The sequence below is a fragment of the Pseudomonas sp. H11T01 genome (assembly GCF_048515765.1).
Taxonomy (GTDB): domain Bacteria; phylum Pseudomonadota; class Gammaproteobacteria; order Pseudomonadales; family Pseudomonadaceae; genus Aquipseudomonas.
The window spans coordinates 57,672-114,372 of record NZ_JBLYED010000015.1; the positions used below are offsets into that span (position 1 = coordinate 57,672).

At 60.0% G+C, this 56,701-nt stretch carries 52 protein-coding genes, 1 pseudogene and 1 riboswitch (2 of these 54 only partly in view); of the genes and pseudogenes, 22 read left to right on the top strand and 31 right to left on the bottom strand.

The window, feature by feature from the left end:
• The 3 genes from ACN1C3_RS20235 to tkt form a co-directional block, all read right to left on the bottom strand.
• On the bottom strand, window positions 1–337 hold the 5' portion of the coding sequence (locus tag ACN1C3_RS20235) for a phosphoglycerate kinase (RefSeq protein ID WP_419117538.1). Its footprint begins 827 nt before the window's first position; 337 of the gene's 1,164 nt are visible here — the first part of the coding sequence; its start codon is at window positions 335–337; the stop codon falls past the left edge of the window.
• Between the two features lie 17 nt (window positions 338–354).
• Window positions 355–1,404, bottom strand: coding sequence for an erythrose-4-phosphate dehydrogenase (epd, locus tag ACN1C3_RS20240; RefSeq protein WP_419117653.1), 1,050 nt, complete (start codon window positions 1,402–1,404; stop codon window positions 355–357).
• Window positions 1,405–1,585: 181 nt separating this feature from the next.
• Window positions 1,586–3,583, bottom strand: a complete 1,998-nt coding sequence (gene tkt / locus ACN1C3_RS20245) for a transketolase (protein WP_419117539.1) — start codon at window positions 3,581–3,583, stop codon at window positions 1,586–1,588.
• 260 nt (window positions 3,584–3,843) lie between these two features.
• On the opposite strand from tkt, the gene ACN1C3_RS20250 reads away from it, so the two are divergent.
• From ACN1C3_RS20250 to ACN1C3_RS20265, 4 genes and pseudogenes are all read left to right on the top strand, one after another.
• The gene (locus tag ACN1C3_RS20250) at window positions 3,844–4,839 is read left to right on the top strand and encodes an ArsR/SmtB family transcription factor (protein ID WP_419117540.1); all 996 of its coding nucleotides are present in this window, start codon (window positions 3,844–3,846) and stop codon (window positions 4,837–4,839) included.
• Window positions 4,840–4,856: 17 nt separating this feature from the next.
• Complete coding sequence (metK, locus tag ACN1C3_RS20255) at window positions 4,857–6,047, top strand: methionine adenosyltransferase (protein ID WP_419117541.1); 1,191 nt, start codon at window positions 4,857–4,859, stop codon at window positions 6,045–6,047.
• Window positions 6,048–6,248: 201 nt separating this feature from the next.
• Window positions 6,249–7,954: pseudogene (gene ligB / locus ACN1C3_RS20260) on the top strand (NAD-dependent DNA ligase LigB).
• A 90-nt stretch (window positions 7,955–8,044) separates the two neighbouring features.
• Complete coding sequence (locus ACN1C3_RS20265) at window positions 8,045–8,440, top strand: DUF1090 domain-containing protein (RefSeq protein ID WP_419117542.1); 396 nt, start codon at window positions 8,045–8,047, stop codon at window positions 8,438–8,440.
• Between the two features lie 60 nt (window positions 8,441–8,500).
• Here ACN1C3_RS20265 and ACN1C3_RS20270 read toward each other — a convergent pair whose 3' ends face one another.
• Window positions 8,501–8,950 carry a c-type cytochrome gene (locus ACN1C3_RS20270; RefSeq protein ID WP_419117543.1) on the bottom strand — a complete coding sequence of 150 codons (450 nt, stop codon included), beginning with the start codon at window positions 8,948–8,950 and terminating at the stop codon, window positions 8,501–8,503.
• Between the two features lie 128 nt (window positions 8,951–9,078).
• Here ACN1C3_RS20270 and ACN1C3_RS20275 point away from each other — a divergent pair, with 128 nt between their 5' ends.
• Window positions 9,079–10,251, top strand: coding sequence for a murein transglycosylase A (locus ACN1C3_RS20275; RefSeq protein WP_419117544.1), 1,173 nt, complete (start codon window positions 9,079–9,081; stop codon window positions 10,249–10,251).
• 47 nt (window positions 10,252–10,298) lie between these two features.
• Here the strand turns inward: ACN1C3_RS20275 and ACN1C3_RS20280 are convergent, their stop codons facing one another.
• Window positions 10,299–10,685, bottom strand: coding sequence for an MAPEG family protein (locus ACN1C3_RS20280; RefSeq protein WP_419117545.1), 387 nt, complete (start codon window positions 10,683–10,685; stop codon window positions 10,299–10,301).
• A gap of 36 nt (window positions 10,686–10,721) precedes the next feature.
• Window positions 10,722–11,555 carry an EamA family transporter gene (locus ACN1C3_RS20285; protein WP_419117546.1) on the bottom strand — a complete coding sequence of 278 codons (834 nt, stop codon included), beginning with the start codon at window positions 11,553–11,555 and terminating at the stop codon, window positions 10,722–10,724.
• 197 nt (window positions 11,556–11,752) lie between these two features.
• On the opposite strand from ACN1C3_RS20285, the gene ACN1C3_RS20290 reads away from it, so the two are divergent.
• Window positions 11,753–12,922 carry an MFS transporter gene (locus tag ACN1C3_RS20290; protein ID WP_419117547.1) on the top strand — a complete coding sequence of 390 codons (1,170 nt, stop codon included), beginning with the start codon at window positions 11,753–11,755 and terminating at the stop codon, window positions 12,920–12,922.
• 177 nt (window positions 12,923–13,099) lie between these two features.
• Here ACN1C3_RS20290 and ACN1C3_RS20295 read toward each other — a convergent pair whose 3' ends face one another.
• Complete coding sequence (locus tag ACN1C3_RS20295; protein ID WP_419117548.1) at window positions 13,100–13,504, bottom strand: acyl-CoA thioesterase; 405 nt, start codon at window positions 13,502–13,504, stop codon at window positions 13,100–13,102.
• Between the two features lie 197 nt (window positions 13,505–13,701).
• Window positions 13,702–13,808, top strand: a riboswitch (S-adenosyl-L-homocysteine riboswitch).
• A 23-nt stretch (window positions 13,809–13,831) separates the two neighbouring features.
• Between ACN1C3_RS20295 and ahcY the strand changes: the two genes are divergently transcribed.
• The 4 genes from ahcY to ACN1C3_RS20315 all read left to right on the top strand — a co-directional run bounded on the left by ahcY (window position 13,832) and on the right by ACN1C3_RS20315 (window position 19,385).
• On the top strand, window positions 13,832–15,241 hold the full coding sequence (gene ahcY, locus ACN1C3_RS20300) for an adenosylhomocysteinase (RefSeq protein WP_419117549.1): 1,410 nt from the start codon (window positions 13,832–13,834) through the stop codon (window positions 15,239–15,241).
• 204 nt (window positions 15,242–15,445) lie between these two features.
• Window positions 15,446–16,291 (top strand): methylenetetrahydrofolate reductase [NAD(P)H], encoded by an 846-nt coding sequence (metF, locus tag ACN1C3_RS20305; RefSeq protein ID WP_419117550.1) that lies wholly within the window; start codon window positions 15,446–15,448, stop codon window positions 16,289–16,291.
• 166 nt (window positions 16,292–16,457) lie between these two features.
• A complete protein-coding gene (locus ACN1C3_RS20310) occupies window positions 16,458–17,273 on the top strand; it encodes a substrate-binding periplasmic protein (RefSeq protein ID WP_419117551.1) in 816 nt (271 codons plus the stop codon).
• Window positions 17,274–17,498: 225 nt separating this feature from the next.
• Window positions 17,499–19,385: a DEAD/DEAH box helicase gene (locus ACN1C3_RS20315; RefSeq protein WP_419117552.1), complete on the top strand. Its 1,887-nt coding sequence runs from the start codon at window positions 17,499–17,501 to the stop codon at window positions 19,383–19,385.
• 65 nt (window positions 19,386–19,450) lie between these two features.
• Here the strand turns inward: ACN1C3_RS20315 and ACN1C3_RS20320 are convergent, their stop codons facing one another.
• The 4 genes from ACN1C3_RS20320 to ACN1C3_RS20335 form a co-directional block, all read right to left on the bottom strand.
• Window positions 19,451–20,050 (bottom strand): YceI family protein, encoded by a 600-nt coding sequence (locus tag ACN1C3_RS20320; RefSeq protein ID WP_419117654.1) that lies wholly within the window; start codon window positions 20,048–20,050, stop codon window positions 19,451–19,453.
• Between the two features lie 461 nt (window positions 20,051–20,511).
• Window positions 20,512–21,093, bottom strand: a complete 582-nt coding sequence (locus ACN1C3_RS20325) for a YceI family protein (protein ID WP_419117553.1) — start codon at window positions 21,091–21,093, stop codon at window positions 20,512–20,514.
• A 32-nt stretch (window positions 21,094–21,125) separates the two neighbouring features.
• Entirely contained in the window at window positions 21,126–21,677 is a 552-nt protein-coding gene (locus ACN1C3_RS20330; RefSeq protein WP_419117554.1) for a cytochrome b, read from the bottom strand.
• 221 nt (window positions 21,678–21,898) lie between these two features.
• A complete protein-coding gene (locus tag ACN1C3_RS20335) occupies window positions 21,899–23,689 on the bottom strand; it encodes a flavin monoamine oxidase family protein (protein WP_419117555.1) in 1,791 nt (596 codons plus the stop codon).
• A gap of 222 nt (window positions 23,690–23,911) precedes the next feature.
• Between ACN1C3_RS20335 and ACN1C3_RS20340 the strand changes: the two genes are divergently transcribed.
• Together ACN1C3_RS20340 and ACN1C3_RS20345 are read left to right on the top strand one after the other, a co-directional pair.
• Window positions 23,912–25,318 (top strand): adenosylmethionine--8-amino-7-oxononanoate transaminase, encoded by a 1,407-nt coding sequence (locus tag ACN1C3_RS20340; protein ID WP_419117556.1) that lies wholly within the window; start codon window positions 23,912–23,914, stop codon window positions 25,316–25,318.
• A 144-nt stretch (window positions 25,319–25,462) separates the two neighbouring features.
• Entirely contained in the window at window positions 25,463–26,182 is a 720-nt protein-coding gene (locus ACN1C3_RS20345; protein WP_419117557.1) for a 16S rRNA (uracil(1498)-N(3))-methyltransferase, read from the top strand.
• A 136-nt stretch (window positions 26,183–26,318) separates the two neighbouring features.
• Here ACN1C3_RS20345 and ACN1C3_RS20350 read toward each other — a convergent pair whose 3' ends face one another.
• From ACN1C3_RS20350 to ACN1C3_RS20360, 3 genes are read right to left on the bottom strand one after another with little or no spacing between them, the layout of a single operon-like run.
• Window positions 26,319–27,221: a transporter substrate-binding domain-containing protein gene (locus tag ACN1C3_RS20350; protein ID WP_419117558.1), complete on the bottom strand. Its 903-nt coding sequence runs from the start codon at window positions 27,219–27,221 to the stop codon at window positions 26,319–26,321.
• 26 nt (window positions 27,222–27,247) lie between these two features.
• The gene (locus tag ACN1C3_RS20355) at window positions 27,248–27,598 is read right to left on the bottom strand and encodes a RidA family protein (protein ID WP_419117559.1); all 351 of its coding nucleotides are present in this window, start codon (window positions 27,596–27,598) and stop codon (window positions 27,248–27,250) included.
• A gap of 27 nt (window positions 27,599–27,625) precedes the next feature.
• Complete coding sequence (locus ACN1C3_RS20360; protein ID WP_419117560.1) at window positions 27,626–28,882, bottom strand: D-amino acid dehydrogenase; 1,257 nt, start codon at window positions 28,880–28,882, stop codon at window positions 27,626–27,628.
• 107 nt (window positions 28,883–28,989) lie between these two features.
• Between ACN1C3_RS20360 and ACN1C3_RS20365 the strand changes: the two genes are divergently transcribed.
• Complete coding sequence (locus tag ACN1C3_RS20365) at window positions 28,990–29,904, top strand: LysR family transcriptional regulator (protein WP_419117561.1); 915 nt, start codon at window positions 28,990–28,992, stop codon at window positions 29,902–29,904.
• 8 nt (window positions 29,905–29,912) lie between these two features.
• On the opposite strand, the gene trhA is transcribed toward ACN1C3_RS20365, so the two are convergent.
• A complete protein-coding gene (gene trhA, locus ACN1C3_RS20370) occupies window positions 29,913–30,530 on the bottom strand; it encodes a PAQR family membrane homeostasis protein TrhA (RefSeq protein WP_419117562.1) in 618 nt (205 codons plus the stop codon).
• A 115-nt stretch (window positions 30,531–30,645) separates the two neighbouring features.
• Here trhA and ACN1C3_RS20375 point away from each other — a divergent pair, with 115 nt between their 5' ends.
• A complete protein-coding gene (locus tag ACN1C3_RS20375) occupies window positions 30,646–31,560 on the top strand; it encodes a LysR substrate-binding domain-containing protein (protein WP_419117563.1) in 915 nt (304 codons plus the stop codon).
• A 154-nt stretch (window positions 31,561–31,714) separates the two neighbouring features.
• Here ACN1C3_RS20375 and madM read toward each other — a convergent pair whose 3' ends face one another.
• The 15 genes from madM to pilG form a co-directional block, all read right to left on the bottom strand.
• On the bottom strand, window positions 31,715–32,479 hold the full coding sequence (madM, locus tag ACN1C3_RS20380) for a malonate transporter subunit MadM (protein ID WP_419117564.1): 765 nt from the start codon (window positions 32,477–32,479) through the stop codon (window positions 31,715–31,717).
• 1 nt (window position 32,480) lies between these two features.
• The gene (madL, locus tag ACN1C3_RS20385) at window positions 32,481–32,897 is read right to left on the bottom strand and encodes a malonate transporter subunit MadL (protein ID WP_419117565.1); all 417 of its coding nucleotides are present in this window, start codon (window positions 32,895–32,897) and stop codon (window positions 32,481–32,483) included.
• Window positions 32,898–32,963: 66 nt separating this feature from the next.
• Window positions 32,964–33,896, bottom strand: a complete 933-nt coding sequence (gene mdcH / locus ACN1C3_RS20390) for a malonate decarboxylase subunit epsilon (protein ID WP_419117566.1) — start codon at window positions 33,894–33,896, stop codon at window positions 32,964–32,966.
• Window positions 33,893–34,510, bottom strand: a complete 618-nt coding sequence (locus ACN1C3_RS20395) for a malonate decarboxylase holo-ACP synthase (protein WP_419117567.1) — start codon at window positions 34,508–34,510, stop codon at window positions 33,893–33,895. The genes mdcH and ACN1C3_RS20395 overlap by 4 nt, the downstream gene beginning before the upstream one ends.
• A 5-nt stretch (window positions 34,511–34,515) precedes the next feature.
• Entirely contained in the window at window positions 34,516–35,319 is an 804-nt protein-coding gene (gene mdcE / locus ACN1C3_RS20400) for a biotin-independent malonate decarboxylase subunit gamma (RefSeq protein ID WP_419117568.1), read from the bottom strand.
• Window positions 35,316–36,167 carry a biotin-independent malonate decarboxylase subunit beta gene (locus ACN1C3_RS20405; protein ID WP_419117569.1) on the bottom strand — a complete coding sequence of 284 codons (852 nt, stop codon included), beginning with the start codon at window positions 36,165–36,167 and terminating at the stop codon, window positions 35,316–35,318. The genes mdcE and ACN1C3_RS20405 overlap by 4 nt, the downstream gene beginning before the upstream one ends.
• Window positions 36,160–36,459: a malonate decarboxylase subunit delta gene (locus tag ACN1C3_RS20410; RefSeq protein WP_419117570.1), complete on the bottom strand. Its 300-nt coding sequence runs from the start codon at window positions 36,457–36,459 to the stop codon at window positions 36,160–36,162. Before ACN1C3_RS20410 ends, ACN1C3_RS20405 begins: the two co-directional genes overlap by 8 nt.
• The gene (locus ACN1C3_RS20415; RefSeq protein WP_419117571.1) at window positions 36,459–37,334 is read right to left on the bottom strand and encodes a triphosphoribosyl-dephospho-CoA synthase; all 876 of its coding nucleotides are present in this window, start codon (window positions 37,332–37,334) and stop codon (window positions 36,459–36,461) included. Before ACN1C3_RS20415 ends, ACN1C3_RS20410 begins: the two co-directional genes overlap by 1 nt.
• Window positions 37,334–39,004, bottom strand: coding sequence for a malonate decarboxylase subunit alpha (gene mdcA, locus ACN1C3_RS20420; protein ID WP_419117572.1), 1,671 nt, complete (start codon window positions 39,002–39,004; stop codon window positions 37,334–37,336). Before mdcA ends, ACN1C3_RS20415 begins: the two co-directional genes overlap by 1 nt.
• A 245-nt stretch (window positions 39,005–39,249) precedes the next feature.
• Window positions 39,250–39,711: a chemotaxis protein CheW gene (locus tag ACN1C3_RS20425; protein ID WP_419117573.1), complete on the bottom strand. Its 462-nt coding sequence runs from the start codon at window positions 39,709–39,711 to the stop codon at window positions 39,250–39,252.
• Entirely contained in the window at window positions 39,704–45,652 is a 5,949-nt protein-coding gene (locus ACN1C3_RS20430) for an Hpt domain-containing protein (protein WP_419117574.1), read from the bottom strand. Before ACN1C3_RS20430 ends, ACN1C3_RS20425 begins: the two co-directional genes overlap by 8 nt.
• A gap of 38 nt (window positions 45,653–45,690) precedes the next feature.
• On the bottom strand, window positions 45,691–47,751 hold the full coding sequence (locus ACN1C3_RS20435) for a methyl-accepting chemotaxis protein (protein WP_419117575.1): 2,061 nt from the start codon (window positions 47,749–47,751) through the stop codon (window positions 45,691–45,693).
• Between the two features lie 68 nt (window positions 47,752–47,819).
• Window positions 47,820–48,359 carry a chemotaxis protein CheW gene (locus tag ACN1C3_RS20440; RefSeq protein ID WP_419117576.1) on the bottom strand — a complete coding sequence of 180 codons (540 nt, stop codon included), beginning with the start codon at window positions 48,357–48,359 and terminating at the stop codon, window positions 47,820–47,822.
• A gap of 10 nt (window positions 48,360–48,369) precedes the next feature.
• Complete coding sequence (pilH, locus tag ACN1C3_RS20445; protein WP_419117577.1) at window positions 48,370–48,735, bottom strand: twitching motility response regulator PilH; 366 nt, start codon at window positions 48,733–48,735, stop codon at window positions 48,370–48,372.
• A 43-nt stretch (window positions 48,736–48,778) separates the two neighbouring features.
• A complete protein-coding gene (gene pilG, locus ACN1C3_RS20450) occupies window positions 48,779–49,186 on the bottom strand; it encodes a twitching motility response regulator PilG (RefSeq protein ID WP_419117578.1) in 408 nt (135 codons plus the stop codon).
• Between the two features lie 236 nt (window positions 49,187–49,422).
• On the opposite strand from pilG, the gene gshB reads away from it, so the two are divergent.
• From gshB to ACN1C3_RS20485, 7 genes are all read left to right on the top strand, one after another.
• A complete protein-coding gene (gene gshB, locus ACN1C3_RS20455) occupies window positions 49,423–50,376 on the top strand; it encodes a glutathione synthase (RefSeq protein ID WP_419117579.1) in 954 nt (317 codons plus the stop codon).
• 77 nt (window positions 50,377–50,453) lie between these two features.
• Complete coding sequence (locus tag ACN1C3_RS20460) at window positions 50,454–51,356, top strand: TonB family protein (RefSeq protein WP_419117580.1); 903 nt, start codon at window positions 50,454–50,456, stop codon at window positions 51,354–51,356.
• A 190-nt stretch (window positions 51,357–51,546) separates the two neighbouring features.
• Window positions 51,547–52,116, top strand: a complete 570-nt coding sequence (locus tag ACN1C3_RS20465) for a YqgE/AlgH family protein (protein WP_419117655.1) — start codon at window positions 51,547–51,549, stop codon at window positions 52,114–52,116.
• Window positions 52,116–52,553 (top strand): Holliday junction resolvase RuvX, encoded by a 438-nt coding sequence (gene ruvX / locus ACN1C3_RS20470; protein ID WP_419117581.1) that lies wholly within the window; start codon window positions 52,116–52,118, stop codon window positions 52,551–52,553. Before ACN1C3_RS20465 ends, ruvX begins: the two co-directional genes overlap by 1 nt.
• A gap of 121 nt (window positions 52,554–52,674) precedes the next feature.
• Entirely contained in the window at window positions 52,675–53,178 is a 504-nt protein-coding gene (gene pyrR, locus ACN1C3_RS20475; RefSeq protein ID WP_419117582.1) for a bifunctional pyr operon transcriptional regulator/uracil phosphoribosyltransferase PyrR, read from the top strand.
• A gap of 27 nt (window positions 53,179–53,205) precedes the next feature.
• Entirely contained in the window at window positions 53,206–54,210 is a 1,005-nt protein-coding gene (locus tag ACN1C3_RS20480) for an aspartate carbamoyltransferase catalytic subunit (protein ID WP_419117583.1), read from the top strand.
• Entirely contained in the window at window positions 54,207–55,478 is a 1,272-nt protein-coding gene (locus tag ACN1C3_RS20485) for a dihydroorotase (RefSeq protein ID WP_419117584.1), read from the top strand. Before ACN1C3_RS20480 ends, ACN1C3_RS20485 begins: the two co-directional genes overlap by 4 nt.
• Window positions 55,479–55,573: 95 nt before the next feature.
• Here ACN1C3_RS20485 and ACN1C3_RS20490 read toward each other — a convergent pair whose 3' ends face one another.
• Window positions 55,574–56,005, bottom strand: coding sequence for an NINE protein (locus tag ACN1C3_RS20490; RefSeq protein WP_419117585.1), 432 nt, complete (start codon window positions 56,003–56,005; stop codon window positions 55,574–55,576).
• A gap of 251 nt (window positions 56,006–56,256) precedes the next feature.
• On the opposite strand from ACN1C3_RS20490, the gene ACN1C3_RS20495 reads away from it, so the two are divergent.
• Window positions 56,257–56,701, top strand: the 5' portion of a protein-coding gene (locus ACN1C3_RS20495; RefSeq protein ID WP_419117586.1) for a C40 family peptidase. Its footprint extends 179 nt past the window's final position; 445 of the gene's 624 nt are visible here — the first part of the coding sequence; its start codon is at window positions 56,257–56,259; its stop codon lies beyond the right edge, outside the window.

The following is a 56,701-nucleotide window of genomic DNA, read 5'->3' on the forward strand; positions in this document are numbered from 1 at the left end:
GCACGTTCTCGAACAACACGATGTCGCCGGCTTTGACGTCGACGCCACCCAGATAATCGGACACCAGCGGCACTTCGCGGCCCAGGGCCTTGCTCAGGTAATCAGCAACCGGCTTGAGGCTGTTCTCAGCCGAGAATTCGCCTTCGGTCGGACGGCCAAGGTGCGAGCAGACCATCACGGCCGCGCCTTTTTCCAAGGCCAGCTTGATGGTCGGCAGCGAAGCCAGGATTCGCGCATCGCTGGTGACAACACCGTCCTTGACTGGGACGTTGAGGTCTTCGCGGATCAGTACGCGCTTACCTTGCAGATCGAGGTCGGTCATCTTCAACACGGTCATGGGTCGCAATTCCTGGTTTACGGTTTTTGGTGGACGACTTGCAGGTAATGTTCTGCAACGTCGAGCATGCGGTTGGCAAAACCCCATTCATTGTCGAACCAGGCCAGTACGTTCACCAACCGAGGGCCGGAAACGCGGGTCTGACTGGCATCGACAATCGCCGAATGAGGGTCATGATTGAAATCACAACTGGCGTGAGGCAACTCGGTATAAGCCAGAAGGCCTTTGAGCGGGCCGTGAGTGGCGGCCTCGCGCAGAATCCGGTTGACCTCAGTGGCGTCGGTATCACTGACGGTTTGCATGGTGATATCCAGGCAGGACACGTTAACCGTCGGCACTCGCACTGCTTTGGCCTGAATTCGCCCGGCAAGTTCCGGCAACAGCCGTTCGATGCCACGCGCCAGACCCGTGGACACCGGAATCACAGACTGAAACGCCGAACGGGTGCGGCGCAGATCTTCGTGGTGATAGGCATCGATCACTGGCTGGTCGTTCATCGCCGAGTGAATGGTGGTGATCGATACGTATTCCAGGCCAATGGCCTGATCCAGCAAACGCAACAGCGGCACACCACAGTTGGTGGTGCAGGAAGCGTTGGACACCAGCAGTTCGTCGCCGGTCAGGCAATCCTGATTCACACCGTAGACGATGGTGGCGTCGACATCTGCCTCGCTGGCCATCGGTTGGGAAAACAGTACCCGTGGCGCGCCGGCCGCAAGGAAACGCTGGCCGTCTTCGCGAGTGTGGTAAGCGCCCGAGCATTCGAGCACCAGATCGACACCGAGCGCAGCCCAGTCGATACCTTCGGGGGTGGCACTGCGCAGAACCTTCACGCAGTCGCCATTAATATGCAGACAATCGCCGTCGATCCTCACCTCACCGGGAAAACGCCCGTGGGTGGAGTCAAAGCGTGTCAGGTATTCAATGCTGGCCATGTCAGCCAGATCGTTGATTGCAACAATTTCAAACCCGGCAGCCGCCCCTCGCTCGAACAAAGCACGCAAGACGCAACGACCAATCCGGCCGTAGCCGTTGAGTGCAACTTTGTAAGGACGCGGTTGAGGCATGGGGTTCTCGATAATGCGCAGCAGACGATTTTTTATATACATCGCAAGTCCCCGTAGGAGCTGCCGCAGGCTGCGATCTTTTCGGGCTCACCACCTATCCCGACAAAGATCAAAAGATCGCAGCCTGCGGCAGCTCCTACAGGGGACCGCAGCGGTCACAAGAACCGCCGCGTTCGCGTTTTTAGTCTTCCAGCAACTCTTCAGCCTGACCCAGGATGTTTTCCAGGGTGAAACCGAACTCTTCGAACAAGGCAGACGCAGGCGCCGACTCGCCGTAGGTGGTCATGCCGATCACGCGACCTTCCAGGCCCACGTACTTGTACCAGTAGTCCGCGTGAGCGGCTTCGATAGCGATACGGGCGCTGACCTGCAGCGGCAGAACCGCTTGTTTGTAGCCGGCATCCTGAGCATCGAAGACGCTGGTGCATGGCATCGAAACCACGCGCACCTTGCGGCCTTGTTCAGTCAGTTTGTCGAAGGCTTGAACGGCCAGACCGACTTCCGAACCGGTGGCGATCAGGATCAGCTCAGGCTCGCCTGCGCAGTCCTTGAGCACGTAACCACCGCGGTTGATCAGCTCGATCTGCACCGCGTCACGGGTTTGGTGCTGCAGGTTCTGACGGGAGAAGATCAGTGCCGACGGACCGTCGTCACGCTCCAGCGCGCATTTCCAGGCCACGGCCGATTCAACGGCATCGGCTGGACGCCAGGTGTCGAGGTTCGGCGTGCAACGCAGGCTGGACAGTTGCTCGATCGGCTGGTGAGTCGGGCCGTCTTCGCCCAGACCGATGGAGTCGTGGGTGTAGACGTAGATCACGCGTTTCTTCATCAACGCGGACATGCGCACGGCGTTGCGGGCGTATTCCATGAACATCAGGAAAGTCGCGCCGTAAGGCACCAGACCGCCGTGCAGCGTCACGCCGTTCATGATCGCGCTCATGCCGAACTCGCGAACGCCGTAGTACATGTAGTTGCCGCTGGCGTCTTCGGCCGAAACACCTTTGCAACCTTTCCACAGGGTCAGGTTGGAACCGGCCAGGTCAGCGGAGCCGCCCAGCAGTTCCGGCAGCAGCGGACCATAAGCATTCAATGCGTTCTGGCTGGCTTTACGGCTGGCGATGGTTTCGCCTTTGGCCGCCACTTCAGCGATGTAGGCCGCAGCTTTCTCGGAGAAGTCAGCCGGCAGTTCGCCGCTCAGACGACGGATCAACTCGTTGGCCAGCTCAGGGAACTCAGCGGAGTAAGCCGCGAAACGCTGGTCCCACTCGGCTTCGGCAGCAGCGCCAGTTTCTTTGGCGTCCCACTCGGCATAGATGTCAGCCGGGATTTCGAACGGGCCGTAGTTCCACTTCAGTGCTTCACGGGTCAAGGCGATTTCCGCGTCGCCCAGTGGGGCACCGTGGCAGTCTTCCTTGCCTTGCTTGTTCGGCGAACCGAAACCGATGGTGGTCTTGCAGCAGATCAGCGTCGGCTGCTCGCTTTTGCGCGCCGTGTCGATGGCGATCTTGATTTCTTCCGGGTCGTGACCGTCGACGTTGCGGATCACTTGCCAGTTATAGGCTTCGAAACGCTTGGGGGTGTCGTCGGTGAACCAGCCTTCGACTTCGCCGTCGATGGAGATGCCGTTGTCATCGTAGAAGGCAATCAGTTTACCCAGGCCCAAGGTACCGGCCAGGGAGCTGACTTCGTGGGAAATGCCTTCCATCATGCAGCCATCACCCAGGAACACGTAGGTGTGGTGGTCGACAACGTTGTGGCCAGGACGGTTGAACTGCGCCGCCAGGACTTTTTCTGCCAAGGCGAAACCGACAGCGTTGGCCAGACCCTGACCCAGCGGGCCGGTGGTGGTCTCAACGCCTGGGGTGTAGCCGTATTCCGGGTGACCCGGGGTGCGGCTGTGCAGTTGGCGGAACTGTTTCAGGTCATCGATCGACAGGTCGTAGCCGGTCAGGTGCAGCAGCGAGTAGATCAACATCGAGCCGTGACCGTTGGACATGATGAAGCGGTCACGGTCGGCGAACGATGGATTGCTCGGGTTGTGCTTGAGGTAGTCACGCCAAAGTACTTCGGCGATATCCGCCATACCCATAGGGGCGCCGGGATGGCCGCTGTTGGCTTTTTGCACAGCATCCATGCTGAGGGCACGAATGGCGTTGGCACGCTCACGACGGCTGGGCATCGCTGATCTCCTGGGGGCTGAATAAAACGAAACGGAAAAAAGGCGAGCATTTTCCCCCAGCGGACGGCCTTGGGGCAATGATAGATAGTCACTCAAGCGACTTTTTCCTGTGGATAAACGCCCAATCTCTTGATGAAACCATTCTGCTATTCGTTTACAGAGTGAACCCGCCCCCGGGAAGTGCCATTTATCGAGCAATATCAAAACTTTTTGATATTGCTCTTGCGAGGATTTCGGACCCTCACTAGACTGCCAGCCCTATGAACCTACGCGTGCCTTCCGTTCGCCATGACGAATCCGATGAGCTGGCTGCCCTGTGCAAAGCCGGCGGCGATCCGTTACGACTGAATGTATTGCGCGCGCTGGCCAACGATTCGTTCGGCGTGCTGGAACTGGCGCAGATCTTCGCCATCGGCCAATCCGGCATGAGCCACCATTTGAAGGTGTTGGCCCAGGCTGACCTGGTGGCGACCCGCCGTGAAGGCAACGCGATTTTCTATCGTCGCGCCCTGCCCCACACCGAGTTGCTGGGCGGCAAGCTGCACGCAGCCCTGCTCGATGAAGTGGATAACCTGACCCTGCCCGCCGATGTGCGGTCACGGATCGCTCAGGTCCATGGGCAACGGGCCGCGGCCAGCCAGGACTTCTTCTCACGGGTCGCGGAGAAATTTCGTGCCCAGCAAGACTTGATCGCTGGCTTGGCGCAGTACCGCGAAAGCGTGCTGGCGCTGCTCGACAAGTTGAGTTTCAGCGACGACGCAACAGCCATTGAAGTCGGCCCTGGCGACGGAGGTTTTCTGCCAGAGCTGGCGCAACGTTTCAGCCAGGTCACGGCGCTGGACAACAGCCCGGCAATGCTCGAGCTAGCGCGCCAGGTCTGTGAACGTGAATCACTGACTAATGTCAGCCTGCAACTGGCCGATGCATTGAATGGCGTGAGCCTTCAGGCCGATTGCGTGGTACTGAACATGGTGCTGCACCATTTCGCAGCACCGGCCGATGCGCTCAAGCACATGGCCAAATTGCTGCAACCAGGCGGTAGCCTGTTAGTGACAGAGTTGTGTAGCCACAACCAAAGTTGGGCCAAGGAGGCCTGCGGTGATCTTTGGTTGGGTTTTGAACAGGACGATTTGGCCCGTTGGGCCACCGCTGCGGGACTCGTTCCCGGGGAAAGCCTCTATGTAGGCTTACGTAATGGTTTCCAGATCCAGGTCCGCCACTTTCAGCGACCGGCTGGCGACACTCACCATCGGTAAACTCAGGAAACATCGAGATGAGCGAATACTCCCTTTTCACCTCCGAGTCCGTGTCTGAAGGGCATCCGGACAAAATCGCCGACCAGATTTCTGATGCGGTGCTGGACGCCATCATTGCTGAAGACAAGTTCGCCCGTGTGGCGTGCGAGACTCTGGTGAAAACCGGCGTAGCGATCATCGCTGGCGAAGTCACCACTTCGGCCTGGGTTGACCTCGAAGACATCGTCCGTAAAGTCATCATCGACATCGGCTACGACAGCTCCGACGTCGGCTTCGACGGTGCAACCTGCGCGGTGATGAACATCATCGGCAAGCAGTCGGTAGACATCGCCCAGGGCGTTGACCGCAGCAAGCCAGAAGATCAAGGCGCTGGCGACCAGGGCCTGATGTTCGGCTACGCCAGCAACGAAACCGACGTGCTGATGCCAGCGCCGATCACCTTCTCTCACCAGTTGGTGCATCGCCAGGCCGAAGCCCGCAAATCCGGCCTGCTGCCATGGCTGCGTCCGGACGCCAAATCCCAGGTCACTTGCCGTTACGAAAACGGCAAGGTGGTGGGCATCGACGCGGTCGTTCTGTCGACCCAGCACAACCCGGAAGTGTCTTACAAAGACCTGCGCGAAGGCGTGATGGAGCTGATCGTCAAGCACGCGCTGCCAGCCGAACTGCTGCACAAAGACACCCAGTTCCACATCAACCCGACTGGCAACTTCATCATCGGTGGCCCAGTGGGCGACTGCGGCCTGACCGGTCGCAAGATCATCGTCGACACCTACGGCGGCATGGCTCGTCATGGTGGTGGCGCGTTCTCCGGTAAAGATCCATCGAAGGTTGACCGCTCCGCCGCTTACGCCGGTCGTTACGTGGCCAAGAATATCGTCGCTGCCGGCCTGGCCGAGCGTTGCGAGATTCAGGTTTCCTACGCTATCGGTGTCGCTCAACCGACTTCGATCTCGTTGAACACCTTCGGCACCGGCAAGATCAGCGACGAGAAGATCATCAACCTGGTCCGCGAGTGCTTCGATCTGCGTCCCTACGCGATCACCACCATGCTCGACCTGCTGCACCCGATGTACCAGGAAACCGCAGCCTACGGCCACTTCGGTCGTACGCCAGAAGTGAAGACTGTCGGCGACGACACCTTCACCACGTTCACCTGGGAAAAAACCGACCGCGCCGACGCCCTGCGCGCTGCTGCCGGTTTGTAATCGCTCTTGAGCTGCACCAAAAGCCCCGCACGGTTCGCCCTGCGGGGCTTTTTCATGCGTGTAATTCCTGTGATGGAGCGCGGCCCAAAAAGATGGCGACCCGTTACCTGGCGGCGGACACACCCAGCAAAATACCCGCCCCGCTCCATCGCCAATCCCGACCTAGCCTTAAGCACCCCAACCCGAGCAAGGATGCTCACGATGCTGCCCACTCTGCGTCTGTTAATCGGCTTATGGCTGACCCTCTATTACCTGAACGCCAACGCGAATACTTGCCCCGATTGGCCACCCACCCGCGCTGCGGACGAAATCAGCATCCTCCAACAACACATCGATCGCTGGGACGATAACTACCACCGGCAAGGTCGCGCCCTGATCGCCGACGATCTTTACGATCAATCCCGTGCCCGACTCACACAATGGCGTGCGTGTTTTCCCCTGACTAACGAACCATTGGACAATCCCTTGCGCACGGCACGGGGTGCGATTGCCCATCCCGTCCCGCATACCGGCCTGGAAAAACTCGCCGACAGCCGAGCCGTCGAAACCTGGCTCAAGAGCCGCAACGACGTATGGGCTCAGCCCAAAGTCGACGGTGTGGCAGTGACGCTGGTATATCGCCAAGGCCAACTGGAGCAGGCGATCAGCCGCGGTGACGGTCTCCACGGGCAAGACTGGACAGCCTCGGCTCGCAAAATCGACGCTATTCCCAAACAACTGCCTAAGCCGCTGGACCTGCTGCTTCAAGGCGAACTCTATTGGCGCCTCACCGACCATGTGCAGGCCAAAGCTGGCAGCCTCAATGCCCGCAGTACCGTCGCCGGACTGATGGCGCGCAAGGAACTCAACGCCGACGAGGCTTCTGATATTGGATTGTTCGTCTGGGACTGGCCGCAGGGCCCGGCCACCCTGCCCGAACGACTGGAGGGCCTGAAGGCGCTGGGTTTTGTGCAGAGCACGCAATACAGCCAACCAGTTGCAGGTTTCGCCGATGCCGAACAATGGCGCGAGCACTGGTATCGCACACCCCTGCCGTTTGCCAGCGATGGCGTGGTACTGCGCCAGAGTCAGCGTCCACCCGCGCAGCGCTGGCAGGCCAAAACACCCTATTGGAGCGCGGCCTGGAAATACCCGTTCGCCCAAACGTTGGCAGAAGTGCGCAAAGTACATTTCAAGATCGGTCGCACCGGGCGAATCACCCCGGTGCTGGAACTCAAACCGGTGGCGCTGGATGACCGGCAGATCAAACGTGTGAGTGTCAGCTCACTGCAGCGCTGGCAAGCGCTGGCAAGCGCTGGCAAGCGCTGGATATTCGCCCGGGTGATCAGGTCGCAATCAGCCTCGCGGGCTTGACCATCCCCCGCCTCGACGGCGTAGTTTCGCGCAGTGCGGATCGCCCGGAGGTGGTCGTACCACGGGCGGGGGACTTTCATCACCTGAGTTGCTGGCAGCCTGTGCCGGGGTGTGAGAGCCAGTTTCTGGCACGCTTGACTTGGCTCAGTGGCAAACAGGGACTCGCGTTGCAACATATTGGCCCCGGCACCTGGGAAAAACTGATCAGCGCCGGGCGCATCAACAGCCTGCTCGATTGGTTGACCCTCGATGCGCAAGAGCTTGCTAACATTGACGGCTTCGGCGAGCGCAGCAGCGCCCGCCTGTTAAGTAGTTTACACAGCGCCAGGCAACGCCCTTTTGAACGCTGGCTGAAAGCCTTGGGCCTGCCGTCGACAGCTGACGCCAGCCTCGCAGGCCCGTGGCAGTCACTGGCAGCAAGAAGCACCGAACAATGGCAGACCGAAGCCGGGATCGGCCCGGGACGCGCCGCGCAATTGAGCGCTTTTTTCCGCGACCCGCAGGTACTGGCCTTGAGTGAAGAATTACGCACTGCCGGGATTGATGGCTTTTAGACCCGGCAGTTTTGAACCCGAAGGGTGCAGATGGGCGCCAACGGCGCACCTGCATGCCGATCTGATTGCGATTTTTTTCGCGGAGCCTTTATGAAATTTTTGTCACCGCTCGCCCTGTTCACCGTTTGCAGCCTGCTGGCCGCTCCTCTGCTGGCCGCTGAAGAAATCCCTGAACTCACCGGCTGCGCGGCCAAACGTCAGGACATCAGCACCCAAATTGAACAGGCTAAAGCTCAGGGCAACAGCGATCAGCAGGCAGGCCTGGAAAAAGCCTTCAGCGAAGTGACTGCCCATTGCACCGATGCGGCCTTGAAGAAAGAACGAGAAAACAAAGTGCTCGATGCCAAGCACGAAGTCAGTCGTCGTCAGACCGACCTCGAGAAAGCCATGAAAAAGGGCGATTCCGAGAAGATCAACAAACTCAAAGACAAACTCGCCAACTCCCGCAAAGAACTGCAGGACGCACTGAACGAGCTGGATAAGTAAGAAACTTTGTGGCGAGGGAGCTTGCTCCCGCGCCACAGAGTTATCTATTGAGCTGCAAGATCAATGATCACGAAACTGCTTATGACACGCACTACAGGCGTCTTCGACTTTTTGCACCGCTGGGCCCAGGTTACTGGCCTTGTAGGGCTGGACCTTGCTGGCGATCACCAGTTCACCGGTGGCAGCTTCCAGCGTGCGGGCCAGTTCCTGAAAACGCGCCTGTTGCTGCCAGACATTGTCCTTGGCGCTGGTGTGATCTTCTTCTTTGACCTGTGGGAAATGCTTCCACGGCTCATGGGACAAGCTGTCCAGTTTCACCGCTCCCTCGGCAAAACGCGGCCCGTCGAAGGGAATGCGCCCACGCAACATACCGCCCAGGTCTTCACCGGTCTTGAGCATTTGCTTGAAAATCGCCTTGCGCTGACCCAATGGCGAGTTCGGATCGACACCACCGCAGGCGGACAGCGTCAGGCAGGCCAGCAATACAACAGAAAGTCTTTTAAGAGTCATGGCGGCTTCAGGTCACGGGAAACGGCGGCCAGTATCCTCGCGTCATTCGCAAAGACCAATAGCCCTATTAATAATACGGGTTGTTTGAACGCTTCAAGCGCTTGGACAACCGGCAAAGGAAGTACCGTATGAACAGCAATTTCAAGGCCTGGCGTCGAAATCTGGCCTGGACTCTACCGATGGTCGCCCTGCTTGCCGGTTGCACCGGTGGCGATAACACAAAGCCGAAAACACATGCTGTCGCCACCTACACCAGTGCGACCTGGGATGCATTGCCCGCCGTGTCCGACAACGATTTGCTGGCCGGTTTCGGCTCCTGGCGCAGCGCCTGCACCCGACTCAAGGCTGACCCGATCTGGGCCACTACCTGCACGGCGGCGGCCAACGTGCCGCAGACAGCTGGCGATATCCGTGGTTTTCTCAAAGAGCATCTGGATGTCTATGGCCTGCGCTCTGCCAATGGCAGCGGCAACGGTTTGATCACCGGCTATTACGAACCGGTGTATCCGGGCAGCCTGGCCCAGACCACACAAGCGACGGTGCCCGTGTATGGCGTGCCCGACGACATGATCATCGTAGCGCTCGACAGTATTTACCCGGAGCTCAAAGGCAAACGCTTGCGGGGTCGGCTCGAAGGTCGGGTGCTCAAGCCCTATGACGATGCAGCCGCCATTGAGACCAAGGGCGTCAAGGCACCGGTCATTGCCTGGCTGACCGATCCGATGAATCTGCAATTTCTGCAGATCCAGGGCTCGGGCCGCATTCAACTCGAAGACGGCCGTCAGTTGCGCATCGGCTATGCCGATCAGAACGGCCACCCGTATCGACCTATCGGTCGCTGGCTGGTAGACCAGGGCGAACTGAAAAAAGAAGACGTGACCATGGGCGCCATCAGCGCCTGGGCCAAGGCGAACCCAACGCGGATACCCGAGCTGCTCGGCAGCAACCCCAGCTACGTGTTCTTCAATCGCAACCCCGACAGCAATGAAGGCCCGCGCGGCTCGCTCAACGTGCCGCTGACCGCAGGCTACAGCGTTGCGGTGGACCGCAAGGTGATTCCATTGGGTAGCCTGCTGTGGTTATCGACCACACGACCCGACGGCACCGGGCTGGTTCGTCCGGTGGCGGCTCAGGACACTGGCGGCGCCATTACCGGCGAAGTCCGTGCGGATCTGTTCTGGGGCACCGGCGATTCAGCAGGGCAATTGGCAGGAGACATGAAGCAGCAGGGGCAGATCTGGATGTTGTGGCCCAAGGGCGCGGCGTTGCCCAAAGTCCCGGATGCGCCGACTACCCCGTAGCAGCTGACGCAGCCTTCGGTAGCTGCTACGAAAACTGCGCCATCCTTCTACACCGAAACAACAAAGAAACTCGCAATAAGCGCCAAACCCACAAACCACACCAGCGAACGCAACATCGCCCAATCCGCCAGGTAGCAAATGATGTAGAGCAGCCGACTGGTGATGAACAACACCGCCAGTACATCGATGGTCACCAGCTCGGCGTTGTCGGCGATATGCGCAATGATCACCCCTGCGGCAAACGCCGGGGTCACTTCGAAGCTGTTCAGCTGCGCGGAGTGAGCGCGCTTGGCTAACCCTTCGAGGTTGTCGAGAAAAGCCCGCGGATCATGGTTCTCCCGAAACCCGAATTTGCCGCCACTGTACTTGGCAACACTGGCGCACAGGTACGGAAGTAAAATGGCGATCAACACACACCAGAATGCGACGGTCATTGCAGAATCCTTTTTAGAGTTCTATTGAGGTCCGGCCTAAAACTTCATGACGAGCATGCCGATCAATACCAGCCCACAGGCTAAGAGCCGCGGCCGGCCGAAAGGTTCTTTCAAGTAGCGCATCCCGAACAGCACCACCAGAATCACGCTGATCTCGCGCAATGCCGCCGCCTCGGCAATCGAGCCCAACTGCATGGCCCATAGCACCAAAGCGTAGCTGAACAGCACGCAGAAGCCGACGCTCAACCCCAGCCGCCACTGCTCGCGCCAGAACAACATGAAAGCGGGACGTTTACGCACCAGCGCCAACAAGGGAAACGGCCAGGCACTGAACAGCGTCACCCACACCAGGTAATCCAGCGGGTGCGACCAACGCCGCAAGGCCTGCCCATCGATGAAGGTGTAGCAACCAATACACAGACCGATCAATGCCACCACCGGCAGCATCGACCACGGCAAGCGCTCACCGCCACCGCCCTGCCAAAGCAGGCAGAGCATGCCGAAAGGGATCAGCAAAATCCCGAGGATCTGCTGGGTCGTCAGCACTTCACCGGCGAAGATCAGGGTCAAGGCCAGCACCACCAATGGCGACAGTCCGCGCATCAACGGATACACCAGCCCCAGATCGCCCACTCGATAGGCCTGAATCAGTAAGTAACGATAGAGCAGCTCGAACGCCGCAGAAGCGAGGATCCACGGCCAGATTTCGACAGGAGGAAGGGACACGAAAGGCAGCATCAGCGCCACAAAGAGCATCGCCACGCTGTCCATGCAAGCCACCACCAATAAGCGCTCGCCACTGAATTTGATCAAGGTATTCCAGGCCGCGTGCAACAGCGCGGCCACCAACACCAGAGCCGTCGCAAGCACGGCACACTCCTTGTCTGGATGAAGAGAATTGATTCGCCATCTATCAACAGCTGTTTATACTGAGGCCGACCACGCCGCACTCAGTTGCGCACATACCTATTCCAATAAATTTTTGCTGCTGCCCACTCCAACGGAGAAGGTAGCCGGCATGCGTATGCCTGATCAGAGCGTCAAGACTACAGACAGAGACCCTGCGCATGCCACTCGCCTTGCTTGCATTGGCTGTTGCCGCTTTCGGCATCGGCACCACTGAATTCGTCATCATGGGCTTACTGCCCGATGTCGCCAGAGACCTTGGCGTCAGCATTCCCGATGCTGGCCTGCTGATCACCGGCTACGCCCTGGGCGTGGTGTTCGGCGCACCGATCCTGGCGATCGGCACCGCCAACATGCCGCGCAAAGCCACCCTGCTGGGCATGACCTTGATGTTCATCCTCGGCAATATCCTCTGCGCACTGGCGCCGGACTACGCCACGTTGATGGCCGCTCGGGTGATCACCGCGCTGTGCCACGGCGCGTTCTTCGGCATCGGCTCGGTGGTCGCCGCCGGGCTGGTGGCGCCGAACAAACGGGCTCAGGCAATTGCCATGATGTTCACCGGTCTGACTCTGGCTAACGTGCTCGGCGTGCCTTTGGGCACGGCGCTTGGGCAATACGCTGGCTGGCGCTCGACCTTCTGGGCGGTGTCGGTGATCGGTGTGATTGCGGCCATTGCCCAGTGGGTCTGGCTGCCGAAGGAAATCGCCATGGACAAAGCCAACCTCGCCAGCGAGTTCAAAGTACTCGGCAAGACTAATGTGTTGTTGGCACTGGGTATGAGCGTGCTGGCGTCCACCAGCTTGTTCAGCGTCTTCACTTACATCGCGCCGATTCTGCAGGACATCACGGGCGTCAGCCCCCACGGCGTCACCATCATGTTGCTGTTGTTCGGTGTCGGCCTCACCGCCGGCAGCATGCTCGGCGGTCGCTTGGCAGACAGCCGCTTGCTGCCGTCACTGGTGGGAATGGCGTTGGCCGTGGTGATCGTCCTGGCCGCGTTCAGCCAGACCAGCCACTCGGTAATCCCGGCGGCCATCACGCTGCTGTTGTGGGGGGTGTTCGCCTTCGCCCTGTGCCCGATTCTACAATTGCTGATCATCGACCAGGCTCACGAAGCGCCAAATCTGGGCTCGACCCTGAACCAAAGCGCCTTCAACCTTGGCAATGCCGCCGGCGCCTGGATCGGCGGATTGGTAGTCGCCAGCGGCGCCGACCTCGCCGACCTGCCCTGGACCGGCGCGCTGGTCAGTGGCTTGACCGTGCTCACTGCGCTGTTCTTCCTCTATCTGCAACGGCGCGAAGCGGCTGCGGTGAATGTGTCCGGCTGAGCCTTTAGATGGATCTGCACAACGAAGCAAAACTCTGTGGCGAGGGAGCTTGCTCCCGCTGGATCGCGTAGCGGTCCTAAAACCTGCAACCGCGTTTTGTCAGACACAACGCATTAACCGATCTGCGACCGCTCCGCGGCCGAGCGGGAGCAAGCTCCCTCGCCACAGGGACCGCGATTATTCGCCGATCCCGTCTTCGTTGAACTGGTCCTTCACGTACTTAATCTCGGTCCGGCCATGAGCGGCGGGCAAACCGTCTTCACCGAGATTCACGAAAACCATTTTTTCGACCGTGAGGATGCTTTTGCGGGTGATTTTGTTACGCACTTCGCAGGTCAGGGTGATCGAGGTGCGGCCAAACTCGGTGGCGGTGATGCCCAGTTCGATGATGTCGCCCTGACGCGAGGCGCTGACAAAGTTGATTTCGGAAATGTACTTGGTGACCACGCGCTGGTTGCCCAACTGGACGATGGCATAGATCGCCGCTTCTTCGTCGATCCAGCGCAACAGGCTGCCGCCGAACAGCGTGCCGTTGGGGTTGAGGTCTTCGGGTTTTACCCATTTGCGGGTGTGGAAATTCATGTTCACTCCTGACCGTCTTGCCGATTGATGCTGGCCATCATGGCAGAGCCCGATCTAGAGCTCTATTGAGCATCGACTATGGGCTCGATTACCGTTCGGACATTGACCAACAGAAACACTTTGGAAGATCAGCATAGCCCGCTATAATCCCCACCGTTTCAAAACGGTAACGTTCACTTGATACCGTTTCCCGCCACCTGTCCGAGGGGCGCTGCAGCAGGTTCGACCTGTCAGGCTCGGATGGGGCGTTGTCAGACCAGGATGATCCGGTCAGGCCTTAAACGCACAACGGCGCCCATTCGCACTTAAAACGAATGGAGGCTCTTCATGAGCGCTGTCATCACGCCTGTAGATTTTAACGACTACAAAGTCGCCGACATGTCCCTGGCTGCCTGGGGCCGTCGCGAAACCATCATCGCCGAATCGGAAATGCCGGCTCTGATGGGTCTGCGTCGCAAGTACGCTGGCGAGCAACCGCTCAAAGGCGCAAAAATCCTCGGCTGCATCCACATGACCATTCAGACTGCCGTGCTGATCGAAACCCTGGTTGCCCTGGGTGCCGAAGTACGCTGGTCGTCCTGCAACATTTTCTCGACTCAAGACCAGGCCGCTGCGGCTATCGCTGCTGCCGGCATCTCGGTTTTTGCCTGGAAAGGCGAGACTGAAGAAGAATACGAGTGGTGCCTGGAGCAGACCATCCTCAAGGATGGCGCGCCTTGGGATGCCAACATGATCCTCGACGACGGCGGCGACCTGACCGAGCTGCTGCACAAGAAGTACCCGGCGATCCTGGACCGCGTCCACGGCGTCACCGAAGAAACCACCACCGGCGTTCACCGCCTGCTGGACATGCTGGCCAAGGGCGAGCTGAAAATCCCGGCCATCAACGTCAACGACTCGGTGACCAAGAGCAAGAACGACAACAAGTACGGCTGCCGTCACAGCCTGAACGATGCGATCAAGCGCGGTACCGACCACCTGCTGTCCGGCAAGCAAGCGCTGGTCATCGGCTACGGCGACGTGGGCAAGGGCTCTTCGCAGTCCCTGCGCCAGGAAGGCATGATCGTTAAAGTTTCCGAAGTCGACCCGATCTGCGCCATGCAAGCCTGCATGGACGGTTTCGAACTGGTTTCGCCGTTCATCGACGGGATCAACGACGGCACCGCCGCCAGCATCGACACCGCACTGCTGGGCAAGATCGACCTGATCGTGACGACAACCGGCAACGTCAATGTTTGCGACTCGAACATGCTCAAAGCCCTGAAGAAGCGCGCTGTTGTCTGCAACATCGGCCACTTCGACAACGAAATCGACACTGCTTTCATGCGCAAGAACTGGGCATGGGAAGAAGTGAAGCCACAGGTTCACAAGGTTCACCGTACTGGCGCGGGCGATTTCGACCCACAGAACGACGACTACCTGATCCTGCTGGCCGAAGGCCGTCTGGTTAACCTGGGCAACGCCACTGGCCACCCAAGCCGGATCATGGACGGTTCGTTCGCCAACCAGGTACTGGCGCAAATCTTCCTGTTCGGCCAGAAGTACGCCGATCTGTCGCCAGCCCAAAAAGCCGAGCGCCTGACCGTTGAAGTGCTGCCGAAAAAACTCGACGAAGAAGTGGCCCTGGAAATGGTCCGCGGTTTCGGTGGCGTGGTCACTCAACTGACCAAGCAACAGGCTGACTATATCGGCGTGACCGTCGAAGGCCCGTTCAAGCCGCACGCTTATCGCTACTGATCGGCACTGCTGCCCGCTCCTTCTAAGGGGCGGGCTTATGCAGGCGCTGGCTTTTGTGGGAGCCGAGCTTGCTCGCGATAGCATCACCGCGGTATTTCTGACATACCGCGCTGGTCGAGCGCGACCCCGGCTCATCGCGAGCAAGCTCGACTCCTACAGTAAGCGCGGCACCTACAAGGCTTACGAGTTTCCAAGGGTATTCCCATGTCCCAAGACCGTCGCTACAGCTTCGAGTTCTTCCCCACCAAGACCGATGCTGGGCATGAAAAGCTCCTCGCCACTGCCCGTCAGCTGGCCAGTTACAACCCCGATTTCTTCTCCTGCACCTACGGTGCCGGTGGTTCCACCCGTGATCGCACGCTCAACACCGTGCTGCAGCTCGAAAGCGAAGTCAAAGTTGCTGCCGCACCGCACTTGTCCTGCGTCGGCGATAGCAAGGATGACCTGCGCAGCCTGCTGAGCCAGTACAAGAAGGCGGGTATCACCCGTATCGTTGCCCTGCGCGGTGACCTGCCTTCGGGCATGGGCATGGCCAGCGGTGAACTGCGTCACGCCAATGATCTGGTGAGCTTCATTCGTGAAGAAACCGGCAACCACTTCCACATTGAAGTTGCCGCTTACCCGGAAATGCACCCGCAAGCGCGCAATTTCGAAGACGATCTAAACAATTTCGTGCGCAAAGCCAACGCCGGCGCCGACAGTGCGATCACCCAGTACTTCTTCAACGCCGACAGCTACTTCTACTTCGTCGAGCGCGTGCGGCAGATGGGCGTGAATATTCCGATCGTGCCGGGCATCATGCCGATCACCAACTACAGCAAGCTGGCGCGGTTCTCCGATGCCTGCGGCGCGGAAATCCCACGCTGGATCCGCAAACAGCTGGAAGCCTACGGTGACGACACCCAAAGCATTCAGGCATTCGGTGAGCAGGTCATCACCCAGATGTGCGAACGCTTGCTGCAAGGCGGCGCACCAGGGTTGCACTTCTATACCCTGAACCAGGCCGAGCCTAGCCTGGCGGTCTGGAACAACCTGAAACTGCCACGCTAAGTAACAGCAAGGTCAAAAGATCGCAGCCCGCGGCAGCTCCTACACCGGAATATGAACCTCCGCGCAGGCGCTACCGAAGGCTGCGATCTTTTGCTTTTAACGCCCGAACCAGAGCTTCTGGATCCAGTTTCTGGCTCTTTACGGTTTCTCGTCGTAATCTCAAGCCATGCCACTTATCGCGCAGTTGCTGACAGTCCTTCTTTTCACTTGCCTGAGCCTTACCGCCCGGGGCGAGAAGCTGCGCATTGTCACCGAACCCTGGGCGCCCTATGTGTACGAGGAAAATGGTCAGTATCGTGGGCTGGACTACGAAACCACGGCCATCGTTTTCCAGCGCCTGGGGATCGAGGTGGATTGGCAGTTCCTGCCCTGGAAGCGTTGCCTGGCCATGCTGGAGCAAGGTCAGGCCGACGGCGCACTGGATATTTTTCACAGTGACGAACGCGACAGCACACTGCTTTATCCCAGTGAGCCACTGTCGCAGGTGCAGTTCGTGCTGTTCTACGCTAATGACCGCCCTCACCCCTTTCGCACCCTCGACGACCTGCGCGGCCTGACCGTCGGGACGTCGCCGGGCTATATGTACAGTCAGGATTTCAGCGAGTCGACGCTGTTCAAGCACGAGCCGGCGCCCAGCCACGAAGCCAACTTCGGCAAACTGGTGCGCGGCCGCATCGACCTGCTGATCACTGATCGCCGGGTTGGCCAGTACTTGCTCGATGAATTGCATTTACGCGACCAGATCAGCGAAAACCCCACGGTGATCAGCAGCAATAACCAGTTTCTGGCGCTTCGGCGCAACGCTGGCATGGACTTGCTGGTGCAGCGCTTCGGTGCCGAACTCAAGCGTTTCAAGCGTGAACCGGCGTACGCCGCGCTCAGCGCCCGGTATGCTGGCAACGGGACCATCGCAGCCCACCAAGAGACGCCGTCAGAAAGCCCGGCAAAAACCGTTGAGCAGCAGGAAAGCAGCGCGCGCTGATTGCTCTGTTATACTCCGGCCTTCCCGCCAGGCTCACGCCCGGACGCTTGGTCTTGTAAAAGGCATCTCGACAACGCTACAGCGCAGCCCCAGGCCCGCGCGAGCACTTGCAGATGAGCCTTCAAGACCCAAGCAGGACCGGACGGGATTGCGTCCTCTTAAACGCCATTCGCGCCAGGCAAGACTATCCCTTTGGGCCAAGCCCTAACTAAAACAGGATTACTCATGTCCTTTGCTTCCCTCGGTCTCTCCGAGGCTTTAGTCCGCGCCATCGAGGCAGCGGGCTATACCGAGCCTACTCCGGTGCAACAGCGGGCCATTCCCGCCGTGTTGCAAGGTCGCGATTTGATGGTCGCGGCACAGACAGGTACTGGTAAAACCGGCGGCTTCGCCCTTCCGATTCTGGAGCGGTTGTTCCCCAATGGTCACCCGGACAAATCCCAGCGTCACGGCCCGCGCCAACCGCGCGTACTGGTCCTGACCCCGACCCGCGAACTCGCTGCTCAAGTGCACGAGAGCTTCAAGGTCTATGCCCGTGACTTGAAGTTCGTCAGCGCCTGCATCTTCGGCGGCGTCGGCATGAACCCACAGGTTCAGGCCATGTCCCGTGGTGTTGACGTGCTGGTGGCCTGCCCCGGCCGCTTGCTCGACCTCGCCGGCCAAGGCAGCGTCGACCTGTCCCACGTTGAAATCCTCGTGCTGGACGAAGCCGACCGGATGCTCGACATGGGCTTTGTCCATGACGTGAAAAAGGTCCTGGCACGTTTGCCAGCCAAGCGTCAGAACCTGCTGTTCTCCGCGACCTTCTCCAACGACATCACCGCCTTGGCAGGGAAGTTGTTGCACAACCCAGAGCGCATCGAAGTCACGCCACCGAACACTACGGTCGAGCGTATCGAGCAACGGGTGTTCCGCCTGGCTGCCAGCCACAAGCGTTCGCTGCTGGCGCACCTGATTACTGCCGGCGCCTGGGAACAGGTTCTGGTCTTCACCCGCACCAAGCACGGCGCCAACCGTCTGGCCGAATACCTGGACAAGCACGGCCTCACCGCTGTCGCCATCCACGGCAACAAGAGCCAGAACGCCCGCACCAAAGCCCTGGCCGACTTCAAGGCCGGTGAAGTGCGGATCCTGGTCGCCACCGATATCGCCGCTCGCGGCCTGGATATCGACCAGCTGCCACACGTCGTCAACTTCGAACTGCCGAATGTCGACGAAGACTATGTTCACCGGATCGGCCGTACTGGCCGCGCCGGTCGTTCGGGCGAGGCGATCTCGCTGGTGGCTCCGGATGAAGAAAAACTGCTGAAAAGCATCGAGCGCATGACCAAGCAGAAAATCGCCGATGGCGACCTGATGGGTTTTGACTCCAGTGCCGTAGAAGCCGAGAAGCCTGAAGTCCGCGAACGTCCGGATGTGCGTAACCCGCGCAATACGCCGCGCGGTCCACGTGGTGACGGCCCGAACGGCAGCGGTGGCGGCGGTGGTCGTAAAGACAAAGGCAAGGACAAGGGCGGTAAAGAGAAGCCAGCAGCAGCCGCTCGCTCCGATCGCCCAGCTCGCGAGCAGAAGCCGCGTGAAGGCACTCCGGCCCGCGAACAGCGTCAGTCGGCTTCGGCTCCACGCGCAGCAGCTGATCGTGCACCGGACGAGTTTCTGGACGACGACGTAGACAACTTCGGTAACCGCGTCGATTACGTCCCGCAGCAGAAAGCACCTCAGGGCCGTGGCCGCCGTCCAGGCGCTCCAGCTCAGGGCAGCGGGGCTCCGGCCGGTACTTCTGCGCCACGCAGCGGTGGCCCGGGTCGCCCAAGCGCTCCGCGCAATGGCAGCGGCGCCAGCACTGGCACCCCGCCCGCCAAGCGTAACGGCCCGCGTAGCGGTGCTCCACGTGACGGTCAGGCCCGTCGCGAAGAGCCACGCAACCGCCGCCCGGCACGTGACGATCAGCAGCCACGTCAGGAACCCGCCGTTCAAAACCCGCGCGAGAACCAGCCGAAGATCATGCACAAGGAGTCCAAAAGCGATCGCTTCCCGACACCTGAGCAACTCGATCAGCTGCCAAGCCGTCCGCGTGGTGAGAAACCAGCATTGCTGACCCGCAATCGCTGATTTCTCCCGCTAACAAAAACGCCCCCGATCTCACGATCGGGGGCGTTTTTATGTGAGCTGCATTATTATTTTGCCTTGACCCCTTCGAATGTAATGTACAGCTCAACAAGGCGGGATTCTGGGGCCAACCTCCCAGTCTGGGCGAAATCCTCACGACTGATAATGGTGGTGCCTTCGAAGCCAGCACGGTAGCCACCCCAAGGATCCTTGCCTTCACCCAGAAAGATGGCCTTGACCACCACCGATTTGGTGACACCACTCAGGATCAGGTCACCCGTCACATCTGCGGTTTGCTTGCCTGCGGCATTCTTACCGGTGGATTCGACGCTGGTAGAGACAAACCTGGCGTTAGGGAACTGGCGAACATTGAGGAACTCTTTATCACCGATATGCTTGTCGCGCTCGGCGTGATTGCTGAACAAACTGGCAGTGCGCACGTTCACTTCGATCTTACTGTCTTCAACTTTGTCAGCGTCGAAGCTGAACTTGCCGTCGAGGTCTCTGAAGGTACCGGTGATGAAGCTGTAGCCCAAGTGGCTGACCTTGAAGTCGACAAAGGCATGCTGACCTTCCTTGTCGATCACATAATCAGCAGCCATCACCTGACCAGCAGACAACATAGCAGGACCAATAGCTAAAGCAGCAGCCAACATCTTTTTCAACATATTTTCATTCCTTGTGACGTCCCGGCATTCGAACCAGGATCGCATCATGGGCAATAAGATGGTGTTCCAGCGCAACCAGACCATGAAGGCCCACCACCCCAGTCAAAATGCAGATGAGCCAAAAACCATCGAATTAACTGCTATATAAAATCAATAAAAATGCACTACAAACATCTCAAAATACGATATGAATATTAAGGGTAGCGAGTTAAGAAAGGATTAATGACGTCTTAGGACAAGATGTAGGAATACAGCTTTAGTTATGTCTGAGCGTTCGGATGGGATGGAAGCCCCGCCGCTCAAAACCCACTCGATGGCATCCCCGCGGTGATTCAGATAAACCGCGGCGCGTGCACCGCGAGCAAGCCCCACACTAGTTTCGCGTCGTTTGTTTAATTGTTCGGCGCAAAAAAACGCCCCCGATCGCGAGATCGGGGGCGTTTTTGTGTAAGCCGCGAAAATTATTTCGCCTGAACACCTTCAAACGAGATGATCAGTGCCAGCTCCTGGGTTTTTGGACCCAGGTCTTTCTGAATCTCGAAGTCTTTCAGCTTGATGGTGGTAGTGCCTTCAAAGCCTGCGCGGTAGCCGCCCCACGGATCCTTGCCTTCGCCCAGGAAACGAGCAGCGATGACCACGGGTTTGGTCACGCCGTGCAGGGTCAGGTCGCCAGTCACGTCAGCAGTGTCAGCGCCAGTCGATTTAACCGAAGTCGACACGAATTTCGCTTCCGGGAATTTCGCTGCATCGAGGAAATCCGGAGTGCGGATGTGCTTGTCCCGTTCGGCGTGGTTGGTATCGACGCTGGCGGTTTTCAGCACAACGTTGATTTTGCTGGCTTCAGGATTTTTTGCGTCGTAGCTGAAGGTCCCATCCCAGTCCTTGAAGCTACCGTAGATGTAGCTGAAGCCCAGGTGGCTGATCTTAAAGTTGACGAAAGCGTGATTGCCTTCTTTGTCGATCTTGTAGTCCGCGGCCATCGCCTGACCTGCAGACAACAAGGCAGTACCGATTGCCAGAGCGGCGAGAGTCTTTTTCAACATGTTTTCTATTCCTTTTGAGTCAAGGTTGAACATCAGGCTTTGCGCCCCAGCATTCGGCTCAGGGTCGCATCACGATCTATAAAGTGGTGTTTCAAGGCAGCCAGGGCATGCAGGCCGGAAAAAACCACCAACACCCAGGCCAGATACAAATGCACGGCACCCGCCACATCAGCCTGATCGGTAAGACCGGAAATCAGCGCAGGAATTTCGAACAGACCAAACACCGGAATCCCGACACCGTCGGCGGTGGAAATCAAGTAACCGGCGATCATCACTGCGAACAAGCTGAAATAGAGAAACCCATGACCGAGCGTGGCGCCGAGCCGGGTCAAACGCCCATAGCTGGCCAGTGCGGGCGGTGGCGGGCTGATAAAGCGCCATAGCATGCGCAGCAACATGACCGCGAACAGCGTCAGGCCGATGCTTTTATGCAGATCTGGGGCTTCCTTGCGCCAGGTGCTGTAGTAGTCGAGACCGACCATCCACAAGCCCAAAGCAAACAAGCCGAAGACCGCCAGCGCCACACCCCAGTGCAACATAATGCTGACCCAGCCGTAGCGGGATGAAGAGTTACGTAGCTGCATTGCCTGAATCCTGTGAGAACTGCGCCCAAGACTATCGATTTACCTATCGAATTAAAGCGGAAAATTTCGCTTTGAAATATCGAGAAATACGATCAAGAGAGTCTGAGAGGAGTTGGTTAAGGAAAGATTAACGACAAATGTGTAGCAGGATGTGAGGCGGAAATCTCTTTCTGCCAGCCATAAAAAAAGCGCGGCGTAAACGCCGCGCTTTTTAGCGCAAGTTACTGAGCTTTGGCGTCAGTCAGTGCCGGAGCGGTTGCCGCAGGCTTTTTCGCCGGCGCAACTTTGGCAGGAGCCTTCTTCGCTACAGTCTTGACCGGGGCTTTCTTGGCCTCGGTTTTCGTCGCTGGCTTTTTCGTCGCAGCTTTGGCCGGTGCCTTTTTCACAGGCTCGGCTTTCACCGCTACAACGGGTTTTGGTTGTTCAACCGGCGCTGGAGCCGCAACGGGCTCAGGAGCTGGCGCTGGTGCTGGAGCGACTGGTGCAACAGGCTCTACCGGTTTGGCCGGGGTTTTGTCCGAACCACCGAACAGATTGGAGAAGAAATTCCCCTGACTGGCTTTCGCCGCGCCCGCACCTGCCGCACCCACCGCAGCAGCGGCTGCAACCGGAACCACTTTCGCAGGATCAACGGATTTGCCTGCCGCCAGGTCTTCGACTTGGCTGGCCGCACGCTGACCGGTGCGCAGAGCGCCTTCAAGGGTGCCTGGGTACAGGGTGTCGGTGTGTTCACCGGCAAAGGCTACGCGTTGCAGCGGACGTTCCCACAAACGCCAGTATTTGCTGATCTGGCCTGGGCCGAAGGCCAGGTACGCACCGCCAGTGGATGGGTCGGTGCTGTAGCGGCGGATTTCATAGCCGGTAAATGCGCCACGAGCCTGTGGATAAAACGCGTGCAGGCGGATCAATACCTGATCGACCATCTGTTTGTCGCCGAAGGCCTGCATGATCCGTGCGTTGTCGCCGGACAGGTTGATCACCACGTTGGCGCCACCCTTCAGAGCCGGCTCGATCCACAACATGCCCAAGCCTGTGTTGCTGTAGATCTCACCGGACATCCGTGCCTTGCTTTCCCAGACCGGGGTCTTGAACTTCAGCATGATCTGGTCGCGCCAGCCGTAGTTGGTGCCCTTGATTGCATTCTGGTGCAAAGCGTCCAGCGATGGCGTCATCTGAATCTTGCTCAGTGCGCGCAATGGCACTGCCAACACCACGTAGTCGGCCTGGTAGCTAACGGTATCGACCTTGACGGTGACACCATCCTTATCCTGGGTAATGGCCGAAACCGGTGAACTGGTCTTGATGGTTTTTAGCTGTTTGATGAAGGCCTGCGCCAGCACCGGGCTGCCACCGAGCAGACGCGAGGCCCGCAGATCGCGATCGGCAACGCCACGATAAACCCGGCTCTGCTGTGCGAAGTACAGCAGCGACAAACGCGATGGTTCGTCGTAGCGACTACGAATCTCCTGATTAACCAGCTGACGCGCCGTGGCTGGCAATTGCAGGCGGTCCAGCCAGTTGGCAACGTTGATCTGGTCGAGAGCGAACAGCGTGCTGTTTCCCGCCGGATTCAGCGGGTCATCGATGGAGCGCGCCAGGTCATCCAGGGTCTTTTCGTAGCGCTTGAGCGCATCGGCAGTCGCTGGCTGTTTGGTCGCCAGATCGGCTGCGGAGAAGTACTCACCGTCGATCAGGTAGCCGGGAGTACGGACGAATTCCGGAGCCGGCGAGGTGCCGAGCTTGAAGGTCTCGATGTACTTGTTCAGCACTGGCTGGGTTTTGTTGTTGCCGATCCACTCGCTGGTGGCCATGCCCGAACGGCCACCCATGCTCGGTTTGGCTTCCAGCAGCGTGACCTGCCAGCCTTTGTTCTGCAGCTCGTACGCGGCTGTCAGACCCGACAACCCACCACCGATCACGATCGCTGTGGGTTGTTTGTCCTTTGCCAGCGCCGAGACGCTGAACAGCCCTATTATCACCAGCGCACAGGCGCGCAGCCAACCAGCAGACATTCAGCGAACTCCGGAATAAAACAAGAAAGTGTCGGATTATCGAGCCCGACGACTCAAAGAGCCGCGCAGGATACGTCAGGCATCAAATGCCCGCCAGCGGCGCCTATTGTCCCGGTAAGAGTAGCTGAAACGACACAATGGGTTGTCCCAAGGACTGGCATTGCATAGGCTTGCGCGATTGTTTGCACGCGCACGTCGCGAGCCGCCTCGAGGAGAGTGAAAATGGGCCTGAATAATCAGTGGATGCAACGCGATCTCGCGGTTTTGTGGCATCCCTGCACCCAGATGAAAGACCACGAACAACTGCCGTTGATCCCGATCAAGCGCGGTGAAGGCGTCTGGCTGGAAGACTTCGAAGGCAAACGTTATCTCGATGCGGTCAGTTCCTGGTGGGTCAACGTGTTCGGTCACGCTAATCCGCGGATCAATCAGCGCATCAAGGATCAGGTCGATCAGCTTGAGCACGTGATTCTGGCCGGCTTCAGCCATCAACCGGTGATCGAGCTGTCCGAACGCCTGGTGAAGATGACCCCGGAAGGCCTGACCCGGTGCTTCTACGCCGATAACGGTTCGTCCTGCATCGAAGTCGCGCTGAAAATGAGCTTTCATTACTGGCTCAACCGTGGCCAGCCGAACAAGAAGCGCTTCGTCACCCTGACCAACAGCTACCACGGCGAAACCATGGCCGCGATGTCGGTGGGCGATGTGCCATTGTTCACCGAGACCTACAAGGCGCTGTTGCTGGACACCATCAAAGTGCCGAGCCCGGATTGCTACCTGCGCCCGGAAGGCATGAGCTGGGAAGAACACTCGCGCAACATGTTTGCCGCCATGGAGCAAACCCTGGCCGAGAACCACGACACTGTCGCGGCGGTGATCGTCGAGCCGCTGATCCAGGGCGCTGGCGGCATGCGCATGTATCACCCGGTGTACCTGCAATTGCTGCGTGCAGCCTGCGACCGCTACGGCGTGCACCTGATTCATGACGAAATCGCTGTCGGCTTCGGCCGGACCGGGACGATGTTCGCCTGTGAACAGGCCGGTATCCGCCCGGACTTCCTCTGCCTATCCAAAGCCCTGACCGGCGGCTATCTGCCGCTGGCGGCGTGCGTGACCACCGAAGATGTCTACAGCGCCTTCTACGACGACTATCCAACCCTGCGCGCGTTCCTGCATTCCCACAGCTACACTGGCAATCCGCTGGCCTGTGCGGCGGCGTTGGCGACCCTGGATATCTTCGAACAAGACAATGTGATCGAGAACAACAAGGCCCTCGCCCAGCGCATGGCCAGCTCGACCGCGCATCTGGTCGATCACCCTCATGTGTCGGAAGTGCGTCAAACCGGCATGGTGCTGGCCATCGAGATGGTTCAGGACAAGGCCAGCAAGACCGCCTATCCGTGGCAGGAACGTCGTGGACTCAAGGTGTTCCAGCATGCGCTGGAGCGCGGCGCTTTGCTGAGGCCATTGGGCAGCGTGGTGTATTTCCTGCCGCCGTATGTCATCACCCCGGAGCAGATCGACTTCCTGGCCGAAGTGGCCAGTGAAGGGATTGATATCGCCACGCGCAGTGACATCAGCGTGGCGGTACCGGCGAACTTCCATCCGGATTTTCGTGATCCGGGTTGATACCGCTGATGCACTGATCATTCCCACGCTCTGCGTGGGAATGCAGCCCGTGACGCTCCGCGTCACAACAGCGGACGCAGAGCGTCCAGAGAGGCGTTACCACGCAGAGCGTGGGAACGATCGGAAAACTTCCAGAGATCCAAGATGAGACTGTCCCGCTTCTTTATCGATGCCCCTTTGAGCCTCGGCGAACACGAACTGCCGGAGGCCCAGGCGCATTACATCAGCCGTGTGCTGCGCATGGCCGAGGGCGATGCATTGCAAGTGTTCGACGGCTCAGGGTTTGAGTTTCGCGGCAAGCTGCTGGAAGTCGGCAAAAAGCGCGTGGTGGTCCAGTTGGATGAGCACTTCGCCGGGCAGATCGAATCACCGCTGCAGATTCACCTGGGCCAAGGCCTGTCCCGTGGTGAGCGGATGGATTGGGCGATTCAGAAAGCCACCGAGCTGGGCGTCACTGAGATCACCCCGATCTTCAGCGACCGCTGCGAAGTTCGCCTCAAGGACGAACGCGCCGACAAGCGCCTGATGCACTGGCGCCAGGTCGCCATCAGCGCGTGCGAGCAATGCGGGCGTTCGCGGGTGCCGGTCATTCATCCACCACTGCTGTTGGCCGATTGGCTGAAACAGGCCGAAGCCGAGTTGAAGCTGGTGCTGCACCCCGTGGCCGAGCCACTGGTCAGCCATGCCAAACCGGCGACGTTGGCGTTCTTGATCGGTCCGGAAGGCGGGTTGTCCGACGCTGAGGTCGATCTGGCTCAAGACGCTGGTTTCCATTCCGCACGCCTTGGTCCGCGAGTGTTGCGGACCGAGACCGCGCCGGTGGTGGCGTTGGCGGTTGCGCAGCAGTTGTGGGGGGATTTCTAACCGTACTATTTGATCGTTCCCACGCTCCGCGTGGGAATGCCTCAATGGACGCTCTGCGTCCGCTCTTGTGACGCAGAGTGTCACGGGCTGCATTCCCACGCAGAGCGTGGGAACGATCTGCCGATCTACGACGCGGTTACTGCACCGGATCACTCACCGGTTTGGCGATGATTGCTTTCAGTTCACTGGTCATCGGGAATTCCAGGTTCAGCCCTTTGGGCGGGATAGGTTGTTCGAACCAGCGCTGATAGATGCCGTTGATTTCACCTGAGCGATACAGGTCAGCCAAGGTCCCGTTCACCAGTTCAAGGAACTGCGGGTCATCCTTGCGCACCATGCAGCTGTAGATTTCCCGTGATTGTTCTTCCCCTACCACGACCCAATTATGCGGATCGCGGGCTTTGGCGCGTTCGCCATACAGCAGCGCATCATCCATATAAAACGCTGCGGCCCGGCCCGTTTGCAGCATCTGGAAGGCTTCGCCGTGATCCTTGGCGCTGATCACGAACATGTCGATCTTGTGCTCGGCGTTATAGTTTTTGAGGAAGCGTTCGTTGGTGGTGCCGGCGGTGGTCACCACGTTCTTGCCGCGCAAGTCGGCGAAGCTGTTGATGCCGCTGTCCTTGGCGGTCAGCAGTTGGCCCTTCACATAAATAAACCCGTAAGAAAACGCCACCTGCTTCTGCCGTTCGGCGGTGACGCCGGTGGAGCCGCACTCCAGGTCGATGGTACCGTTTTGCACCAGCGGGATCCGTGTCTGCGAGGTCACCAGGTTGTAGTTCACGTTGAGCTGCGGCAGATCGAGTTTGAGCCGGATCCGCTCGACGATTTTGCTCGCCAAGTCCACCGAGTAGCCCATGGGTTGGCCAGAGTTGTCGCCTACATAGGAAAACGGCACTGATGCATCGCGATAGCCCAAGGTAATACTTTTGGCATTCGCGATCTTGCTCAGCGTACCCGTCAGCGGCGCTTGCGAGGCCTGCAATTGGGCGCTGAGCAGGAGACTCAGAGTGCAGCCGATCAACGTGATTTTTTGCATTGTTATCTTCCGTTGTGGGTGTGGGATTAGCGGCGAGCCGCGATGACGGTGATTTCCACCAGGACTTCAGGCCGCGCCAGTTCGGCTTGCACGGTCGTGCGAGTCGGCGCCTGACCCGGCGATAGCCAGGCCGACCACACCTCATTCATCGCGGGGAAATCGTTCTGAATATCCTTCAGGTAAATGGTCGCGCTGAGCAGATGATCCTTGTCGCTGCCCGCCTCGGCCAACAAGGCGTCGATCTTGTCCAGCACCTCGCGGGTCTGGCCACTCACTTCGGTACTGGCGCCCGGCACTTGGCCGGAAAGGAATACCAGGTCCCCGAAGGTCACGGCAGCGGAGAGTCGGTCATTGCTGTTGATTCGATTGATGGTCATGGGGTTTTCCTTCTAATGAATGAGGTGTCAGGCGGTACGGGGTACGAGGCCCTGCATATCGATCGAGGTGCTGCGTTGGCTAATCAACTCGCTGAGCAGCCGTCCACTGCCACAGGCCAGCGTGAAGCCCAGGGCGCCATGACCGAGGTTGAGCCAAAGATTACGATAGCCGCTGCCACCGATTAGCGGCACGCCACTGGGCGTGGCCGGACGCATGCCGGCCCATTCGATGGCCGCGTCGTAGTCCCCGGCATTCGGGAAAGTCCCGCAGGCCTGGCGTTTCATCAACGCCAAACGTTTTGGCTCAAGGGCCGGATCGAAACCGACGATGTCGACCATCGCGGCTATCCGCAATTGCTGGCCGATGCGCGCGTAAACGATCTTGCGGTCGTAATCGGTGACGCTGATGTCCGGCGCGCGATGTTGCGCACCAATCGGCACGGTGAGGCTGTAACCCTTCAGGGGATAAAGCGGCACATGCACGCCGGGCAGCGCCAAGGCCGGGCTGCGATGACCGGCGGCGATCACCAGTTGCTCGACCGGCAGGACTTCATTACCCAGCTTTTCCTTACCTAGCTCGATGGCCTGCACCGCGCCGTGCGCATGTCGAATACCCGTCACCGAACGGCCCAGCAGAAACTCGCAGCGACCCGACGCTTTCAGCCTCGCGGCCAGTTGCTGGCAGAAGGCGTGGCAGTCACCGACCTCTTCGTTCGGGGTGTAAATCGCGCCGACAAAAGGCGCTCCGCTCAGCGCCGGCTCAAGTTGTGCGCAGTCGGCCTGGGACAGGACGTGCTGGTGAACGGTATCGGCGAGATATCGCCGTGCGTGCGCAAAACTGCCCGACTCGCGGAAGGTCACCAGCTTGCCATTGCGCCGCCAGTTGAAACCGTCGAGACGGTCCTCGTCCCGCCAGCGTTGCAGCGTCACTTGGCTCAACGACGCCAGACGCAACAGATGACCGGCGTTCTTGCGGTTCACTGACGTGCGGCATGCGCCCAGGAACGATGCCATCCAGCGCCACTGTGCCGGGTCGAAACGCGGGCGCAGCTTCAAAGGCGAATCACCGCGCAGCATCCAGCCGATCGCCTGCAACGGCACGCCGGCATCGGCCAGTGGCGCGACGTAGCGATAAGAGAGTTGGCCGCCATTGGCGAAACTGGTTTCGCTGCCCAGCGAGTCCCGAGCTTCGACCAAGGTGACGTCAAAACCGTCGCGAACCAGCGCGTAGGCGGTTGCCAACCCGATCACGCCACCACCGATGATGCAAACTCGCTGAGCCATGTCAGTCCTTAGCCGTGATTGAAACGTGCTTGAGGTTAGGACCAGGTGACAGGCGCGGAACAATGAATAAAGATACGGCAACCATAAACAAAGGTTATGGACTTGCCATGCGACTGCGACATATCGAGATTTTCCAGGCCATCCGCCAGACCGGCTCGGTCAGCGGCGCGGCGCAACTGCTGCACGTTTCGCAACCGGCGGTGACCAAGGTTCTGCAGCATGCCGAGCTGCAGTTGGGCTTCCCATTGTTCCTGCGAGTACGCGGCAAATTGCACGCCACGCCCGAGGCGCTGGAGCTGGAACGCGAGGTCGACAAGGTCAGCGAAAGCCTGCAAGGCGTGCGCCGTTTGGCCCAGAGCCTGCGCCGTAAACCGGGTCAAAGCCTGCGTATTGGCGCCACACCGGCACTGGCCCTGTCACTGTTGCCGCCGACCATCAGCGAATGGACCCGACGTTACCCGGACATCGTCTGCGAGCTGTCCAGCGCCCACAGCCGCGAGCTGGTGAAGAACCTGCTGATGCGCGAAATCGATGTCGCCCTCAGCCTCCAGCAGCCGGATCATCCAGGGCTTAAAGCCCAGGCTTTGGCTCACGGTGTGCTGGTGGTGTTGGCGCCCATCGGTTACTGGCCTGAGGAGAGCAAGGGCAAACCCTTGCCATTGATGGAACTGGCCGATGCGCCGTTGATTGGTCTGTCCAGCGCCGACCCGTTATCGGCAAAACTCGACAGCTATCTGAAAGCCGTCGAACCGCCGCCACGTGTCAGCATTGCTGTGCAGACCTATTCATTGGCCCGGGCCATGGTCGAATCGGGCGCGGGGCTGGCAGTGATCGATCCGTTCACCGCCCTCGGCGCCTCGCCGGCCACCACTGCCATTCGACCGCTGGCGCCGGCGCTGCCGATCACCCTGTACGCCATGACCCGCGCCGATGAAGCGCCTGCGCATACCTTGAGCAACCTGCTGGAAATTTTCAGCAGTCGCGCTCAGGAGCAGTTGGATCGGTTGATGGATCGGGGTTGATCGCAGCGTCACAACACATAAAACAGAATCGCCACAAAGTGCAGCAGGCTCCCGGCGATCACAAACAAATGCCAGATCCCATGGGCATGGCGCAGCCGGCTGTCGAGGGCGAAGAAGATGATGCCCACGGTGTACAACACACCGCCCGACGCCAGCCAGGCGAAACCAACCGTACCCAGCCCTGCCAGCAACGGTTTGACCGCCACCAGCACGATCCAGCCCATCACCGCGTAAATCACGATCGACAGGACCCGCGCCTCGGAGCGCGGTTTGATCTCTTGCAGGATGCCGATGATCGCCAGGCCCCAGACAATCCCAAACAAGGTCCAACCCCACGGGCCGCGCAACGTGACCAGACAGAACGGCGTGTAACTCCCGGCGATCAGCAGGTAGATCGAAAAGTGATCGACCTTTTGCATGATCGCTTTCTTGCGCCCTCGCACGCTGTGATACACCGTCGAGGCGCAGTACAGCACCAGCAAGGTGAAACCATAAATCGCCACGCTGACAATCTTCCAGGGACTCCCGTCCAGGCTGGCAATCACCAACAACCAGACCACCCCGACACACGCCGCGACTGCCCCAACCAAATGCGTCCAAGCGTTGAATCTTTCCCCGTGATACATGCATCACACCCCTCGAAATTCGTTACAACATCGTATACACACATTCCCCGCGAAAGCGCGAGCCAGGCTCAAGCCAGTTGGGCACAATCAAACCATTCGAATAAGAGTCCGCGCCATGTTGATCGATGAAGAGTTGACCCTGAAAAAGCTCGAGGTGTTCCTGGCCTTCATGCGCACCGGCAATCTGGCGCGAGCGGCGGCTGAGTTGCAGACCAGCAACGTCAGCGTGCACCGGGCGATTCACTCACTGGAAAGCGCGCTGCGTTGCCCGCTGTTCAAGCATGAAGGGCGCAACCTGACGCCGCTGGAGAGTGCTTATGTGCTGGAAGAACGGGCGCAAAAGCTGATCCAGGACGTGGTCGAAACCGTGCGATTGACCCGCGAAGCTGCCGGATTCTCGGCTGAGCGTTTCAAGCTTGGCTCGCTGTATTCGCTGACGGTGAAGACTGTACCGCAGCTGATCATGGGCCTGAAAATCCGTCGCAGTGAGCTGAACATCGACCTGATTCTCGGCTCGAACATCGACCTGTTGTACAAGCTCAAAAACATGGAAGTCGACGCGATTCTGGTGTCTCTCGACGACAGTGTGAACGACCCGGACTGCGAGCAGATCCATCTGTTCTCCGACGATATCTTCCTTGCCACACCGGCCGACTCGCCGTTCGCGCAGCAAGCGGAAGTCGATCTGAGTGATGTGCGCGACGCGACGTTTATTACCCTGACCCAAGGCTTCGCCACCCACCAGGACGGTAATCGGGTGTTCAAGCAGGCAGGCTTCGAGCCGAAGGTGGCGATGCAGGTCAACGACATCTTCACCCTGCTGAGCATGGTCAGTTCAGGGGTTGGTTATGCCTTGCTGCCGGGGCGGATTGCTGCGGTGTATGAGAATCGGGTGAAGCTGATTCCGCTGCAGGAACGCTATCGCCTGCAACAGCATATTGGCGTGGTGTTTCTCAAGGCCAAGGAGCGCGATCCGAACTTGTTGGCGCTGTTGGCTGAGTGTCGGATGTATGCCAACCGACATGCCTGATACACCGCGTCGTCTGCATCGTCGGAACGCCGCCCGGAGCAAGCCCGCTCCCACATTAGACCTGCGTCGGGCCCGAAAAATGGGCTCACCTTGATCAAGTGTGGGAGCGGGCTTGCTCGCGATGACTGAGGAACATTCAACACAAATTCCGGACTTACCCCACTATCCCCCGCACAATGAAATACAACAACGAAGGCCCAAGCAAACAACCCAGCCCGGTATGGAAAGTCGCCGTCAGCGCGCCATAGGGCACCAGCCGCCGATCTGTCGCCGCCAGCCCCGCCGTCACACCGCTGACGGTACCGGCCAAACCACCGAAGACCATCGCCGAGCGCGGGTTATCAAGGCCCATCCAGCGGGCGGCCAATGGTGTGCCGACCATCACCATGATCGCCTTGATCAGTCCGGTAGCGATGGACAGCGCCACCACATCGGAACTCGCACCAATCGCCGCCCCCGTAACCGGGCCGACGATGTACGTCACCGCGCCGGCACCGATGGTGGTCATGCTGATCGCATCGCGATAACCGAACACCCAGGCGATACTCGCCCCGACGATAAATGGCAACACCGTGCCCAGCAGCAGCGCGATGGCCCCGACCAGTCCCGCTTTGCGCGCTTCAGTGGCCTGCACCTCAAACGCCGTGGCGACAATCGCGAAGTCCCGCAGCATCGCGCCACCCATCAGACCGATGCCGGAAAACAGCGCCATATCCGCCAGACCTTTTTGTCCGCCGGTGATGGTGCCGCCGACCCAGGCCAATACCAGCCCGATGACGATGGCAATCGCCGAGCCGTGAATCCGGCCGAAGGTCAGGCGCTTGGACAGCACTACGGAGATCCACATGATCACACCGACGAAAGCGAACGCCGTGACCAGACCGTTATGTTCCAGCCCCTGTTCAATGAGATTCCACATATCAGCGTCCCCCAACGGTAGCGGCGGGCGGCACAATATCGACCGGTTCGTCCGGCAGTGGCTCGCCTTTGTGAGTCCGACTGATCAAGGCAATGGTGCAACCGCAAATCACCACCGAACCGATCGCCGCCAGCACCGCCACCGGGCCACCGTGCAGCGCGGTCACCACGTTTTGTTGCGCAGCCATGGCCACCACCACCGGAATGTACATGGCGCCCCAAAAGCCGACGCCCATCTCGCAATCCTTGGTCATGCCGCCGTGCCTTTGCATCCACAAGCGCGCACAGATCAACAGGATCATGGCGATGCCCACCCCGCCGACGTTCGATTTCACTCCCAGTAACACGCCGAGCATGTCACCCAGAATCACCCCTGCCAGCGTACAAATCGCCAACAGCGCCACACCGTAAATAATCATTATTGTTGTCCTCAAAGTGCATCGTCGAAGTTGTTGTTTTTGTCCTTCGCAAGCCTGAGTCGGTGTCTAGGGCTCGACTCCCTCCTCACGCAACAGCGCTTGCAAGGTGTCCAGGCGTGCGCCGTCGAAAGCGATGGCCGTGCCTTGTTCGAACACCCGGCGCGCCAGCCCGGTGAGCACCGCACCCGGCGGCAGTTCAATGTGTAAACGGACACCGCGCTCGTAAGCGCTTTGCACCGTGCCGCGCCAGTCGACAACCCGGCACATGTTGTAGGCCAGGTCATCACGCAGTGGCTCGACCGTACGAATCGGCCGGGCGCGACTGCCACTCAGGTAACCCAACACTGGAACCTGCAACGGCACCTGGGCAAAGGCTTGCGCCAGCACCTCGGCGGGTTGCGCAAGCAACGGACAATGGGATGGAACGCTGACCGCCAACCGTTTTGCCAAACCGGCACCGCGAACGCGAGCCAACTCGGCGACCGCTTTCATTGCCGCGTCGCTGCCAGCGATGACGACTTGGTTATCGGCATTGATATTGGCCAGGTAGACCGGCGTTTGCGCGCTGTGAACCTGCGCCAACAACCCCTCTACCGTCGCCAGATCCAGACCGATAATCGCGGTCATGCCATAACCCTGAGGATAAGCCTGCTGCATCAACTCACCGCGCAGGCTGACCAGACGCAGCGCATCGCTGAAAGCCAACGCACCGGCCACCACCGCCGCCGGATAGGCGCCGATGGACAGCCCGGCCACATAGTCCGGCGCCGGCGCTTGCTGCAACAGCAAACGCGAGCCCGCGACCCCAGCGATCAGCAGACAGAGCTGAACCCCACGGGTCGAGGCCAGAGACTGGGCTGAATCCAACTGCAAAACATCCTCGCCCAGCATCTCGCTCGCCTCTTTCAAGCAGGCTTCAACCACCGTGTTTTGCGGCAGACGATGAAGCATGCCCGGCTGTTGCGCGCCTTGGCCCGGGAACACGAACAAGCTGCTCACGCTGCCTGCTCCAACGCCTGCCAAGGATCCATCACCAACCGCACACCGCTGGCGCTTTTGAGCAACACACGCTGCGCCGAACCGGCCCATTCGCGCAATGCGACGGCGCCGTTGGGCGTTTGCAATTGCAGGTCCACCGGGCAAATGGCGGCGTCCAATTGCTTTAATAATTCCAGTGCCTGAACACGACCCAACGGCTGTGCAGTTCGCAGAATCAGATCGAGATCGCTGTGCTGATGCAGGGCTTCAACGCCGCTGGCCAATTCAAACCCGGCACTACCGCTGACACCCCAGCTCAAGCCGCAATCGTCGAGCAATGGACGCAGTTGAGCCAAGGCCTGCAATGCCGGCCAATCCCGATCCGACTCGACATGACAAAGCTCCTCAGGCCGCACTCGGCGCTGGATCGCCGTGACCGCCATCAACGTAGCGTAACGTTGCTCACGCAAACGCCCGCGCACCCCGACGGCGATCTGGTCAGCAGCCGTCAACGCGCGCCGCACCACAACCGGGTGACCTTCGCCCATGGCCTCAATCACCCAGGCCGGAGCATCGGCAGGTAAGTGCTCTGGCGTCAGGCCCCAGAGCAGGTCATGTGCAAGCAGCACAGTCACGTCGCTCACCACTGCTCGCGCAACAGCTGGCGAACCTTGCTCGACGCGGCTCGATTGCTGGCACCCAAACGACTGCTCAAATCATGACCACGGGCGTCGACCTCTTGAATCGCCTGAGCCAGACAGTCGTTCACTCGCGCCAAGTCGCTCACGGTCGGCTGTTCGATCTGGCTGACCTCAAGGGTCTCCCACAGCAAGCCAAGGCTGGCAAAGCTGTCGATGTCATACGCCATCGGCGGCACGCTGGCAGCCAACGCTTCGAGCTCTTCGACACTGCGCAACGTCACCCGCGCCGCCGAAGCTTTGCCCATGGCGTGCACCATCACACCAGGGTCGCGCAAAGCGATCAGCCGATTAGCTTGATAACCATGAGCCAGAAACGCCCCGGACATGGCCTTGCCCACCAACAAACCGATCACCGCATGCCCGGCCAGTCGCGCCCGAGCATAACTGTCCACGGCGCCCGCCAATGCCTGATGAATGCCCAGCGCCTCCTCGCGCCGGCCATACGCCTGACTCGGCACATCGACGATGGCGATCAAGGCGCGTTTGTGCGGCTTGTTGCGATCAGCCTCTATGACTTCATCCACCGCTTTGGCCAGACCCCAGCCTTCCAGCAAGCCGACCTCACCGTTACGGGCGCGGACGAAGCGGTTATCCGGGTCCGCCACCACGGCGAGAAAACGCACCGGTTGTTCACCCAGCAGACCATCGGCGACTTTCAACGAAGCGGGCAATCCGCTCACGGGCGTAGCGCCAGCGCTCAAGGCCTGGAACCACTGCAAGCCTCTCAGGGAAAAAGTACTCATGAGCGCGCTCCTTGGTACAGATCGCGAACCGTCGCCGGTTCGATTTGCGGCTCGGCATCCAGACGGGCCAAGCGTTGCAGGAACAGCTCGGCCTGACGGCTGCGTTGTTCGCTCGGCAAACCCTGTTGAAGCAGCTCGCTGACCTGCTGCTGAATCTGCGCCACGTCGTCGGCCACATAACGGTCCACCAAACCACTGGCGAAACGCTGTTCGCCGCCGGTCAGGCTCCAGATGAAGGGCCGATCGCGGGAGTCATATTCCTCAAGCCCTGCTTCCTGCTCGATCACTTGCGGGCCGTTGAGGCCCAGGCGTGCTTCCTGAGTGACCAGCAGATAACTGCACAACCCGGCGGCAATCGACATCCCACCAAAGCAACCGACACTGCCGGCCACCACGCCGATCACTGGCTGGTATTGGCGAAGGTCGACAATCGCCGCATGGATGTCGGCAATCGCCGCCAGCCCGAGGTTGGCTTCCTGCAAGCGCACGCCACCGGTTTCCAGCAGCAACACGGCACGGGTGGCGATGCCTTTGCGGTTGTCTTCGGCCGCCAGTTCCAGCGCTCCGGCGATTTTCGCCCCGCCGACTTCGCCCAGGCTGCCGCCTTGAAAAGCGCCTTCGATGGCCGCGATCACCACCGGCAAACCGCCGATGCTGCCCTTGGCGATGACCACGCCGTCGTCGGCTTGCGGCACCACACCCTGACGGGACAACCAGGGCGACATGACACGTTGGAACGGGTCGAGTAATTCGCGAAAGCTACCGGCGTCGAGCAAGGCTTTCGCCCGCTGGCGAGCACCGAGTTCGACGAAGCTGTGTTTGTTGAGCAAGGCTGTGCTATCAGTCATGACCGATCTCCTCGAAGCCTTGTTCCAGACGCAGGCGAACCACACCCGGCGTAGCGCCGAAATCATGGATATCGATCAACAACGCCGGTGGCGTCGATTCGTCGAACATCCGCTCGAACAGATGCTGCCAGCGTTGCGCACTGCCGTTGACCGAGGTCTGCACCTGGATCATCAGCTTGCCGGCCTGACCCGGCTCCATCAGCACTTCCAGATCACCGGAACCGACACAGCCCACCAGCGCCCTGCCCCTGGCCGGCTGCCCGGCGGGGAATTCAAAGGATAAGGTTTCCATCAAAATGCTCCCTGGATGAAGCCGTCGCCGGACTCTATACGATCAATAAACAAGCAAGCCGCGAGCAAATCCGCAGCGCCGCCGGGCGAGGCGTTCAACGCCAATAAGTGTTGGTCCAACTCATGCAGGCGACGACGCCCGCCAAGGCTCGCGCTGCCACCGGCGTCGAGCACCGCTTGCGCGCCCCGTTGCATGGCCTGCAAACCCGCTTCGCCTGCGCGATAGAGCACGCAAGTGTCGGCCAGCGTGGTCATGATCGCCAGCAAGGCATCGAGCCGGGCGTTCTGTTCGCCATGGCCATCGGCACGACTGCGTTTGAGTTGCGGCAGAGCGCGCTGAATCACGGCCGGGAAGCCGAGTTGGGCTTCTTCACGGGCTCCGCGAGCGCCGTAGCGTTGGGCGACTTGGGCACCATGGCTCAGCGGCTGCGGGGCATAACGGTCGTTGAGTAAAGCCAGTCGTGCGGCGCGCAAGGTCACGGCGCCAGCGGTACTGGATTGAGATTCCAGTGCAGCAGCGGCGACCAACAGACCCAGGGCCCAGATCGCACCGCGATGGGTGTTCACGCCATTGGTGGTGGCGAGCATCGCTTGTTCGCCGTCGCGGCCAATACGCCCGAGGGCTTCGCGTAACGGCAGACCGACTTCGCCAAACTCAAGCGCTGCTTCGGCCATTTCCTTGAACGCCGACCACAACGACAACGCCGAAGCGTGCATCAGCCCCAGGTGCAAATCGCTGTGGGCGCCATTGCCACGACGGTCCACCAGCGCCGGTTTCGGCGACAGGTCGGCTTCGTCGATCAAGGCGTCCACCGCCAGATCCGCCAGCCGTTCGGCCAGCGAGAGGGTTTGGGGTTGCAGGTTGAATGCGTGCATTACCAGCTCCTGAACTTGGCGGGCGGGTTGTACAAGCCACCCGACCACTCCACCAGATCGGCGACGCTTTTGGCCGCGAGCAATTCGCGGGTGGCGTCGGTGCGACGGATGCCGAGGTCTTCCGGCAGCGCGATCAACCCTTCACGGCGCATGCGAGCGGTGTCTTTCGGGTTATGCCGCAGACCGATGACGGTCACCCCGGCTACTGCGGCGATCATCGCCTGGCGTTCTTCCAGGGAGCGGGCCTTGTACAGGTAGGCGATGCCTTCTTCGGTGAGCAAGTGGGTGACGTCGTCGCCGTAAATCATGATTGGCGCCAGCGGCATGCCGCTTTTCTTCGCCACCTCGACCGCATCCAGCGTCTCGACGAAGGTCGGTTTTCCGCCTTCCTGAAAGGTCTCGACCATCTGCACCACGAGTTTCTTGCCGCGCTCGAGCAAGGCTTCCGGAGCATCGTCGTGGCGCATGTCCAGCCAGGCCGGCGTGCCGTGACGACGACCGCGCGGGTCATGGCCCATGTTCGGCGCACCGCCGAAACCGGCCAGACGCCCACGGGTAACGGTCGAGGAATGTCCATCGCCATCGACCTGCAAGGTCGCGCCGATAAACAGGTCCACTGCGTATTGCCCGGCCAGCTGGCAGAACATCCGGTTCGAACGCAGCGAACCGTCGCGCCCGGTGAAGAACACGTCCGGTCGCGCAGCGATGTAGTTTTCCATCCCCAGCTCAGTGCCGAAACAATGCACGCTCTCGACCCAGCCACTTTCGATGGCCGGAATCAGGGTTGGATGGGGGTTGAGGGTCCAGTTGCGGCAGATCTTACCCTTGAGCCCGAGGGACTCGCCGTAGGTCGGCAGAATCAGCTCGATGGCCGCGGTGTTGAAGCCAATGCCGTGGTTGAGGGACTGAACGTTGTGCTTCTCGTAGATGCCACGGATCGCCATCATCGCCATCAACACGTGCACCGGTTTGATGTGCCGTGGGTCACGGGTGAACAGCGGTTCGATGTAGAACGGTTTGTCGGCCACCACCACGAAATCGACCCATGAGGCGGGAATATCCACGCGCGGCAGCTCGCTGACGTCATCCACCAACTGGTTGACCTGGACGATCACGATGCCATCGCTGAAGGCTGCCGGTTCGATCAGCGCTGGAGTGTCTTCGGTGCTCGGCCCGGTGTAGATGTTGCCCGCGCGGTCGGCCATAAAACCGGCCGAGAGCACCACGTTGGGAATCAGGTCCACCACCAGCCGTGCATAGAGTTCGATGTAGGTGTGAATCGCGCCGATTTCCAGGAGGCCGTCTTCCAGCAACTGGCTGATGCGCAAGCTTTGGGTGCCGGCAAAGGAGAAATCCAGCTTGCGGGCGATGCCGCGTTCGAACAAGTCCAGATGCTCGGACCGGCCGACGCTGGGCATGATCATGTGCAAATCATGCAACTTTGCCGGGTCGGCCTTGGCCAGGGAGCGGGAAAGGAAATCCGCCTGTTTCTGGTTATTGCCTTCAAGCACCACCCGGTCGCCGGGCAGAATCAACGCCTCCAGCGCCGCGACAATCTTGTCGGTCGGCAACACCACACCATCGGCGAGACCCCGCACCAGTTCGAGGCGACGCTGCTTCTCGCTGCGCCGCCGCGTCCAGCGCGAGTCGGGGGATATTATTGTTGTCATGCTCACTCCACGGGTTCGCTGTCGTGGAGCTACCTTAGGAGCGAATGATGGGAGCATCAATCAAGCACAGAGACGGATCGTTACGGTTAGGGTAATGAATCAACCCGCCACAATGGATCGGTCCGATCTAGAGGTCTGTGTCGACTGTTCAACTGTCATCGCGAGCAAGCTCGCTCCCACATTGGATCTGTGATCGACGCAAATCCCCTGTGGGAGCGAGCTTGCTCGCGATGGCGATCCCAAGATCACCCCCGAACCAACCCCGCCCCCACCAACAATTCTTCCAACCCCAGCAAGTCCGGCACTTTGGCCACTTGCTCGGCGATTTGCACGGCGGCTTTTTCCAGTGGGCAGAGCGGTACGTCGACATAGCTCAACTGGCTGTCGAGTTTGTAGGAGCGGGGAATTCCCTGCACCAGCAAGGCGATGAATTTGAGTTGCGGGCGGCCGCCCAGGGCGTTGAGTACGACGATGCGTGCGCGGTCGCCGATCACGGCGTTGCTGCCGCAGGCGGATTCGAAGCTGAGCAGCGGGATCTGTCGGTCGCGCCAGGTCACCAGGCCCAGGTACCAGGGTGGCGAGTCGAAGTCGAAGGTGCCGGGTTGGTAGTCGATCAGTTCAGCGATGGCGACGTTGGGCAGGATCAGGTTGCGGTCGGCCAGGGGCAGCAGCAGCCCGGTGAGGTTGCTGGTGCGGTGATCAAGCATGGGGTTTGCTCCAAAGGGCGATGCTCTCCAGCAGGACCGATTCCTGATACGGCTTGCCGAGGTAGTCGTTGACGCCGAGGGCCATGGCCCGGTCGCGGTGTTTTTGGCCGGTGCGCGAGGTGATCATGATGATCGGCAGGTGTTGCAGACGCGGATCGCTGCGAACCTGCATCGCCACTTCGAAACCGTCCATGCGCGGCATTTCGATGTCCAGCAGCATCAGGTCCGGGGTGTGTTCTTCCAGCAGCGCCATGGCGTCGACGCCGTCCTTGGCGGTCAGCACGTTCATGCCGTGGCGTTCAAGCAGACGGCTGGTGACCTTACGCACGGTGACCGAGTCATCGACCACCATGACCAGCAGCGGCCGAAGTGGCTCGGCGTCGACCGCAGGCGACTCGTCGCCATGGGCAAGACGCGGTTTCGGCAAACGCGTCTGCATGGCGCGGATGTGTGCCAGTAAATCGAGAATCAGCACCACCCGGCCATCGCCGAGGATGGTCGCGCCGGACAAGCCCTGCACCGCAGCAAACTGTGGGCCGAGGCTTTTCACCACGATTTCCCGGGTGCCGGCCATGGCATCGACTTGCACCGCAATTCGGCGCTCATTGCAATGCACCAGCAGCACCGGCAACGGCAGGCTCTGGCCGAGCAGCTTCGGCTTGACCGCCGTCTGTAGCAGCTCGCCGAGGTAACACAGTTCATAGCGTTGCCCGGCGTATTCGTAGAGCGGCGGTTCGAGTTGGTAGTAAGCGTCGAGTTCGTTGGGCAGCACGCGAACGATGCCTTCGATGGTGTTCAGTGGAATCGCGTACTGGTCTTCAAAACACTGCACCATCAATGCGCGGTTGACCGACACCGTGAACGGTAGACGAATGCGAAAGTGCACGCCCTGCCCCGGGATCGAGTCGATGCTCATGCTGCCGCCCAGTTGCCGGACTTCTTCGTGGACCACGTCCATGCCGACGCCGCGCCCGGAGATCTGGGTGATTTTTTCGGCGGTGGAAAAACCCGGTTGCAGGATGAACTGCAGCACATCGTGGTCGCTGATCTCGAGATCCGGGTCGAGCAGCCCACGTTTGATCGCCTTGCGCCGCACGGCATCCAGAGGCACCCCAGCGCCGTCATCGCGGATATCAAAGATGATGTCGCCGCCCTCGTGAGCCAGGTCCAGGGTGATCCGGCCTTGCTCCGGTTTGCCGACGGCACGGCGCACCTCGGCGGATTCCAGACCATGGTCGACGGCATTGCGCAGCATGTGTTCCAGCGGCGCGACCATGCGTTCGAGCACGTTGCGGTCCATCTCGCCTTGAGCGTTACCCACAATGAATTCGACGTCTTTGCCCAGCTCGCTGGCGACCTGCCGGACGATCCGCTTCAGGCGCGGCACCAGGCGTTCGAACGGCACCATGCGCGTACGCATCAGGCCTTCCTGCAATTCGGTGTTGATCCGACCCTGCTGTTGCAGCAGGTTTTCTGCGTCATGGTTGCTACGGTCGAGGGTTTCCTTGAGGTCGAGCAGGTCAGACGCCGACTCGAACAAGGCCCGCGACAGCTGCTGCAACTGCGAGTGACGGTCCATTTCCAGTGGGTCGAATTCTTCATAGCCCAGGCGTTCGGCCTCGACTTGCTGACGGCTGAGAATCCGCCCCTGGGTTTCGGTGTCCAGACGGCGCAACTGGTCGCGCATCCGTTCGATGGTGGTTTCCATCTCGCTCAGGGCCACCCGGGCGTCGTTGACTTGCTGTTCGATACGTCCACGGAAGATCGAGGTTTCCCCGGCCAGATTGACCAGATCATCCAGCAGCTCGGCCGAGACCTTGACCATGTCACCAGCGGCTTCGGGCTGTATCGCGGGCGACTCGGCTTTGGCCGGGGTTTGCGGCGTGGCCTCAGGTAGCGTCTGCGACTGTGAATCGTCCACAGCAGGATGCGTGAAGTCTCTGATCGCCTCGATCAACGTCTCGGCCGGCACCACCTGTTTGCCTGCCCGTGCGGCATCCAGCATGTGGGCAAGCTGGTCATGACTGCTTTGCAACAACGCGAACAACGGCGCCGTCGGTTGCAGCAATCCGGCCGACAAGCCTTCATAAAGAAACTCCAGCTCATGGGCCAGGTCGCCAATCGGTCCGATTTCGACCATCCGCGCACCGCCCTTGAGGGTGTGCAAATCGCGCAGCAGAGTTTCCACTTCCTGACGGTTTTGCGGCTCGGCCTGCCAGCGCAACAGCGCGGCGCCGGAACTGTCGATGATGTCGAAACCTTCCTCAAGGAAGATGTCGAGTAATTCGGGGTCGTGGCCGGCCGAGTCTGGCTGGGCCACGGCTTCGACCACTTCAGCGTTCACACCGCTGCTCTGACGGAACTCGCGAATCGCTTCGATCAGCGCACTCGGGTCGCTCAGCGGCTGTTGATGGTGCAGTTGATCCAGCAACACGGCCAGGCGGTCATGGCTGTGTTGCAGCAGTTGCGCCAGCTCGCTGGAGTGGTTGTAGCGGCGGTCGACCAAGCCTTCGTAGAGGCTTTCCAGTTCATGGGCCAGATCACCGACCGGCCCGACTTCGGCCATCCGCGCGCCGCCCTTGAGGGTGTGCAGGTCGCGCTGCAACGACAGCAATGGCGTGGCGTTGTCGGGGTCGTCGAGCCAACGCTGCAAGGCTTGCCCGGCGCTTTCGAGGATATCCACCGCCTCTTCGAGAAAGATCGAGACGATTTCATCATCCAGATCCAGAGCAGCCGGCGCCTGCTCCAATTCGGTGGTGGCGGCGCTCAGTTCAGTGATGCTCAGCGTGCGACTGCCGTCGCTCCTGATCAGCCCCATGGCCGATGGGTCGAGGCTTTGATTGAGCAACTCGCGCAAGGCCTTCACACGCGCAGGCTGCGGGCTGACTTCCTGGCCCGCGGCCAGTTGATCAAGCATGCTGATCAAGGCTTCATGGGCGCAGTCGGCCTCATGGAAAAACCGCTCGCTGACCGCCAGGCTGCTCTCTTCCACCGCGCCATACAGGTCGAGCAAGGCTTCGCATAGCTCATCGACCGGATGCAGGTCGGCCAGATGCGCGCCCTCACCCAAGGTGGTCAGTTCATCCAGCAGCGCACTGAGTTCCTGACGCTCACCCGGGTGTTGCTGCCAGCGGCGCAACAGGTTTTCAGCATCAAGCAGGATGTCCATGCCCTGGGCGAGGAAATTGCTGATCAATTGCGGATCACGTTTGATCCGCAGGCCCCTGTTCGGCGAGTTGAGGATGGCTTCCAGGCGTTCAGCGAGTAGCGTCTGGGTACGTTCTATCAACGACTGCGCGCCGCTGATCTCGGCAAGCGGGTCGGTCTTGAGCTGCTTCACACTGCGGCGCAATAAACCTTCCGCTTCGAGCAGCAGTTCGACTTCATCCAGGTCCAGCGCAATCTGGTGCGCCTTGTATTCACGGGTCAGGTGATCCAGCGGTTTCGCCAATTCGGCGATCGGTAACACACCGGCCATGTAGGCACTGCCTTTGAGGGTGTGCAGCGCACGCTGCAATTCATCGCTGGCCTGCAACGGCAGGTGTTCGGCGGCTTTATCGAGAAAGCGGTTGAGGCTGTCGAGATGGGTTTCAGCTTCGTTGCGGAAGATCTCCAGTAGCTGCGGATCGAGTGCTTCCAATGCTTGCGCAGCGGCGTCCGGCGCCGGCTTATCGCCCTTGGTCAGCGCATGGGCACGGGCGGCCAAGCGGTCGACATCATCACGCTGACGTTGGGCGTTGGCGGCAAACTCGTCGATCAGTTCAGGCAACAGCTCCAGCACCTCACCCAGCAGTTGTTGTACCTGCGTTCCCGGCTCGACGCTGCGCTCCAGCACACGGTTGAGCAGGTTTTCCAGCGACCAGGCCAGCTCGCCGAGCACCAGCGCACGGACCATCCGCCCACTGCCTTTCAAGGTGTGGAAGGCCCGACGCAGCTCGCTCAATGCCGACTTGTTATCGGGGGCGGCCGACCATTGCGGCAAGTATTCGCGCAACACCTCGAGGACCTCGTCGGTCTCCTCAAGAAAGACTTCGCATAACTCGTCATCCACCGGCTCCTCACCGACCGGGGGGGGCAGCAAACTGCCCGGCGTATGCAGGGCCGGCGGGTTGAGGACGGAAACCGGGCTGGCCAGCACTTCGGCCAGGGACTGCACCACTTCAGGGCTGTCCAGTGCTTGCAGGTCTTGCATCACCAGGGCTTCGCTCGGGCTAAGTACATCGTTGAGCAACGGCACCAGCGGCGGGGTCGCAAAGTAGCCCAAGTCGCCCAGGCGTTCCTCGGCGACGTCCAGCAATTGATCGCCGGGGGCCTGAGGGTCTTCGCTCAAGCGTTCAAGGTAGTACTCGATGCTGGTAATGACGTCGGCCAGGTTGTCGAGTTGCTGCCAGTCGGGCTGAGCCTGATCAACCAGCAAATGCTCGCGAATGAAGCTATTGCAGGCTTCCAGCAGACTCGCCGCGCGGCTCAGCGGAATCATCGCCAGGGCACCGCGAACCTGCGTCAGCAATGGCGGCAATGGTTGCAAGTGCTGACGATCCCAGGCGGCGTCGATGTAATCGACGATCATGTCCTTGGCTTGCTGCAAACAGATATGCGCTTCTTTGATCACCAACTGGTGGATCTGGGTCAGGTCGGTGGTCGGCAGCCGGCTTTCTTCCCGGCTCTCAGGCTCGACAGTACCGCCCATCCCGGACAGGGTTGCCTCGACGTACAACAAGGCCCCGGCCACGTCCATGAGGATCGCGTCATTGGGTTCACGCTGCCCTTGGGCCAGGCTCAGGACCACTGCCAGTTGATCGATGATCACCTTGCGCGGCTGGCCAAAACCGAGCACCGCCAGGGTGTCGGCGATTTGCCGCAGCGGCGCGAGCAGGCTGTCCAGGTCGGAGGTATGCTGGCGGTCGCTGCGCACGAACAGGTCCAGGCGCTCTTTGACCCGCACCAGTTCTTCGCACAGAGCGGCCAGTACCGAACGCATGGCATCGCGATCCGGACCGGCCAGACGTGCGCGTTCTTCATCGACCACAGCGCTGTTGGGCAACGCGTCATCGAGTCCGTAACTTTCTTTCATGGTCTGCATCTGCCCGGTGGGGTGTTCGACTTTTGCAATATAGAACAACAAGCTTTTGAGCAGCTCTGGCGGGGCCGGTTGATTGATCCCGGCCATTCCTTGCTCGAGCAAACGCTTGAGTTCCTTGTCGGCGTCTTTGAGCAAACTGCGCAAGGCCGGGCTGTTGGCGATACTGCCCGCGAGCATGCCTTCCACCAGCGCCGAGGCGACCTGCCACAACGGACTCAACGGTGCGTTCCGGCAAAGCCCTTCGAGGCGGGTGAAGACCGTGGCCAGATAGCCCAGGTTGGTTTTGTCATCTTGCTCGCGAAGCAATCCGACCAGCGCCGTTTGCAGCATCTGCCGCAAATTGCGCAGCACACCCGGCAGATCCGCCGGTTCCAGCAGCGCCAGGGCTTCATGGTCCAACACCGGTAAATCCAATAACTGCGGGCTGAACAGGCTGGTTTCCGACAACAGGCTTTCGCCGCGAGCGCTACGCAGATCGTTGAGCAGTGGCAATACCACCAAGGGCAAATCGCGGCGGGCACTGTGTATGCGGTCGAGGTAGATGGGTAACTGGCCAAGGGCTTGCTGCAACAGCCGGATCGCTTCATCGCGATGGCTGACGCGGTTTTGCTGCAGGGCCAGTGCCAGTTTTTCCATTTCTTCGGCGAGCAGGGCCGCGCCGTAGAACTCGACCATCTGCAAACTGCCGTGAACCTGATGGATGTATGCCAGGCACTTGCTGATCGCGTACGCCGCCTGCGGGTCGTCTACCGAGGTGTCGAATGCCATGCTGTCAAGGGCAAGAAAGGCCTGTTTCAGCGTTTCGGCAATCTCGCCCTTGACCCATTCGAGGGCCACATAGTCGTGCCGATCACCCATAACCACTCCAGTCAAAATTCATACCCAGCGCGCACTGATCAAGCGTTATCCACGTCCCGTTCCGTTGCGGCCGGTAAGGTGAAACCGGATACCGAACGCCGCAGCTGACTGGCCATTTTCGCCAGGTTGCCGATGCTCTCGGCGGTGGCGGTCGAGCCGGAGGACGTTTGAGTAGTAATCTGCTGGATCACGTTCATCGTCAAGGAGATCTGACCCGCCGAGGACGTCTGCTGCTGCGCAGCGTTGGAGATACTCTGGATCAAGGCCGCGAGGGTTTTCGACACGCCTTCGATTTCTTCCAGAGCCACCCCGGCATCTTGAGCCAGTCGGGCGCCGCGCACCACTTCGGTGGTGGTTTGCTCCATCGAAATCACGGCTTCGTTGGTGTCGGTCTGGATCGCCCGCACCAGGGTTTCGATCTGCCGGGTCGCCGCCGACGAACGCTCCGCCAACCGCTGCACTTCGTCGGCCACCACGGCAAAACCGCGTCCGGCGTCACCGGCCATGGAAGCCTGGATGGCCGCGTTAAGCGCGAGAATATTGGTTTGGTCGGCGATGTCGTCAATCAGGCTGACAATGTCGCCAATTTCCTGAGAGGACTCGCCCAGGCGCTTGATGCGTTTTGCGGTGTCCTGAATCTGCTCGCGGATGTTGTCCATGCCGTGGATGGTGTTGTGCACCACCTCGTTGCCCTTGTTGGCGATTTCCACCGAACGCTCGGCCACTGCCGAGGACTCCGCCGCATTGGCCGACACCTGGTCAATGGACTGGGCCATTTCATTAATGGCTGTCGATGCCTCCGAGATCTGCTGCGCCTGATGTTCGGACGCTTGCGCCAGATGCATCGCCGTGGCCTGGGTTTCCTGCACGGCGGCGGCGACCTGGCCGGCGGTGAGGTTGATCGTTGCCACCAGGTCGCGCAGTTGGTCGACCGAGTAGTTGATGGAGTCGGCGATGGTGCCGGTAAAGTCTTCGGTGACCGAGGCGGTTACCGTCAGGTCGCCATCGGCCAGGTCTTCGATTTCATCCAGCAGACGCATGATCGCGTTCTGATTGCGCTCGTTCTTCTCGGCCGTCTCGCGCAACTGGCGATTGGTTTCGCGGACCATCACCAAGCCAATCAGAATGATCGACATTAGCGCCAGCAAGCCCAGCACGTAACCACCGAGGGTGGCGGTGGTGCGTCCACCGGCGAGGTTCTCGAAACCTGTGGCCAGCAATGAGGCTTCATCGAGCAGGGTTTGCGACAGACTGAAAATATTGCTGGCCGACTCTCGGACCTTGAACAGTTCGGGCGAGGTTTCGAGGATTTCATCCACCGAGCCTGAGACGAACTGGAACAGCTCGGCGATTTCGGTCAGCCGTGCGCGGGCGTCCTGGTCCTCGACCTGACTGATTTTCAACGCTGGATTGCCCTGGAGCATACCGTTGAGCACTTGGCCAAAGCGCGCCGCATCACGACCAAAGGCATCGGCGGCTTGCACGGCGGTTTCGTCACCGGACAGCACGGTGTTCACCGCTCCGAGAATTCGCTCGGCCAACAGCGACTGGCGCTGGGCCATGGCCACCTGACCGGCGGGAGCACCGCGCTGCAGCAGGATCTCCACGACTTTTTCGTACTCGACCTGCAGTTGCGGCACAGTCTCGGCCAGCGTCGCGGCGACCTGATGCAGGGACAGCACGGTCTGTTCGCTGGAGATAATCGCGTCGGTGTTCTTCAGCAAGCGTTCCCAATCGAGTTGCACCGCACGCATTTGCGGGCGCACGGCCGGTGGCGCGCCCGGCAGACCGGTGGCTGGATCGCCTTTTTTCAGGTAACCCCAGCGTTGTGCAAAATCGTTGCGCGCCTCACTCAGCAGCTCGAATGCGGCCGCCTTGCCGGCCGCAGCTTCAGTGGCGTTCTTGGCGATACGCTGGGACAGCACCCGCAGCTCACCGGCATGGCCGATGTACTGCTTGTCGTAATTGGACTGAGTGTTGAGGTAAGCGAAGTTGGCGAACAGCAGCATGATGAACACGATCAGGGCGATAAACAGCACGATGATCTGCGAGCGGCTGCGCGACCCTTCCAATGGTTTGCCTGTTTTTGCTTTTATCATCGGTCAGGCCCCCGCCTGTACTGCCAAAATCCCTGGAATCGGGCTTGCAAAGTCCTCTGTGGGAGCTCCTACAGGGCCACATCCATAAACCCCGGCGATTGCGCCAGGGCGAACGGACTGAAGACCCGCCAGAGTTGTTCGCGCTGGAACTGCCCTTTCACAAACGGTGCAATCGCGCCTTCAAGCGTGTTTTCCGACACCGACTCTAGACTGTCCTGCGCAAAGTGCTGCATGCCGAACACTTCATCGACCATCAACCCGGCAAACACGTCATTGTGCTCGACCACCAGTACCCGCCGCTGTTTGCGCAACGCCGACAGTTCGTACCCGAAGAAACCGCACAGGTCCATGATCGGCAGCAACCGTCCGCGTAGGTTTGCCACACCCTTGACCCAATGCTTCACCCCAGGCAGCACGGTATAACGCGGCTCATGCAGGACCTCGCTGACTTCGCCCATGGGTGCGATGTACCCGCATGGGCCGATACGAAAGCCGATCCCGCTCCAGCTCTGCAGACGGGTTTCCTGGGACGGCAAATCCGCCGCCAGCAGACGACAGCGCTGGTCGATTTCCAGCAACAGTTCGAAAGCCGTCTGCGAGTCGGTCATACGACCGCCGTCAGCCGGCAAGGACTGCGTTCAAGGTCTTGATCAGGGTTTCTTCATCCACAGGTTTGGTCAGGTAATCCTTGGCGCCCTGGCGGGTGCCCCAGACTTTGTCGGTCTCCTGATCTTTGGTGGTGATGATAATCACCGGAATATGCCCGGTTTCCGGGTCTTTGGTCAGCTGGCGAGTCGCCTGAAAACCGTTGAGGCCAGGCATGACGATGTCCATCAGGACTGCGTCGGGTTTTTCCTGACGGGCCAATGCCACGCCGTCGGCACCGTTTTCAGCCTTCAACACTTCATGACCGTGCTTTTCCAGCATGCCGGTCAGTTTGTACATTTCAGTCGGCGAGTCATCGACGATCAGAATACGTGCCATGGTCTTCCCCATTGGTATAGGCGTGCGGCCCGCTGGCCGGACGTCAATGTGCTTGTTCTACTGCGGCGAACCCCGGCACATGGGCCTTGATCGCGCTCAGCAGTTCTTCCTTGCTAAAGGGTTTGGTCAAAAACTGGTCAGAGCCGACGATCCGACCCTTGGCCTTGTCGAACAGACCATCCTTGGAGGACAGCATAATCACTGGTGTGGACTTGAACGCGCTGTTGTTCTTGATCAGGGCGCAGGTCTGATAGCCATCCAGACGCGGCATCATGATGTCGACGAAGATGATCCCGGGATGATTGTCGGCAATCTTGGCCAGAGCATCGAAACCATCGACCGCCGTGATCACTTCACAACCCACGTTCCTCAACAGCGTTTCGGCGGTACGACGAATCGTCTTCGAATCGTCGATCACCATGACCTTCAAGGCGCTGGAATGCTGTTCCATATCTGCTCTACCATCGCCACAGCGAATCGATTTTGTCCGTGCTCGGGTTACCAGCGCTTGAAGCCCTTGATGTTTAAGGGCTCGGCACGGCATGGGAGCCTTTTTAGCACAGTCGCAAGGTTCAATCTATCGGCCGACCGGCAAGGTGGTTTTTCCTTGACCGGGAACAAGCCGGGCGCCACTCTGACGCCACTTTTTCACGTCATATCGGCCTTGCCGAATCGAGGATATTGCCCATGAGCGTTCGCGTCGGGATTGTCATGGACCCCATTGCCAGCATCTCCTATAAAAAGGATAGCTCGCTGGCCATGCTGCTTGCCGCCCAGGAGCGCGGCTGGACGCTGTTCTATATGGAGCAGCGCGACCTGTACCAGGCTGCCGGTGAAGCGCGGGCGCGGATGCGTCCGCTGAAAGTCTTCGCCAACCCGGAAAAATGGTTCGAACTGGAAGCCGAAACCGACAGTGCCCTGAGCGAGCTGGACGTGATCCTGATGCGCAAGGATCCGCCGTTCGACATGGAATTCGTCTACTCCACTTACCTGCTGGAACAGGCCGAGCGCGCCGGCGTGCTGGTGGTGAACAAGCCGCAGAGTCTGCGCGACTGCAACGAAAAGCTGTTCGCCACGCTGTTCCCGCAGTGCACACCGCCGACCGTGGTCAGTCGTCGCCCGGATATCCTGCGTGAGTTTGCTGACCACCACGGTGACGTGATTCTCAAGCCGCTGGACGGCATGGGCGGCGCCTCGATTTTCCGGCACACCGCAGGTCACCCGAACCTCTCGGTGATTCTGGAAACCCTGACCCTGCACGGCAAGCAACAAATCATGGCTCAAGGCTACCTGCCCGCGATCAAGGACGGCGACAAACGCATCCTGATGATCGATGGCGAGCCGGTTCCCTACTGCCTGGCACGAATTCCGGCAGCCGGCGAAACCCGTGGCAACCTCGCCGCGGGTGGCCGTGGCGAAGCGCGACCGCTGACGGAGAAGGATCGCTGGATCGCCGCTCAGGTCGGCCCGACCTTGCGTGAAAAGGGCTTGCTATTCGTCGGCCTCGACGTGATTGGCGAACACCTGACGGAAATCAACGTCACCAGCCCGACCTGCATTCGCGAGATCGATAACGCCTATGGCACCAACATCGGCGCAATGCTGATGGATGCCATCGATCTGAAGCTCAAGGCCAAGTGACGTAGAACAAACAAGCGAGAACCAACATTGCGTTATCATGCGCCGCCTGTGAAACGCGCGATGTTGGTTTTGTTGACATGACACTCCCCGCCGATCTACCCCCCGAACTCTCCCACAGTGGCGTACGCCCGGCCGATCGTCTCGGATTTACCCTGTTTCTCGCGGCGCTGATTCACCTGGCGCTGATCCTGGGCGTGGGTTTTACCTTCGTCAAACCCCAGCAGATCAGCAAAACCCTGGAAATCACGCTCGCCACCTTCAAAAGCGAAACCAAGCCAAAAAAGGCCGACTTCCTCGCCCAGGACAACCAGCAAGGCAGCGGCACCCTGGACAAAAAGGCGATCCCGAAAACCACCGAAGTTGCGCCGTTCCAGGACAATGAGGTGAAAAAGGTCACGCCACCGCCCACGGTGCAACCCGAGGTCACGGAGGCCGCACCGAAAGCGGCCGTCGCCACCATCGCGCCGAAGCCGAAGAAGACCGTCACCAAGCGCGAAGAGGTCAAGACCGAACCCAAGCCCAAGGCCGTCGTCGCACCGACGTTCGACAGCTCGCAACTCTCCAGCGAGATCTCCAGCCTGGAAGCCGAACTGGCCAATGAACAGCAGCTGTATGCCAAGCGCCCCCGCATCCATCGCCTGAGCGCCGCGTCGACTATGCGCGACAAGGGCGCCTGGTATAAGGACGAATGGCGCAAGAAGGTCGAGCGCATCGGGAACCTGAATTATCCCGACGAGGCCCGGCGCCAGCAGATCTATGGCAATTTGCGACTGATGGTCTCGATCAACCACGACGGCTCGCTGTATGAGGTGTTGGTGCTTGAGTCGTCGGGGCAGCCGCTGCTGGATCAGGCGGCGCAACGGATCGTCCGCCTTGCCGCGCCTTTTGCACCGTTCACCGGCGACTTGTCGGATATCGATCGACTGGAAATCATCCGCACCTGGAAGTTTGCCCGTGGGGACAGGTTGTCGAGTAATTGATCACCGCAGAACACCTGTGGGAGCGGGCTTGCTCGCGATGGCATCTACTCGGTTACCCAGATAAACCGCGGCGCCTGCATCGCGAGCAAGCCCGCTCCCACATTTGATCTGAGTCGCGAGCGGCCATTCGGGCTATTTCCAACGCATCACCAGCTTGTCAGGTCGCCCCGCCAACGCCACACTAGCGCATATGAAGAACGTCAGCCCCAGCTACCTCAAGCATCACTTCCTGATCGCCATGCCACATATGGCCGACCCGAACTTTGCGCATACCTTGACCTACATCGTCGAGCACACTGCCAATGGTGCCATGGGGTTGGTGGTCAATCGTCCACAGGACCTGAACCTGGCGGACATCCTCGAACAATTGCGCCCCGATATCGAGCCGCCACCGCTTTGCCAGCATGTGCCGATCTTTACCGGTGGTCCGGTACAGACCGACCGTGGGTTTGTCTTGCACCCCAGCGGTCCGAGCTATCAGGCAACGGTCGAACTCGATGGCCTGGCGCTGTCGACCTCCCAGGATGTGCTGTTCGCCATCGCTGACGGTGTTGGCCCGCCTAGAAGCCTGATTGCCCTCGGCTACGCCGGCTGGGAAGCCGGGCAACTGGAAGCGGAACTTGCCGATAATGCCTGGCTGACCTGCCCGTTCGATGCCGACATTCTGTTCAACACCAGCAGCGAACTGCGCCTTGAAGCCGCCGCCAAACGTCTGGGCATCAACCTGAGCCTGCTGACCAGCCAGGCGGGACACGCCTGATGGCCTTACGCTTACTACTGGGTTTTGACTTCGGCACCAAACAGATCGGCGTCGCCGTCGGCCAGGTGATTACCGGCCAGGCCCGCGAGCTTTGCACCCTGAAAGCACAGAATGGTATTCCCGACTGGAATCAGGTCGAAGCGCTGATCAAAGAGTGGAAGCCCGACGCCGTGGTGGTTGGCCTGCCACTGAACATGGACGGCACGCCCAGCGACATGTGCGCACGCGCCGAGAAGTTCGCTCGACGGTTGAATGGCCGCTACAACCTGCCCTTTTATACCCACGATGAACGCCTGACCACCTTCGAGGCCAAGGGCGAACGCCTGGCCCGTGGCGGCCAGAAGGGCAGCTACCGCGACAATCCGGTCGATGCCATCGCCGCAGCCTTGCTGCTGCAAGGCTGGCTCGACGAGAACGCAGCGCTGTTCGAATCCTGACAAACCGAATCCTGAAGATGTGTGGCTGTCATCAGCTGCGCGCCTACTGGCTACACCTGAACCTCGTTACAACCCGAGCCTCATTGCGCAGAACCCGGCTCGGGCCCATGAAGGAGCAACCATGAGCCTGCCCAATCCCGTCGAACTGATCAGCCAGATGGCCGTCGATCTCAAGGCCCATCTGGCCCATCGCGCCATCAGCGAACCGCGCTACATCGGCATCCGCACCGGTGGCATCTGGGTTGCCCAAGCCTTGCTGGAAGCCCTGGGTAGCGATTCGCCACTGGGCACGCTGGACGTCTCTTTCTACCGCGACGACTTCAGCCAAAGTGGACTGCACCCACAAGTACGCCCTTCAGAGTTGCCGTTTGAGATCGAAGGTCAGCATCTGGTGTTGATCGACGATGTACTGATGAGCGGTCGGACCATCCGCGCGGCGCTCAACGAACTCTTCGATTACGGCCGCCCAGCCAGTGTGACGCTGGTTTGCCTGCTGGACTTGAACGCTGCCGAACTGCCGATCCGGCCGAATGTGCTCGGTGCCACGCTGTCGCTGGCCGCCAATGAGCGGGTAAAACTGTCCGGCCCAGAGCTTGCGCTCGAACTCCAAGACCTTGCCCTTTAATTCGCCCTATTGAGAGTCCCCATTGCGATGACGCCTCCAGATACCAAGCGCCCGCTGCAGCTCAATGATCAGGGCCAGCTGCGCCACTTCCTCTCGCTCGATGGTCTGCGCCGCGAGCTGCTGACGGAAATCCTCGACACCGCCGACTCCTTCCTTGAAGTCGGCGCCCGGGCGGTGAAGAAAGTCCCGTTGCTGCGCGGCAAGACCGTATGCAACGTGTTCTTCGAGAACTCCACCCGCACCCGCACCACCTTCGAACTGGCCGCCCAGCGGTTGTCGGCAGATGTCATCACACTGAACGTGTCGACCTCTTCGGCAAGCAAAGGCGAAACCCTGCTCGACACCCTGCGCAACCTGGAAGCCATGGCCGCCGACATGTTCGTCGTGCGCCACGGCGACTCCGGTGCCGCGCACTTCATCGCCGAACATGTCTGCCCGCAAGTGGCGATCATCAACGGCGGCGACGGCCGCCACGCGCACCCGACCCAAGGCATGCTCGACATGCTGACCATCCGTCGGCACAAGGGCGGCTTCGAAAATCTCTCGGTGGCCATTGTCGGCGACATCCTGCACTCACGGGTTGCGCGCTCGAACATGCTGGCGCTGAAAACCCTCGGCTGCCCGGACATCCGCGTAATCGCGCCAAAAACACTGCTACCGATCGGCATCGAGCAGTACGGCGTGAAGGTCTACACCGACATGACCGAAGGCCTGAAGGACGTTGATGTGGTGATCATGCTGCGCCTGCAGCGCGAGCGCATGACCGGCGGCCTGCTACCGAGCGAGGGCGAGTTCTACCGCTTGTTCGGCCTGACCACCGCGCGCCTGGCCGGCGCCAAACCGGATGCCATCGTCATGCACCCGGGGCCGATCAACCGTGGGGTAGAGATTGAGTCGGCGGTGGCCGACGGTCCGCACTCAGTGATCCTTAACCAGGTGACCTACGGCATCGCGATACGTATGGCCGTGCTGTCCATGGCCATGAGCGGGCAAACTGCCCAGCGTCAATTCGAGCAGGAGAACGCCCAGTGAAGCTCAGCATCCTCGGCGCCCGCGTCATCGACCCAAGCAGTGGCCTGGATCACGTTACCGATATTCATGTTGAAGCCTGCAAGATCATCGCTCTTGGCGCTGCTCCGGCCGGTTTCGTCGCCGTCGACACCATCGACGCCAAAGGCCTGGTGGCCGCACCCGGCCTCGTTGACCTGAATGTCGCCCTGCGCGAACCGGGTTACAGCCGCAAAGGCTCGATTGCCAGCGAAACCCGTGCTGCCGCGGCCGGTGGCGTTACCAGCCTATGCTGCCCGCCCCGGACCAAACCGGTGCTGGACACCTCGGCGGTGGCCGAGTTGATCCTCGATCGTGCTCGCGAAGCCGGCAACTGCAAAGTCTTCCCGATCGGCGCATTGAGCAAAGGCCTGGAAGGCGAGCAGCTCGCAGAGCTCATTGCCTTGCGCGATGCCGGTTGTGTTGCGTTCGGCAACGGCCTGGACAGTTTCCGTAACACCCGTACCCTGTGCCGGGCGCTGGAATACGCCGCGACGTTCGATTTGACGGTGATTTTCCACTCCCAGGATCATGATCTGGCAGAAGGCGGCCTGGCCCATGAAGGCCCGACTGCAAGCTTCCTCGGTTTGCCGGGAATTCCGGAAACCGCCGAAACCGTGGCACTGGCCCGGGATCTGCTGTTGGTCGAGCAAAGCGGCGTGCGCGCGCACTTCAGCCAGCTGACCAGCGCTCGGGGCGTGGCCCTGATCGCTCAGGCCCAGGCTCGCGGGTTACCAGTAACGGCCGATGTGGCGCTGTATCAGCTGATTCTGACAGACGAAGCACTGATCGACTTCAACAGCCTGTATCACGTGCAACCACCGCTGCGCACCCGCGCCGACCGCGATGGCCTGCGCGAGGCCGTGAAGTCTGGCGTGGTTCAAGCTATTTCCAGCCATCACCAGCCCCATGAGCGCGACGCCAAGCTGGCGCCATTCGGTGCAACCGAGCCGGGCATCAGCAGTGTCGAACTGCTGCTGCCCTTGGCCATGACCTTGGTGGAAGACGGTTTGCTAGACCTGCCAACGCTATTGGCGCGGTTGAGTGCCGGCCCGGCCGACGCATTGCGCCTGCCGGCTGGCAAGCTCGCTGTAGGCGCGCCGGCCGACCTGGTGCTGTTCGACCCCGCCGCCTCGACGGTGGCCGGTGAGACCTGGTTGTCAAAGGGCGAGAACTGTCCGTTCATTGGCCATAGCTTGCCGGGCGTGGTGCGCTACACCTTGGTGGATGGCCGGATTAGCCACCAGGCGTAAGACCGCGTCGCCCCCATCGCGAGCAGGCTCGCTCCCACAAGGACCGCATCAATCCTGTGGGAGCAGCCGGTCGACGCTCGACTGCTCGCGATGACTTACTGGAAGGCGCCTCTGTTCTGCGCATTGCGGATCGAAATCTGATCATTCAGCGTCCAGAAGTCATACAGCACGCCGATCAGGAAGAAACCGCCGGTGACTAGATAGAGAAGTCCGCTGATCCACTTCCCCTGATACATCCGGTGCACGCCAAACACGCCGAGGAATGCCAGCAAGATCCAGGCGATGTTGTATTCGATCGGGCCTGCGGTGAATCGCAGATCAGCTTCACGGTCCATCCCCGGAATCAGGAACAGGTCGATCAGCCAGCCAATCCCGAGTAAACCGAAGGTCAAAAACCAGAGAGTTCCGGTCACCGGCTTGCCGTAATAGAAGCGATGGGCTCCGGTAAAACCGAAAATCCAGAGCAGGTAACCGATCACCTTACTGTGGGTGTCCTGCGGTGAAACATCCTGACGATAGGTGTTCATGGGTTCCCTCTTTCAACGCGATAGATAAATTTTTTCAGTAGTTCTGTGACTTTTTTGTGTCGAGCCGACGTGTGGCTCACGAGCCTTACACTCGGCGCAAAGCCTTGTAGCGCCTGACTTGAGTCAGACAATTGCGCCAATTTGCCGCACATTTGCCGAACTTGACCCCTAGGTTGAATCGACCAGCGGCCTCGAAAAGGACCAAAAAGCTGTTATAAAGTTGCGCGCTTACCTACATAGAGCCTTGCCTAATGCGTCCATTTTTCAAGACATGGCTAACCATTTGCCTATTAATGCCACTGGCCGCCCACGCCACCAATCGTGAGCAACGTCTTCCAAACGTTAATGGTTACACACCCAAGTCCCACGTTTCGCCGGTCACCACGAAAAACAAACATTCCGCAAAACACCCTACTCATCTGAGCAGCGCCAACACCGCACTGGTCCCGCAAATGGCGGCCAAGCAAAGCAGCAATGTGTTGAGCCGTGCCGTGAACGTGCTGGGTACTCCTTATCGTTGGGGCGGTAGCAGCCCAAGTAAAGGTTTCGATTGCAGCGGTCTGGTGAAATACGCGTTCACCGATGTCGACGCGGCCGATCTGCCACGCACCTCGAATGCCATGGCCAGCGGTCACGGACAGAAAGTCGATCGCAAGGACCTCAAGCCAGGCGATCTGATCTTCTTCAACATCAAGA

Bases quoted from the DNA above. Each gene is read 5' to 3' on its own strand.
- ACN1C3_RS20355 (WP_419117559.1), bottom strand. From the start codon at position 27,598: ATGACCATCAATCGAATCAACAGCAATGACCGACTCTCCGCTGCCGTG.
- pyrR (WP_419117582.1), top strand. From the start codon at position 52,675: ATGAGCCTGCCCAATCCCGTCGAACTGATCAGCCAGATGGCCGTCGAT.
- ACN1C3_RS20325 (WP_419117553.1), bottom strand. From the start codon at position 21,093: ATGTTGAAAAAGACTCTCGCCGCTCTGGCAATCGGTACTGCCTTGTTG.
- ACN1C3_RS20265 (WP_419117542.1), top strand. From the start codon at position 8,045: ATGAAATTTTTGTCACCGCTCGCCCTGTTCACCGTTTGCAGCCTGCTG.
- ahcY (WP_419117549.1), top strand. From the start codon at position 13,832: ATGAGCGCTGTCATCACGCCTGTAGATTTTAACGACTACAAAGTCGCC.
- ACN1C3_RS20315 (WP_419117552.1), top strand. From the start codon at position 17,499: ATGTCCTTTGCTTCCCTCGGTCTCTCCGAGGCTTTAGTCCGCGCCATC.
- ACN1C3_RS20375 (WP_419117563.1), top strand. From the start codon at position 30,646: ATGTTGATCGATGAAGAGTTGACCCTGAAAAAGCTCGAGGTGTTCCTG.
- ACN1C3_RS20290 (WP_419117547.1), top strand. From the start codon at position 11,753: ATGCCACTCGCCTTGCTTGCATTGGCTGTTGCCGCTTTCGGCATCGGC.
- ACN1C3_RS20405 (WP_419117569.1), bottom strand. From the start codon at position 36,167: ATGACTGATAGCACAGCCTTGCTCAACAAACACAGCTTCGTCGAACTC.
- madL (WP_419117565.1), bottom strand. From the start codon at position 32,897: ATGATTATTTACGGTGTGGCGCTGTTGGCGATTTGTACGCTGGCAGGG.
- ACN1C3_RS20270 (WP_419117543.1), bottom strand. From the start codon at position 8,950: ATGACTCTTAAAAGACTTTCTGTTGTATTGCTGGCCTGCCTGACGCTG.
- ACN1C3_RS20460 (WP_419117580.1), top strand. From the start codon at position 50,454: ATGACACTCCCCGCCGATCTACCCCCCGAACTCTCCCACAGTGGCGTA.
- ACN1C3_RS20465 (WP_419117655.1), top strand. From the start codon at position 51,547: ATGAAGAACGTCAGCCCCAGCTACCTCAAGCATCACTTCCTGATCGCC.
- ACN1C3_RS20410 (WP_419117570.1), bottom strand. From the start codon at position 36,459: ATGGAAACCTTATCCTTTGAATTCCCCGCCGGGCAGCCGGCCAGGGGC.
- pilG (WP_419117578.1), bottom strand. From the start codon at position 49,186: ATGGAACAGCATTCCAGCGCCTTGAAGGTCATGGTGATCGACGATTCG.
- ACN1C3_RS20310 (WP_419117551.1), top strand. From the start codon at position 16,458: ATGCCACTTATCGCGCAGTTGCTGACAGTCCTTCTTTTCACTTGCCTG.
- ACN1C3_RS20250 (WP_419117540.1), top strand. From the start codon at position 3,844: ATGAACCTACGCGTGCCTTCCGTTCGCCATGACGAATCCGATGAGCTG.
- ACN1C3_RS20280 (WP_419117545.1), bottom strand. From the start codon at position 10,685: ATGACCGTCGCATTCTGGTGTGTGTTGATCGCCATTTTACTTCCGTAC.
- ACN1C3_RS20275 (WP_419117544.1), top strand. From the start codon at position 9,079: ATGAACAGCAATTTCAAGGCCTGGCGTCGAAATCTGGCCTGGACTCTA.
- tkt (WP_419117539.1), bottom strand. From the start codon at position 3,583: ATGCCCAGCCGTCGTGAGCGTGCCAACGCCATTCGTGCCCTCAGCATG.
- metF (WP_419117550.1), top strand. From the start codon at position 15,446: ATGTCCCAAGACCGTCGCTACAGCTTCGAGTTCTTCCCCACCAAGACC.
- gshB (WP_419117579.1), top strand. From the start codon at position 49,423: ATGAGCGTTCGCGTCGGGATTGTCATGGACCCCATTGCCAGCATCTCC.
- ACN1C3_RS20295 (WP_419117548.1), bottom strand. From the start codon at position 13,504: ATGAATTTCCACACCCGCAAATGGGTAAAACCCGAAGACCTCAACCCC.
- mdcE (WP_419117568.1), bottom strand. From the start codon at position 35,319: ATGAGTACTTTTTCCCTGAGAGGCTTGCAGTGGTTCCAGGCCTTGAGC.
- ACN1C3_RS20340 (WP_419117556.1), top strand. From the start codon at position 23,912: ATGGGCCTGAATAATCAGTGGATGCAACGCGATCTCGCGGTTTTGTGG.
- madM (WP_419117564.1), bottom strand. From the start codon at position 32,479: ATGTGGAATCTCATTGAACAGGGGCTGGAACATAACGGTCTGGTCACG.
- ACN1C3_RS20335 (WP_419117555.1), bottom strand. From the start codon at position 23,689: ATGTCTGCTGGTTGGCTGCGCGCCTGTGCGCTGGTGATAATAGGGCTG.
- ACN1C3_RS20320 (WP_419117654.1), bottom strand. From the start codon at position 20,050: ATGTTGAAAAAGATGTTGGCTGCTGCTTTAGCTATTGGTCCTGCTATG.
- trhA (WP_419117562.1), bottom strand. From the start codon at position 30,530: ATGTATCACGGGGAAAGATTCAACGCTTGGACGCATTTGGTTGGGGCA.
- ACN1C3_RS20425 (WP_419117573.1), bottom strand. From the start codon at position 39,711: ATGCTTGATCACCGCACCAGCAACCTCACCGGGCTGCTGCTGCCCCTG.
- metK (WP_419117541.1), top strand. From the start codon at position 4,857: ATGAGCGAATACTCCCTTTTCACCTCCGAGTCCGTGTCTGAAGGGCAT.
- ACN1C3_RS20490 (WP_419117585.1), bottom strand. From the start codon at position 56,005: ATGAACACCTATCGTCAGGATGTTTCACCGCAGGACACCCACAGTAAG.
- ACN1C3_RS20365 (WP_419117561.1), top strand. From the start codon at position 28,990: ATGCGACTGCGACATATCGAGATTTTCCAGGCCATCCGCCAGACCGGC.
- ruvX (WP_419117581.1), top strand. From the start codon at position 52,116: ATGGCCTTACGCTTACTACTGGGTTTTGACTTCGGCACCAAACAGATC.
- ACN1C3_RS20415 (WP_419117571.1), bottom strand. From the start codon at position 37,334: ATGCACGCATTCAACCTGCAACCCCAAACCCTCTCGCTGGCCGAACGG.
- ACN1C3_RS20360 (WP_419117560.1), bottom strand. From the start codon at position 28,882: ATGGCTCAGCGAGTTTGCATCATCGGTGGTGGCGTGATCGGGTTGGCA.
- pilH (WP_419117577.1), bottom strand. From the start codon at position 48,735: ATGGCACGTATTCTGATCGTCGATGACTCGCCGACTGAAATGTACAAA.
- ACN1C3_RS20440 (WP_419117576.1), bottom strand. From the start codon at position 48,359: ATGACCGACTCGCAGACGGCTTTCGAACTGTTGCTGGAAATCGACCAG.
- ACN1C3_RS20350 (WP_419117558.1), bottom strand. From the start codon at position 27,221: ATGCAAAAAATCACGTTGATCGGCTGCACTCTGAGTCTCCTGCTCAGC.
- ACN1C3_RS20480 (WP_419117583.1), top strand. From the start codon at position 53,206: ATGACGCCTCCAGATACCAAGCGCCCGCTGCAGCTCAATGATCAGGGC.
- mdcA (WP_419117572.1), bottom strand. From the start codon at position 39,004: ATGACAACAATAATATCCCCCGACTCGCGCTGGACGCGGCGGCGCAGC.
- ACN1C3_RS20345 (WP_419117557.1), top strand. From the start codon at position 25,463: ATGAGACTGTCCCGCTTCTTTATCGATGCCCCTTTGAGCCTCGGCGAA.
- epd (WP_419117653.1), bottom strand. From the start codon at position 1,404: ATGCCTCAACCGCGTCCTTACAAAGTTGCACTCAACGGCTACGGCCGG.
- ACN1C3_RS20330 (WP_419117554.1), bottom strand. From the start codon at position 21,677: ATGCAGCTACGTAACTCTTCATCCCGCTACGGCTGGGTCAGCATTATG.
- ACN1C3_RS20435 (WP_419117575.1), bottom strand. From the start codon at position 47,751: ATGATAAAAGCAAAAACAGGCAAACCATTGGAAGGGTCGCGCAGCCGC.
- ACN1C3_RS20430 (WP_419117574.1), bottom strand. From the start codon at position 45,652: ATGGGTGATCGGCACGACTATGTGGCCCTCGAATGGGTCAAGGGCGAG.